General features: G+C 70.8%; 51 protein-coding genes, 2 tRNA genes and 1 pseudogene (1 of these 54 running past the window's edge). 32 read left to right on the forward strand and 22 right to left on the reverse strand.

Going from position 1 to position 56,999, the window contains the following annotated elements; all coding sequences use genetic code 11:
• Nucleotides 1-199 precede the first annotated feature (199 nt).
• A complete protein-coding gene (locus QIS96_RS06195; protein ID WP_282541372.1) occupies nt 200-1,315 on the forward strand; it encodes an ADP-ribosylglycohydrolase family protein in 1,116 nt (371 codons plus the stop codon).
• 349 nt (nt 1,316-1,664) lie between these two features.
• Here QIS96_RS06195 and QIS96_RS06200 read toward each other — a convergent pair whose 3' ends face one another.
• A complete protein-coding gene (locus tag QIS96_RS06200; protein WP_282541373.1) occupies nt 1,665-2,447 on the reverse strand; it encodes an SDR family oxidoreductase in 783 nt (260 codons plus the stop codon).
• 80 nt (nt 2,448-2,527) lie between these two features.
• On the opposite strand from QIS96_RS06200, the gene QIS96_RS06205 reads away from it, so the two are divergent.
• Nucleotides 2,528-3,367, forward strand: coding sequence for a hypothetical protein (locus QIS96_RS06205; protein ID WP_282541374.1), 840 nt, complete (start codon nt 2,528-2,530; stop codon nt 3,365-3,367).
• Nucleotides 3,368-3,481: 114 nt separating this feature from the next.
• On the opposite strand, the gene QIS96_RS06210 is transcribed toward QIS96_RS06205, so the two are convergent.
• From QIS96_RS06210 to QIS96_RS06220, 3 genes are all read right to left on the reverse strand, one after another.
• Nucleotides 3,482-3,688: a DUF397 domain-containing protein gene (locus QIS96_RS06210; RefSeq protein WP_282541375.1), complete on the reverse strand. Its 207-nt coding sequence runs from the start codon at nt 3,686-3,688 to the stop codon at nt 3,482-3,484.
• 220 nt (nt 3,689-3,908) lie between these two features.
• A complete protein-coding gene (locus QIS96_RS06215; protein ID WP_282541376.1) occupies nt 3,909-4,775 on the reverse strand; it encodes a helix-turn-helix domain-containing protein in 867 nt (288 codons plus the stop codon).
• Between the two features lie 350 nt (nt 4,776-5,125).
• Nucleotides 5,126-5,881 (reverse strand): GOLPH3/VPS74 family protein, encoded by a 756-nt coding sequence (locus tag QIS96_RS06220; RefSeq protein WP_282541377.1) that lies wholly within the window; start codon nt 5,879-5,881, stop codon nt 5,126-5,128.
• A 237-nt stretch (nt 5,882-6,118) separates the two neighbouring features.
• On the opposite strand from QIS96_RS06220, the gene QIS96_RS06225 reads away from it, so the two are divergent.
• From QIS96_RS06225 to QIS96_RS06235, 3 genes are all read left to right on the forward strand, one after another.
• Entirely contained in the window at nt 6,119-8,686 is a 2,568-nt protein-coding gene (locus QIS96_RS06225) for a D-alanyl-D-alanine carboxypeptidase family protein (RefSeq protein WP_282541378.1), read from the forward strand.
• 145 nt (nt 8,687-8,831) lie between these two features.
• Nucleotides 8,832-9,218, forward strand: a complete 387-nt coding sequence (locus tag QIS96_RS06230) for a hypothetical protein (protein WP_282541379.1) — start codon at nt 8,832-8,834, stop codon at nt 9,216-9,218.
• Nucleotides 9,219-9,587: 369 nt separating this feature from the next.
• Entirely contained in the window at nt 9,588-10,790 is a 1,203-nt protein-coding gene (locus tag QIS96_RS06235; protein ID WP_282541577.1) for a Cmx/CmrA family chloramphenicol efflux MFS transporter, read from the forward strand.
• Between the two features lie 59 nt (nt 10,791-10,849).
• Here QIS96_RS06235 and ggt read toward each other — a convergent pair whose 3' ends face one another.
• Complete coding sequence (gene ggt, locus QIS96_RS06240) at nt 10,850-12,811, reverse strand: gamma-glutamyltransferase (protein WP_282541380.1); 1,962 nt, start codon at nt 12,809-12,811, stop codon at nt 10,850-10,852.
• 349 nt (nt 12,812-13,160) lie between these two features.
• Here ggt and QIS96_RS06245 point away from each other — a divergent pair, with 349 nt between their 5' ends.
• Together QIS96_RS06245 and QIS96_RS06250 are read left to right on the forward strand one after the other, a co-directional pair.
• Nucleotides 13,161-13,745, forward strand: coding sequence for a DUF2975 domain-containing protein (locus tag QIS96_RS06245; RefSeq protein WP_282541381.1), 585 nt, complete (start codon nt 13,161-13,163; stop codon nt 13,743-13,745).
• Nucleotides 13,745-14,026 carry a helix-turn-helix domain-containing protein gene (locus QIS96_RS06250; RefSeq protein ID WP_282541382.1) on the forward strand — a complete coding sequence of 94 codons (282 nt, stop codon included), beginning with the start codon at nt 13,745-13,747 and terminating at the stop codon, nt 14,024-14,026. Before QIS96_RS06245 ends, QIS96_RS06250 begins: the two co-directional genes overlap by 1 nt.
• 31 nt (nt 14,027-14,057) lie before the next feature.
• Here the strand turns inward: QIS96_RS06250 and QIS96_RS06255 are convergent, their stop codons facing one another.
• On the reverse strand, nt 14,058-15,119 hold the full coding sequence (locus QIS96_RS06255) for a peptidoglycan-binding domain-containing protein (protein WP_282541383.1): 1,062 nt from the start codon (nt 15,117-15,119) through the stop codon (nt 14,058-14,060).
• A gap of 171 nt (nt 15,120-15,290) precedes the next feature.
• Nucleotides 15,291-16,289, reverse strand: coding sequence for a DUF2690 domain-containing protein (locus QIS96_RS06260; RefSeq protein ID WP_282541384.1), 999 nt, complete (start codon nt 16,287-16,289; stop codon nt 15,291-15,293).
• 312 nt (nt 16,290-16,601) lie between these two features.
• On the opposite strand from QIS96_RS06260, the gene QIS96_RS06265 reads away from it, so the two are divergent.
• Nucleotides 16,602-17,855 (forward strand): GH25 family lysozyme, encoded by a 1,254-nt coding sequence (locus tag QIS96_RS06265; protein ID WP_282541385.1) that lies wholly within the window; start codon nt 16,602-16,604, stop codon nt 17,853-17,855.
• A 312-nt stretch (nt 17,856-18,167) separates the two neighbouring features.
• Nucleotides 18,168-19,109: a hypothetical protein gene (locus QIS96_RS06270; protein WP_282541386.1), complete on the forward strand. Its 942-nt coding sequence runs from the start codon at nt 18,168-18,170 to the stop codon at nt 19,107-19,109.
• A 223-nt stretch (nt 19,110-19,332) separates the two neighbouring features.
• Here the strand turns inward: QIS96_RS06270 and QIS96_RS06275 are convergent, their stop codons facing one another.
• Nucleotides 19,333-19,818 (reverse strand): hypothetical protein, encoded by a 486-nt coding sequence (locus QIS96_RS06275; RefSeq protein WP_282541387.1) that lies wholly within the window; start codon nt 19,816-19,818, stop codon nt 19,333-19,335.
• A 580-nt stretch (nt 19,819-20,398) separates the two neighbouring features.
• Here QIS96_RS06275 and QIS96_RS06280 point away from each other — a divergent pair.
• From QIS96_RS06280 to QIS96_RS06290, 3 genes are all read left to right on the forward strand, one after another.
• On the forward strand, nt 20,399-20,824 hold the full coding sequence (locus QIS96_RS06280; protein ID WP_282541388.1) for a hypothetical protein: 426 nt from the start codon (nt 20,399-20,401) through the stop codon (nt 20,822-20,824).
• Between the two features lie 214 nt (nt 20,825-21,038).
• Nucleotides 21,039-21,440: a hypothetical protein gene (locus QIS96_RS06285; protein WP_282541389.1), complete on the forward strand. Its 402-nt coding sequence runs from the start codon at nt 21,039-21,041 to the stop codon at nt 21,438-21,440.
• 182 nt (nt 21,441-21,622) lie between these two features.
• Nucleotides 21,623-22,183 (forward strand): hypothetical protein, encoded by a 561-nt coding sequence (locus QIS96_RS06290; protein WP_282541390.1) that lies wholly within the window; start codon nt 21,623-21,625, stop codon nt 22,181-22,183.
• Between the two features lie 354 nt (nt 22,184-22,537).
• Here QIS96_RS06290 and QIS96_RS06295 read toward each other — a convergent pair.
• Both QIS96_RS06295 and QIS96_RS06300 read right to left on the reverse strand, forming a co-directional pair.
• Nucleotides 22,538-22,610: transfer RNA gene (locus tag QIS96_RS06295), tRNA-Arg, on the reverse strand.
• A 69-nt stretch (nt 22,611-22,679) separates the two neighbouring features.
• On the reverse strand, nt 22,680-23,960 hold the full coding sequence (locus QIS96_RS06300) for a M6 family metalloprotease domain-containing protein (protein ID WP_282541391.1): 1,281 nt from the start codon (nt 23,958-23,960) through the stop codon (nt 22,680-22,682).
• A 473-nt stretch (nt 23,961-24,433) separates the two neighbouring features.
• Between QIS96_RS06300 and QIS96_RS06305 the strand changes: the two genes are divergently transcribed.
• Entirely contained in the window at nt 24,434-25,027 is a 594-nt protein-coding gene (locus tag QIS96_RS06305; protein ID WP_282541578.1) for a TetR/AcrR family transcriptional regulator, read from the forward strand.
• Between the two features lie 222 nt (nt 25,028-25,249).
• Nucleotides 25,250-26,809: an MFS transporter gene (locus QIS96_RS06310; protein WP_282541392.1), complete on the forward strand. Its 1,560-nt coding sequence runs from the start codon at nt 25,250-25,252 to the stop codon at nt 26,807-26,809.
• Between the two features lie 30 nt (nt 26,810-26,839).
• Here QIS96_RS06310 and QIS96_RS06315 read toward each other — a convergent pair whose 3' ends face one another.
• Nucleotides 26,840-27,349, reverse strand: a complete 510-nt coding sequence (locus QIS96_RS06315) for a MarR family winged helix-turn-helix transcriptional regulator (protein WP_408907131.1) — start codon at nt 27,347-27,349, stop codon at nt 26,840-26,842.
• Nucleotides 27,350-27,510: 161 nt separating this feature from the next.
• Between QIS96_RS06315 and QIS96_RS06320 the strand changes: the two genes are divergently transcribed.
• Nucleotides 27,511-28,296, forward strand: coding sequence for a dioxygenase family protein (locus tag QIS96_RS06320; protein ID WP_282541394.1), 786 nt, complete (start codon nt 27,511-27,513; stop codon nt 28,294-28,296).
• 228 nt (nt 28,297-28,524) lie between these two features.
• On the opposite strand, the gene QIS96_RS06325 is transcribed toward QIS96_RS06320, so the two are convergent.
• The gene (locus QIS96_RS06325; protein ID WP_282541395.1) at nt 28,525-29,055 is read right to left on the reverse strand and encodes a GNAT family N-acetyltransferase; all 531 of its coding nucleotides are present in this window, start codon (nt 29,053-29,055) and stop codon (nt 28,525-28,527) included.
• Between the two features lie 204 nt (nt 29,056-29,259).
• On the opposite strand from QIS96_RS06325, the gene QIS96_RS06330 reads away from it, so the two are divergent.
• Complete coding sequence (locus QIS96_RS06330; RefSeq protein ID WP_282541396.1) at nt 29,260-30,276, forward strand: sigma-70 family RNA polymerase sigma factor; 1,017 nt, start codon at nt 29,260-29,262, stop codon at nt 30,274-30,276.
• Between the two features lie 36 nt (nt 30,277-30,312).
• Here QIS96_RS06330 and QIS96_RS06335 read toward each other — a convergent pair whose 3' ends face one another.
• On the reverse strand, nt 30,313-31,341 hold the full coding sequence (locus QIS96_RS06335) for a helix-turn-helix transcriptional regulator (protein WP_282541397.1): 1,029 nt from the start codon (nt 31,339-31,341) through the stop codon (nt 30,313-30,315).
• A gap of 63 nt (nt 31,342-31,404) precedes the next feature.
• Between QIS96_RS06335 and QIS96_RS06340 the strand changes: the two genes are divergently transcribed.
• The 4 genes from QIS96_RS06340 to QIS96_RS06355 all read left to right on the forward strand — a co-directional run bounded on the left by QIS96_RS06340 (nt 31,405) and on the right by QIS96_RS06355 (nt 37,406).
• Complete coding sequence (locus tag QIS96_RS06340) at nt 31,405-32,988, forward strand: MFS transporter (RefSeq protein WP_282541398.1); 1,584 nt, start codon at nt 31,405-31,407, stop codon at nt 32,986-32,988.
• Nucleotides 32,989-33,350: 362 nt separating this feature from the next.
• A complete protein-coding gene (locus QIS96_RS06345) occupies nt 33,351-34,112 on the forward strand; it encodes a DeoR/GlpR family DNA-binding transcription regulator (protein ID WP_282541399.1) in 762 nt (253 codons plus the stop codon).
• A 44-nt stretch (nt 34,113-34,156) separates the two neighbouring features.
• Nucleotides 34,157-35,104, forward strand: coding sequence for a 1-phosphofructokinase (gene pfkB, locus QIS96_RS06350; RefSeq protein ID WP_282541579.1), 948 nt, complete (start codon nt 34,157-34,159; stop codon nt 35,102-35,104).
• A 148-nt stretch (nt 35,105-35,252) separates the two neighbouring features.
• Nucleotides 35,253-37,406: a PTS fructose transporter subunit IIABC gene (locus QIS96_RS06355; protein ID WP_282541400.1), complete on the forward strand. Its 2,154-nt coding sequence runs from the start codon at nt 35,253-35,255 to the stop codon at nt 37,404-37,406.
• Between the two features lie 145 nt (nt 37,407-37,551).
• Here the strand turns inward: QIS96_RS06355 and QIS96_RS06360 are convergent, their stop codons facing one another.
• Both QIS96_RS06360 and QIS96_RS06365 read right to left on the reverse strand, forming a co-directional pair.
• Nucleotides 37,552-38,412 (reverse strand): DUF6227 family protein, encoded by an 861-nt coding sequence (locus tag QIS96_RS06360; protein ID WP_282541401.1) that lies wholly within the window; start codon nt 38,410-38,412, stop codon nt 37,552-37,554.
• A 274-nt stretch (nt 38,413-38,686) separates the two neighbouring features.
• On the reverse strand, nt 38,687-39,910 hold the full coding sequence (locus tag QIS96_RS06365; protein ID WP_282541402.1) for a P1 family peptidase: 1,224 nt from the start codon (nt 39,908-39,910) through the stop codon (nt 38,687-38,689).
• Between the two features lie 60 nt (nt 39,911-39,970).
• On the opposite strand from QIS96_RS06365, the pseudogene QIS96_RS06370 reads away from it, so the two are divergent.
• A pseudogene (locus QIS96_RS06370) lies at nt 39,971-40,278 on the forward strand (pyruvate formate-lyase-activating protein); the annotation flags it as partial.
• Nucleotides 40,279-40,360: 82 nt separating this feature from the next.
• Nucleotides 40,361-40,573 (forward strand): hypothetical protein, encoded by a 213-nt coding sequence (locus tag QIS96_RS06375; RefSeq protein ID WP_282541403.1) that lies wholly within the window; start codon nt 40,361-40,363, stop codon nt 40,571-40,573.
• A gap of 7 nt (nt 40,574-40,580) precedes the next feature.
• Here QIS96_RS06375 and mscL read toward each other — a convergent pair whose 3' ends face one another.
• From mscL to QIS96_RS06405, 6 genes are all read right to left on the reverse strand, one after another.
• A complete protein-coding gene (gene mscL, locus QIS96_RS06380) occupies nt 40,581-41,159 on the reverse strand; it encodes a large conductance mechanosensitive channel protein MscL (protein WP_408907132.1) in 579 nt (192 codons plus the stop codon).
• Between the two features lie 72 nt (nt 41,160-41,231).
• On the reverse strand, nt 41,232-41,693 hold the full coding sequence (locus QIS96_RS06385) for a hypothetical protein (RefSeq protein WP_349017370.1): 462 nt from the start codon (nt 41,691-41,693) through the stop codon (nt 41,232-41,234).
• Nucleotides 41,694-42,004: 311 nt separating this feature from the next.
• Nucleotides 42,005-42,865, reverse strand: coding sequence for an S-methyl-5'-thioadenosine phosphorylase (locus QIS96_RS06390; protein WP_282541406.1), 861 nt, complete (start codon nt 42,863-42,865; stop codon nt 42,005-42,007).
• Nucleotides 42,866-43,119: 254 nt separating this feature from the next.
• The gene (locus tag QIS96_RS06395; protein WP_282541407.1) at nt 43,120-43,470 is read right to left on the reverse strand and encodes an FmdB family zinc ribbon protein; all 351 of its coding nucleotides are present in this window, start codon (nt 43,468-43,470) and stop codon (nt 43,120-43,122) included.
• Between the two features lie 67 nt (nt 43,471-43,537).
• Nucleotides 43,538-44,821 carry an MFS transporter gene (locus QIS96_RS06400; protein ID WP_282541408.1) on the reverse strand — a complete coding sequence of 428 codons (1,284 nt, stop codon included), beginning with the start codon at nt 44,819-44,821 and terminating at the stop codon, nt 43,538-43,540.
• A gap of 327 nt (nt 44,822-45,148) precedes the next feature.
• Nucleotides 45,149-46,648 (reverse strand): potassium/proton antiporter, encoded by a 1,500-nt coding sequence (locus tag QIS96_RS06405; RefSeq protein WP_282541580.1) that lies wholly within the window; start codon nt 46,646-46,648, stop codon nt 45,149-45,151.
• A gap of 295 nt (nt 46,649-46,943) precedes the next feature.
• Between QIS96_RS06405 and QIS96_RS06410 the strand changes: the two genes are divergently transcribed.
• The gene (locus QIS96_RS06410; protein WP_282541409.1) at nt 46,944-49,739 is read left to right on the forward strand and encodes a penicillin acylase family protein; all 2,796 of its coding nucleotides are present in this window, start codon (nt 46,944-46,946) and stop codon (nt 49,737-49,739) included.
• On the opposite strand, the gene QIS96_RS06415 is transcribed toward QIS96_RS06410, so the two are convergent.
• Complete coding sequence (locus tag QIS96_RS06415) at nt 49,729-50,331, reverse strand: 5-formyltetrahydrofolate cyclo-ligase (RefSeq protein ID WP_282541581.1); 603 nt, start codon at nt 50,329-50,331, stop codon at nt 49,729-49,731. The genes QIS96_RS06410 and QIS96_RS06415 overlap by 11 nt on opposite strands.
• Nucleotides 50,332-50,424: 93 nt before the next feature.
• On the opposite strand from QIS96_RS06415, the gene galU reads away from it, so the two are divergent.
• The 9 genes from galU to QIS96_RS06460 all read left to right on the forward strand — a co-directional run.
• Nucleotides 50,425-51,327 (forward strand): UTP--glucose-1-phosphate uridylyltransferase GalU, encoded by a 903-nt coding sequence (gene galU / locus QIS96_RS06420; protein ID WP_282541410.1) that lies wholly within the window; start codon nt 50,425-50,427, stop codon nt 51,325-51,327.
• 4 nt (nt 51,328-51,331) lie between these two features.
• Complete coding sequence (gene glp, locus QIS96_RS06425; RefSeq protein WP_282541411.1) at nt 51,332-52,672, forward strand: molybdotransferase-like divisome protein Glp; 1,341 nt, start codon at nt 51,332-51,334, stop codon at nt 52,670-52,672.
• An 82-nt stretch (nt 52,673-52,754) separates the two neighbouring features.
• Nucleotides 52,755-53,234, forward strand: a complete 480-nt coding sequence (gene moaC / locus QIS96_RS06430) for a cyclic pyranopterin monophosphate synthase MoaC (protein ID WP_282541412.1) — start codon at nt 52,755-52,757, stop codon at nt 53,232-53,234.
• Nucleotides 53,231-53,758, forward strand: coding sequence for a MogA/MoaB family molybdenum cofactor biosynthesis protein (locus QIS96_RS06435; protein WP_282541413.1), 528 nt, complete (start codon nt 53,231-53,233; stop codon nt 53,756-53,758). Before moaC ends, QIS96_RS06435 begins: the two co-directional genes overlap by 4 nt.
• Complete coding sequence (locus QIS96_RS06440; RefSeq protein WP_282541582.1) at nt 53,755-54,402, forward strand: GNAT family N-acetyltransferase; 648 nt, start codon at nt 53,755-53,757, stop codon at nt 54,400-54,402. Before QIS96_RS06435 ends, QIS96_RS06440 begins: the two co-directional genes overlap by 4 nt.
• A gap of 196 nt (nt 54,403-54,598) precedes the next feature.
• Complete coding sequence (gene sepX, locus QIS96_RS06445; protein WP_282541414.1) at nt 54,599-55,795, forward strand: divisome protein SepX/GlpR; 1,197 nt, start codon at nt 54,599-54,601, stop codon at nt 55,793-55,795.
• 87 nt (nt 55,796-55,882) lie between these two features.
• Nucleotides 55,883-55,956: transfer RNA gene (locus tag QIS96_RS06450), tRNA-Ala, on the forward strand.
• 135 nt (nt 55,957-56,091) lie between these two features.
• Nucleotides 56,092-56,553 carry a hypothetical protein gene (locus QIS96_RS06455; RefSeq protein WP_282541415.1) on the forward strand — a complete coding sequence of 154 codons (462 nt, stop codon included), beginning with the start codon at nt 56,092-56,094 and terminating at the stop codon, nt 56,551-56,553.
• Between the two features lie 13 nt (nt 56,554-56,566).
• Nucleotides 56,567-56,999: the 5' portion of a sensor histidine kinase gene (locus QIS96_RS06460; RefSeq protein WP_282541416.1), read on the forward strand. It continues 779 nt past the right edge of the window; only the first 433 of its 1,212 coding nucleotides appear in the window; its start codon is at nt 56,567-56,569; its stop codon lies beyond the right edge, outside the window.

Genomic DNA, 56,999 nt, shown 5'->3' on the forward strand with positions numbered 1-56,999 from the left:
GGAGGCGGATTAGCCGGCGGGACGGGGACCAGCCCCGCCGCAGCCCCCGCCCCGCCCCTGAAGGCCAGCCCCTGAAGACCAGCCCCTCCGGCGATTGAGGAGATTCGGGAAGGGGCGGGGAGGGGAAAGAAGCGCAGCCCGAACGGACCGTCCCCGTTCGATTACAGTGCTGCGCACACGACTCGTGGGAGGAGGCGCGGTGAGCGTAGGTGTGACGGCGGTCTGGGGCCGCGCCGAACAGCAGGACTTCCGCAGCCGCGTACGCGGCTCGCTGCTCGGGGCGGCGCTCGGCGACGCCCTCGGCGCCCCTGTCACGGCCCTGGACCTGGAGGCGATCCGCACCGAGCACGGCGCGGAGGGCCTCGCGGACCTCGCGCCCGCGTACGGCAGACGCGGCGCCGTCACAGCGGCCACACAGCTGGCCCTGTTCACCGTGGACGGACTGATCCGCGCCCAGGTCCGCCGCGACACCGGCGCCTGGCACCCGCCCACCGACATCCACCGCGCCCACCGCCGCTGGGCCCTCACCCAGATCGAGTGGGGCCCCGACGAGCGCCGCAAGGAGGACGGCTGGCTGGCCCGCGAGGAGTGGCTGTACGCCCGCCGCGAGCCGTCCCGCGCCTGCCTCGCCGGATTCGGCGAGGAGCCGATGGGCACCCTGGAGTCGCCGCGGAACCCCGCCGAGCGCGGCCCCGAGGCGGTCACGCGGTCCGCGCCCTTCGGGCTGCTCGTCGGCTGGGAGCCGCAGCTGGTCCTGCAGCTGGCCGTCGAATGCGCCGCGCAGACCCACGGGCACCCCTCGGCGTACCTCGCGGCGGGCGCGCACGCGGTGATCGTGCACGCGCTCGCCCGCAACGAGTCCCTGGACGGCGCGGTGCAGCGGGCGCTCGCCCTGCTCGCCGCCCGGCCCGGACACCAGCCGGTCACGGACGCCCTCAAGCAGGCGCTCGGCGCGGTCCGCCAGGGCATGCCGAGCCCGGCCAGGGTCGAGTCCCTCGCCGAGGAGGGCACGGCGGACGCGGTGCTCGGGGCGGCGGTGTACTGCGCGACGGTCTGCGAGGACATCCGGCACGGGCTGCGCCTCGCCGTGAACCAGGGCGGGGACTCGTCCTCGGTGGCGTGCCTGACCGGTGCGATGCTCGGGGCTCTGCACGGGGAGACGGCGCTGCCGCCGGGCTGGGTCGCGGAGTTGGAGGGGCGGTCCACGATGCTTGAGCTGGCGGACGACTTCGCCATGGAGATGACCCAGGGCCCGGCCCTGCACGGCCCCGCGGGCTCCTCTCCGGGCTGGCTGCTCCGCTACCCGCGGGCGTAGCCGTTTTTTGATCCCCTCCCCGCCCCTTCCCGAAAGTCCTGCGGACGGCTTCGGGGGCCAGCCCCCGGACCCCCGCTGCTCAAACGCCGCAGGGGCTGGTTTTTAAGGGGCGCGGGGAACTGCGCGACCAGCCACGACGGCGCGGGCAGCCGAAGAACACACCGCCGCAGCCACGCGGCGGCAGCCGCATATCAGGCACAGCCGGGAAGGGGCGGGGAGGGGAAAAGCACGCGACCAGCCACGACGGCGCGGCAGCCGAACGACCACCGGGGCACGGGACGGAGCCCCGGGTGGGCCGGGGGTGGAGCCCTCAAGGGTCCGGGGGCGTAGCCCCCGGGGTTCCGGGTCGCTAGCGCATCACCTCGCCCGCGTTCACCAGCAGGGACTGCCCCGTAATCGCCCGAGCCCGATCAGACGTCAAAAACACACACGCATCCGCGACATCCCCGTCCGTCGCCAGCTCCGGCAACACCATCCGCTCGGCCAACCGCGACTTCACCGCCTCCTCCGACACCCCCTCCCCCTCCGCCGCAGCCCGCACGTACCCCTCGACCTGCGGACCCCACATCCAGCCCGGCTGGACCGTGTTGACCCGGATGCGGTGCGGCCCGAGCTCGCGCGCCAGCGAGTACATCGCCGACACGAGCGCCCCCTTCGACGCCGCGTACGCCGCCTGCCGCACCTGTGAGGGCGCCGCCACCGAGGACTGCGTGCCGACGAGGACGAGCGCGCCGCCGCGTTCCTTCAGCGCGGGGAGGCAGGCGCGGGCCATCTTCAGGCTGCCGAGCAGGTTGACGTCCACCACGCCCTGCCAGGTCGCGAAGTCGGCGTCCTCCAATCCGCCGAAGTGCGAGTCCACGGCGGCGACTTGGACGAGCGCGTCGATCCGCCCGAACCGCTTCACGGCCAGTTCGGCGAGGGCCCCGCACTGCTCCTCGTCGCCGATGTCGGTGGCCCGGTACGCGGTGTGCCGGCCGCCCGGGTCGATCTCCGCGGCGGCCTTGGCGAGGTTGGCCTCGGTACGGGCGCCGAGCACGGCGTTGCCGCCGTCGCGCACCACGGCGGCGGCGACCTCGTGGCCGAGTCCGGCGCCGACTCCCGAGACGATCACGGTTCTTCCTTCGAGCAGCATCGGCGCCTCCGCGGTCTGGTGCAATTCCTGACGGGGCGTCAGAGTAGGGCGGACCAGTACCGGAAGGAAGGGGATCGACCATGGGCGAGGAGACGCGCAGCGAGACCTACGCGGAGCTGGCGGCCGTCGGCCCGTACGGCGTGCACCCCGGGCATGCGCTGATCACCATGGTCGAGCCGCACCCGGGACACGAGCACGCGTACAACCGCTGGTACGAGGACGACCACTACTACGCGGGCGCGATGGCCATGCCGTGGATGTACTCGGGGCGGCGCTGGGTCGCCACCAGGGACCTGCAACTGCTGCGCCGCCCGGAGAAGTCGGCGGTGGCCCAGCCCGTCACGGCCGGCTGCTATCTCTCCACGTACTGGATCACCGACGGGCGCTACGACGACCACATGCGCTGGACCGTCGGCATCAACAAGCGCCTCAACCGGGACGGCCGCGTCCACCAGGACCGTACGCACGTCTTCACGGCCTTCCAGGACCACGTGGGCACCGTCTACCGCGACGGCGCCTCGGGCCCGCGGGACTTCCACGCCCTGGACCACCCGTACCAGGGGCTGGTCCTTGAGGTCATCGACGCCGAAGGGCCCGAGCAGCGCGCCGAGTTGGCGGAGTGGCTGCGCTCGGAGCATTTGCCGGGGAGGCTCGCGGGGTCGCCGGCCGCGATGGTGGTGATGTTCCGCCCGACGCCGCTGCCGGGCGACCGGATGTCGTACGTGAAGCAGGTCGAGGGCGTCGACGACCGGCTCACGCTGCTCTGGTTCCTGCAGTCCGACCCGCGCCCCTGCTGGCCGGAACTCTTCGCCGGGCGCGAGGAGGAAGTGGCCGAATCCGGCCTGGGCCGGGTCGAGTTGGCGGCGCCGTTCATCCCGACCGTGCCGGGTACGGACATCTACGTGGACCAGCTGCGGTAGGGAAAGGCCGAGCCCCCTCGGCCGGGACGGCGGACCAGTCGAGAGGGCTCTTCGGTGTTGCAGGTGTTGCAGGTGTTGCAGGTGTTTCCGGTACTGCGGTTGTGCGGGTGCGGATCAGATGCCCCACGTACCCCGCGTGACCTGACCGACGAACGCACTCCAGGACTTGGGGGCGAACGCCAGCGCCGGACCCTCGGGGACCTTCGAGTCACGCACGTCGATCGCGTGCATCACCGGGGACTTGACCTCTACACATGCGCCGTTTCCGGTGGAATACGAGGACTTGGTCCAGGTGTTCGTAGCGCCTTGCTGAATTGCCATTTTCGCTCCGCTTGCCGATCGCCGGTTGGGTGGGGGTGCGATGCCAACGGCTTGTTGTTGTTGGCGTGATCGACGCTACTCGCCAACTTCCCGGAGCGAGGCGGCCATTCACTCGACCGGATGGCATATACCGGATCGGACTTCCCTATTGACGAGGTGACGGTGTACCGTGCCGCGCCTTCAGAACCGGAGCCTCCGCATACGTCTTTGGGGCCGCCGTTCAGGCGTCCCCACGGGCGTAGGTCTTGGCCACTTCCGAGATGAACTGCCGGGTCTGGTCCACATTCAGCGCCTGCGCCCTCAAGTGCTCGTACATGACGCTGTACTTCTGCACGTCGTTCGCCTTCTCCAGGTAGAGGTCGCTGGTCACGCCCTCGATGTAGACGACGCTGGAGTCGGCGGCGTCGGGGAACTCCAGGATCGCGTACTGCCCGTTCACGCCCGGGTGCGCGCCCATGGAGAACGGCATGACCTGCACGGTGACGTGCGGCTCGTGCGACATCTCGACGAGGTGCTCCAACTGCTGGATCATCAGCTGCCGGTCGCCGACGACGCGCCGCAGCGCCGCCTCGTCGAGCACCGCCCACAGTCGCAGCGGGGCCTCGCCGGAGTTGATCCGCTCCTGGCGGCGCACGCGCACCTGGACGCGCTTCTCGATGTCGGTCGTCGAGGTCTCCGGCAGCGCCCCGGCGATCAGCGCCTCGGCGTACGCCCGGGTCTGCAGCAGGCCGGGCACGACCTGCGGCTCGTACACCCGCAGTGAGGCCGCGTCGGTCTCCAGACCGATGTAGACGCTGTACGGGATGTCGCCGAAGGCGTGCCACCAGCCTTGCTGGCGGCTGTCCTTGGCCATTTGCATCAGAGACTCGACGACGCGGTGGTCCTCCACCTCGTACACCCCGCACAGGTCGCGGACGTCGCGCTGGCTGATGCTGCGCCGACCGTTCTCGAGGCGGCTGATCTTCGACTGGGAGACGAGGAGTTTGTCCGCCACCTCCTCCGCCGTCATGCCTTTGAGCTCACGGAGCCTGCGCAACTCCTGGCCCAACCGGCGTCGCCTGACGGTGGGATTGACATTGGACGCCACGGGACGTGCACCTCCGGCTGAGGACTTCTCTACTTTGCGTATCTACTGCTCAGCAGAGTGCCACCAACGGGTGTCGCAGCGCTGGAAAACAGCGGATATACGGAGGCCGCGACCGGTTTCGGGGCGACGCGTCCCATGCGTGGTGCTGCGCACATGCGGGAGCGCGGGGCGGTGGCCGGTGTCGTCGTCCAGGACGTCCGGCCGCCACCCCGCGCTCCTCAGCGGCTCCCGAACCGGTCTCGGTGCGGTGGTGCGCTTTGGTGCCTGCGGTGCGGGTGGTGCGTGGAGCTGGTGGTGCTCGTACTGCCTTACGGGCTGTGCGCTACGGGCTGTGCGCTACGGGCTGTGCCTCAGTGGGCGACGGCCCGTGCCATGGAGCCTCGGCGTGGCTGCATCGGAATCCGGCCGGGGCCGGCTTCCTGCGCGGCCGCACGGTCCGGCTTGCGGGCCGTGGCCGTGGCCGGGGAGCGACGGGGCTGGGCCGCCACTCCGTTCTGGACGTCCATGACCGCGTGCGCCACGAGGCCGCCCATCGGGTCGTGCCTGATCAGATCCCGGAGGCGGGAGCGCGACGAGCGCCCTTCGTTCCCGGGGTACAGGTGCTTGCCGAGACCGACCGCATGGGCCAGCGCGGCGAGCGCCGCGGTCCGCGGGTCCGGCGGTACGCCGGTGCGGATCGCGGAGTCCAGCCGGGACCTGATCTCCCGGCTGATGGCCGTGTCCGTCGCCTGATAGCGAGTCGTCGGCAGCACTCCGCACATCTGGCCCGCCACGGCATGCACCATGCCGCACCGCTCCAGATGCGAGAGATAGGTCTGGCGCAGCCCAAGGCGCGGCCCGCCGATCCAGTTGACCGCACGTACCGGCGCGCCGCGCCTGCGCAGCAACTCCAGTGCACAGTCCAGGGTTGGATCTCCAGTCGGCCGTGGTACGACCACGGCGATACGATCCCCGTCTGGGGCTATCCGTCCGGCCAGCGCCAGCTCTACTAGCTGTGCTCCGGCCAGACCGAGGTCGAGCGACTGCGGCTGCGCTGTGGTACCCGTGGCCGGGTCCAGAGCGAGTAGCAGAAGCTCCTCCGGAATCGTTCTGCGGCTCTTGCCCATCCATGCCTCCCCGCGTGGATGAATGACAGGGTGACCCCTCTCACATTGGTCTGTCGAGAGCGCGTGTCCGGTTCGTAATGGAACCAGGAGATATGTCGTTCTCGTCTAGCCCGGGGGGCAGGCCCGCACACAGGACACTGGTACATGGTTCGGACACCGGATCCGTCCTGCGGGGCCGACCGTTGGGACACAGGCGTAGCGCGCGGTACGGGCGCACGGCGTATCGAGGAGGCATTGGTGGCGGGCGAGACCCCCGACATGTCGGGGCAGAGAAAGTCTTCGGGGACGTCCTCGGGCAGTTCTTCGGGCGAGACCTCGGGTGAGTCTGCGGCCGACCGCGCGGCGCAGCCCGCCGACCCCCGGCTCGCCGTGTCCAGGCAGACCGCTGTCGAGGACGTCGCGGAGCAGGTCGACCAGCCGACCGCGGTGATCTCTACAGCTGAGCTCGAGGCCGGGGCCGGGGCCGGGTCCGAGTCCGAGTCCGCGTCGGGTTCCGGTTCCGGGGAGGCGGATTCGGTGACGGAGTCGGAGTCGGACGAGGCGTCGGAGGGCGCGGGGGAGGCCGGCGAGGGGAAGGACGCCCGCCTGCGCGCCGCGGTTGCGGCCTGGGTCGCCGGATCCGACGGGAACGACGATTCTCGGCCACCTGAGGACGAGGAGACCGCCGAGGCGACGGAAGAGGCCGAGGAGACGCCTGAGGAGCCTGAGGCGGCGGAGCAGGACGCCGAGGGCGCTGCGGCCGAGCCCGAGCCCGAGCCCGAGCCCGAGCCCGAGCCCGAGGCCGACTCCGATTCCGACGCTACGGACGAGCCCGAGGCCGCGGTGGCCGACGAGGAGCCTGCCGACGAGGACGACGAGGACGACGAGGCCGACGCCAAGGCCGAGGACGAGGCCGAGACCGACGAGGAGCCTGCGGGCGACGCCGACGAGGCAGCGGACCCCGAAGCCGACCCCGATGAGGACTCGGACAAGGACGCGGAAGAGGAAGCGGACTCCGAGGAACCTGACGACTCCGGCGACGCCGACGAGCCCGTCGACCAGCCCACCGCGATCTTCAAGGCGCCGCAGTCGAAGGTCGACCACCCGACGGCCATGCTCAAGCTGCCCGCAGACGCGGACAAGGCCGAAGAGCCCGACCCCGCCGAAGAGGCCGACGAGCCCGACGAGGCGGAAGAGGACGACAAGGCCGAGCCCAAGTCGGACGAGCCAGAGTCGGACGAGTCCGAGGCCGGAGAGTCCGCCGCTGAGAATCCCGACCCCGAGCCCGAGTCCGAGCGCACCAGCAAATTCGTAGCCCTCAAGCCCCTCGACGAGCCGAAGGCCGTCAAGAGGGCGAAGGCGACCCAGGGCACCAAGACGACCGAGGGCACCAAGGCGACCGAGAGTGCCAAGGCGTCGAAGACCCCCGTGGCCGTGGGCGCCGAACTCCCGCCCGAGGCACCGGCGTCGGCGGCCGGCGATGCCCCCGCCCCGCCCGAACCGCCCGAGCGGACCACGCAGCAGCCGCTGCCGCCGAAGCCGCCGCTGGATCTGCTCGCCGAGCTGACGAACCGGCCGAAGCCGCCGGAGACCGTGCTGCGCACCGCCGTGCGCCGGGTGAAGATCTGGACGCCGCTCGTGGCGCTCCTGGCGATCGTCTTTGCGATCGTGCAGGCGGTGCGCCCGCTGCCGACTCCGACACTGGAGCTGACCGCCACCGAGACCGTCACCTTCGACGGCGCGAAGCCCGAGATGCCCTGGCCGAGCGGCGGCCAGGCCGCCATGGCCGTGGAGGGCGTCGGCAGCTTCGGCACGTCGGGCGAGCAGAAGCCCGTCCCCATCGGCAGCGTGGCGAAGGTGATGACCGCGTACGCCTTCCTGACCGAGCACCCGATCAAGAAGGGGACGAAGGGCGACAGCTTCACCGTCGACGCGAAGGCCGTCGAGGACTACGAGACGGGCAAGGCCGAGCGTGAGTCCGTGGTCAAGGTGACCGAGGGGCAGCAGCTCAGCGAGTACGAGGCGATGCAGGCCCTGATGCTGCCGTCCGCGAACAACATCGCCAGGCAGCTCGCACGCTGGGACAGCCAGGGTTCCGAGGAGGCGTTCGTCAAGAAGATGAACGCCAAGGCCAAGGAACTGGGCATGAAGAACACCACGTTCACCGACCCGAGCGGTCTGAAGGAGACCACCGTCTCCACCGCCGAGGACCTCGTCATCCTGGGCAAGAAGGCCATGGAGATCCCGGTCTTCAAGGAGATCGCCGCGCAGACCCAGTACAAGGACAGCAACGGCGACATCCAGACCAACTTCAACCGGCTTGTGCCGTACACCGGAACGGGCATCAAGACCGGCACCACCACGGCTGCGGGCGGCAACCTCCTCTTCTCCGCGGAGAAGAAGGTCGGCGACACCACCCAGGTGATCATCGGCGCCGCCCTCGCGCAGTTCGGCCAGAACGGCGTGGCCAATATCGACTACGTCACCGACGTCAGCAAGAAGCTGATCGAGGCCGCCCAGGGCGCTCTGGAGGACAAGCCCGCGGTCGAGAAGGGTGATGTCGTCGGCGTGGTCGACGACGGTCTCGGCGGTACGACCCCGGTCGTCGCCACCGAGGACGTCGGGGCGGTCGGCTGGCCGGGCCTGACCGTGAAGCTGAAGCTGGCGGACGGAGGCGAGACCGTGCCGCACGTCGCGAAGGCCGGCGACGAGGTCGGCGTTCTCACCGTGGGCGACGGCGAGTTCGGCGCTGTGGAGGTCCCGGTCGCGCTGCAGCAGGACCTGACCGAGCCGGGCTTCGGAGACCGGCTGACCCGCCTCGGCTGACCTTCCCTCGCTGACCCGACCTCGCTGACTCGCCCCGGCTGACGGGGCGGGTCAGCGAGGCTCGTTAATCGGCTGCGTCCGCCGGCCGGGACATGAAAAACTCTCAACTTCCGACGTCTTCAGCATTCTCACGGGGGAGAACTGCATGTCCAGTAAGAAGAGGGTTCTCGGTCGCATGGGCGTGGTGGCGTTCACCACCACTCTGTCCCTCACCTTCGCCACCGCCGCGTACGCCGGGACGGACGAGCGCATCGACGTCGCCGGGGGCGAGGTGACCTTCGCGCACCAGGGTGACTTCCTCGACAGCTATGACCTGAAGGCGGACGGCTACTGCCTGACGGGCGATCTGAAGATCAACGCCTGGCACGAGTGGAGCATCACGTCCTGCGGGTACAACACCTACAAGTACAGGAGCCTGAAGCAGATCAACGAGGGCGCTCCGTTGTACATCAGGGCCTGCTACTCGAAGAAGCGCAGCGACGGCTCCATCGACCGAGTGAAGTGCACCGGCTGGCAGGGCGCACACGCCTGACCCCGTCGAGCCCGTCACTTCGCGCTCGCCTGCGTCCAACTCCCGGTAGTTTCCCCGCACTTGCGGCCCGGTCTTTCGGCCGGGCCGCAAGTCCGGCGGGCGGAATTCGGTGGACCAGCCGGCGGGCGGGCGGCTAGCGTGCGCGGCATGTCGAGCCCCGAGGCTTCCAGAGGCTAGCCACCGGACCACGCGTCCGGTGGCTGTACGAGCGGTGGGTCCGTGCGTCACGCACCGACCCCGTCGACGCCTGCCGCGTCGACCCGCCTCCGTACGGCCGAGGCCTGCTCACCTTCCTCGCGCATCACCTCTCACCTCCTGCCGCCCCAGCGGCGGCAGGGCTGGAGCCTCGACATGCCTCGTGCGCCACGCATGCCCCTCACCGTCCACCTCCTCGGACTCGCCGTCTTCGCCATGGGGACCTCCGAGTTCATGCTCTCCGGGCTCGGCCCCGACATCGCCGCCGAGCTGCACGTATCGCTCCCGACCGTGGCCACGCTGACCTCGGTGTTCGCCGTCGGGATGATCGTCGGCGCGCCCGCGGCCGCGCTGCTCAGCCTGCGCCTGCCGCGCCGCACCGCGCTCCTCGGCTTCCTCGGCGCCTTCCTGCTCACCCATGTCGCCGGCGCGCTGACGTCGAGTTTCGCGGCGCTGCTCGTCCTGCGCTTCGTGGGGGCGCTCGCCAACGCCGGGTTCCTCGCGGTCGCCCTGGCCACCGCGGTCTCCCTCGTCGCGCCCGACGCCAAGGGCCGCGCCACGTCGGCGCTGCTCGGCGGGGTCACCGTGTCCTGTGTGGCGGGTGTGCCCGGCGGTGCGCTGCTCACCCAACTCTGGGGCTGGCGCGCCGCGTTCTGGGCGGTGGCCCTGCTCTCGCTGCCCGCGCTGCTCGCGCTCGTACGGTCCGTGCCCGCCGGCCATGTCGAGGGCGCGCCCCGTCCGGACGCCCGCCGCGAACTCGCCGCGCTGCGCCGCCCGCGTCTCCAACTCGCTCTGCTGCTGGGTGCGTTGGTCAACGGCGCGACCTTCTGCGCCTTCACGTACCTGGCCCCGCTCCTCACCGACGTCACCGGTCTCGCCGCGTCCTGGGTGCCGGTGCTGCTCGCGCTGTTCGGCGTCGGCTCGTTCGCGGGGGTCACGCTCGGCGGCCGGTACGCGGACACGCACGCCGCCCGCCTCCTTGCCTTCGGCACACCCGCCCTGTGCCTGGCCTGGCCCCTGTTGGCCCTCGCGGCGGGCTCGGCCCCGGCGGTCCTGACCTTGACGTTCGTGCAGGGCGCGCTCTCGTTCGCCGTCGGCTCGACGCTGATCTCCCGCGCCCTGTACGCGGCGCCGGACGCCCCGACCCTCGGTGGCGCCTACGCCACTGCGGCCTTCAACGTCGGTGCGGCGCTCGGCCCTTGGCTCGGCGGGCTCCCGGTCGCGGCGGGCTCGGGGTTCCGGGCGCCGCTGTGGGTGAGCGCGGGGCTCGTGGGCCTCGCGGGTGCGGTCGGGGGCGCGGTTCTCCTCGTACGGAAGGCGGCGGTGACGCGAGACGCCCCGGACCGGGAGGTGCGGTCCGGGGCGTCTGTGCAGTGACGGACACTCAGTGACGGTTGTTCAGTGACGGTCACTGAGTGACGGCTGTGAGGGCGTGCTCAGCGGTCGCTCTCGTCCACCACCATCGCCGAGCCGCCGCCCCGCCGTTTCGGCTCGGCGACCGCCGTGACCGTGCCGTCGGGCCCGAATTCGAGCGCCGCGACCGCGCCGATCTCCGGCGACGGCGTGAACGTCTCGGGCGCGGGCACGAACTTGTGGCCGAGCGCGTCGAGTTCGGCCCGCTCCGGCGAGGAGAGGAACGCGGGCTCGGCCTCGGTCGTGGCCCGGTTGCGTTGCGAGAGGCGCGGCGCGGCGACCGCTTCGGGCAGGGACATCCCCAGGTCCAGGCGGTTGACCAGGGTCTGCAGGACCGTGGTGATGATGGTCGCGCCGCCCGGCGAGCCCACCGCGAGCTGCGGCGCGCCGTCCTTCAGGACGATCGTCGGCGACATGCTGCTGCGCGGCCGTTTGCCGGGGCCCGGCAGGTTCGGGTGCGGCACGCCCGGGGTCAGCGGCTCGAACTCGAAGTCCGAGAGCTCGTTGTTGAGCAGGAACCCCCGCCCGGGAACGGTGATCGCGGAGCCGCCGGTCTGCTCGATGGTCAGGGTGTACGAGACGACGTTGCCCCAGCGGTCGGACGCCACCAGGTGTGTGGTCGAGGGGCCCTCGTACGGCTCCTTGCTGCCCTCGCCCGCCGTGCAGCCCCGGCCGGGACCGCCCTGGCCGGGGCCGTCCTGGCCGGGATCGCTCTGGCCGGGATCGCTCTGGCCGGGATCGCTCTGGCCGGGATCGCCCTGGCCGGGATCGCGCGGGTCGCCCGGGGCGAGCGGGCTGGTGAGCGCGGCGTCGGGCCGGATCAGGCAGGCCCGCGCCTTCGCGTACTCCTTGGACAGGAGCTCGTCGGTGGGCACGTCGGAGAAGGCCGGGTCGCCGACCCAGCGGTTGCGGTCGGCGAAGCCGATCCGGCTGGCCTCCAGGTAGTGGTGGAGCGCCTGGGTGCGGTCGGCTTCCGCGGGCGAGATCTCGTAGTTCTCCAGGATGTTCAGCGCCTCGCCGACGGTGGTGCCGCCGGACGAGGACGGCGCCATCGAGTACACGTCCGCGCCGCGGTACGTGGTGTGCGTCGGCTTGCGCGGCACCACCCGGTAGTCGGCGAGGTCCGCGCTCTCCATGAGGCCGGGTCGTACGTTCCGTGTGGAACCCTCGGCGACCGGCGGCTTCTTGACCGTGCGGACCACGTCGCGCCCGATGGAGCCGTGGTGCAGCGCGCCCACGCCCTCCCGCGCGAGCTGACGGTACGTGCGCGCCAGGTCCGGGTTGCGGAACGTCGAGCCCACGACCGGCAACTCCCCGCCGGGCAGGAAGAGTTCGGTGGTCGAGCTGAAGTCGCGGAAGCGGTCCTCGTTCATCTCGGTCTGGGCGCGGAACTCCTCGTTGACGACGAAGCCCTCGTCCGCGAGCCGCGTCGCGGGCCGCAGCGCCTGCCCGAGGCCGACGGTGCCCCAGTCGTCCAGGGCCTTCTCCCAGGTCGCCGGGGTGCCCGGAACGCCCACGGACAGGCCGGAGTTGACGGCCTCGTCGAACGGGATCGGCTCGCCCGTCGCCGGGTCGAGGAACGCGTCCTGCTGCATCTTGGCCGGCGCCGTCTCACGCCCGTCGAGGGTGCTGACCTTGCCGGTCGAGGCGTCGTAGTACACGAAGTAGCCGCCGCCCCCGACGCCCGCCGAGTAGGGCTCGACCACACCGAGCGCCGCCGCGGTGGCCACCGCCGCGTCGACCGCGTTCCCGCCCTTGCGCAGAACGTCGAGCCCGGCCTGCGATGCGTACGGATTCACGCTGGAGACCGCACCCCCGCTGCCGACGGCGACGGACTCCTTGCCGGGCGGCCGGGGCCCCGAGTCGGCGGGGGAGGCAGGGGCGGCGGGAGCGGCGACCGCGCCGGCCGGCGTCAGGACGGGCAGCAGGAGCGCCGCTGCGGACGCGGCGGACGCCGCGGCGAGGACGGTACGACGGACAGCCATGGAGCCTCCGGTGACCTGGAGCGAGGGAGGAGGGAGGAGGGAGGAGAGGGGAGGTGCGGGGCGAGGTGCTGGGGAAGTGCGGGGGGTGTCGAAACCCTGGCAGCGTCCGGGCAGGTCAGCAACGAACTGCCGGAAGATTTGCGGGAGATCTGAGGTTCCCGCCGAGTAGCCGAAGCCCGCCGCGCGGGCCGTCTCCGGGCCACCTCCGGGCTGTCTCCGGGCCGCCTCCCGTCCGTCTCCGGGCCGTCTCCGCTCCGTTGGCGACCGCCTCCCGAATCCTCGACCTGTCGAATATCGATATGGTCTCCTACTCTCGAACATATCGAAAAACGATAAGGAGGGGGACGCGATGACCACGCGACTCACGAAGGTTCTGGCATCCGTGAGCTTCGGCCTCGCGATGCTCACGGGGCTGACTTTCGCCGGTACGGCGGTGACGCACATGTCCGACGACGGCTCGGTCTGCGTGGAGACGGGCTTCTGGGCCAACGCCTCACTGAAGGACGGGCTGCCGCTCGGCGACGGCGTGGACGCGTCCAGCAGCGCCGCGCGCCTCTGCCAGGAAGCCCCCTCGATCGGTCAGCGCGCCGCCGACCTCGGGGGCCAACTGCCCTGGCTGCTGCTGAGCACCCTCGCGCTGCTGCACTTCGCGCGGCTGCTCAACTCCGTACTGGAACAAGGCCCGTTCACCGATACGGTGGCCCGCAAGCTCACCGCGCTCGGGTGGCTGATCGCCGTGGGCACGCCGGTCGCCGGATTCGTCGTCGGCTGGTCGCACTCCTGGCTCGTCGGGAGCATGGCCCCGATCGTGGGCTCCGGGCCGACGGTCTCCGGACCCCTGGTGCTGATCCTCGCCGGGCTCGCAGCGGTCATCATGGGGAAGATCATGCGCGAGGGCGTGCGCATGCGAGAGGACCTCGAAGGGACCATCTGATGCCAGAGGAGGAGCTCCACTCCATCCGGATCCACCTCGACCGGCTCCTCGCCGACCGCGGCATGACGCTCACCGAACTCTCCGCACAGGTCGGCATCACCGTGGTCAACCTGTCCGTGCTGAAGAACGGGCGCGCCAAGGCCATCCGCTTCTCGACCCTGTCGAGGATCTGCGACGTACTGCGGTGCCAGCCAGGCGAGTTGATCACCCATGAGCCGGGTGGTCCGGGTGGTCCGGGCGGTCAGGGTGCTCCGGGTGCGGAGGGAGTGGGCCCGGCTTAGGGGGGGCGCCGGGCCCGGTCGTACGGTCGGCTCAGCGCGGCCAGCCGCAGTGGACGTGGCGGCTGTGGCCCGCGTCGCCCGGACCGAGCACCTCGGTGGCGCCGAGCTTCCGGCACGCCGCCATCAGGTCCCGGTGCGGGGCGCCTTCGCCGACGTGGCGGCCGTCGATGTAGTTCACGTCGAAGGAAAGCCCCGCGTAGTGCCGGGAGTTGGAGCTGTGGTCGCCGCCGACGATCTCGGAGACGGAGACCCGGTGGCCGTACTGGGAGCGCAGCTTCAGCAGGCCGTCGAGCATCCGGGTGTCGAGCGCCACGCGCTGGTTCGGCCGGTCGCTCCAGGGACTGGTCAGAGCGCCCTTGCCGGCGGCCGTGTCGACGATGTTCTGCCGGGCGGTGGAGCCGGCGTGGGTACCGCCCGGGTGGACGGTCGCCAGAGTGATGCCGCCCGTGCCGAGGATCTTCTCGGCCAGCGCGGCCCGGTTCCCGGACGGTGTGCCGGGGTCGGGGGTGCCGGATCCGGGGGAGAGGAGCGCGGACCAGCTCCGCGGCCCCACGACGCCGTCGGCGGTGAGCCCGCTCGCCTTCTGGACGGCCTTGACCGCGGCGGCCGTGCCGGGCCCGAACTGCCCGTCCACGGCGACGGACTGCCCCCGGCTCTTCAGCAGCGCCTGGGCCGCCTTCACGGCCGGGCCCCGCGCGCCCTGCCGCAGCGTCGGGACCAGCTCGCCCCAGGTGGCGGGCCCGACGATGCCGTCCACGGCAAGGCCCTCGCCCTTCTGGAACGCTTTGACGGCCTGGGCGGTCGCGGGCCCGAACTCCCCGTCCACAGCGACGGACCGGCCGCCGGCGACCAGCAGATGCTGCAGCGCGGTCACCTCCGCACCCCGCGCCCCGGCCTGCAGTGTCGGCCAGGAGGTAGCGGCGGGCGCTGCCGCACGGGCCGTGGAGGTGTCGGTGGCGGGCGTGGAGGCGGTGGCGGCGTTCACGGTGACCAGGCCCGCACAGGCGAGCGCTGCGACGGCGGCGACGGCGGCCATCCGGCCCCGGCGCGCGGTGCGGGCATGACGTGCCGTGGGGGTGGGGCGTGTGGGCATGGTGAACTCCTCGGATTTGGAGGGAAGTCGGGGCGGCGGGACCGGAGAAGGAGGTCGGCCGCTGCTTCACTCTGCACGGCTCGGGTCGAGTCGTTCCAGCGTTCCGAGGGCCTTGCGGCGGTGCATCGATGCATGCATCACGCTGCCGCTATGCGCGCCGCTGACCTGCGCTTATGCAGGGCCTTTCGCCGAGCCCGAGCCCGAGCCCGAGTCCGAGCCCGAGTCCGAGTCCGAGCCCGAGTCCGAGCCCGAGCCCGAGCCCGAGCCCGAGCCCGAGTCCGAGAGCGACTCCGGCTTACTCTCCGCCGGACGGGTCGCGCAGACCTCGCCGCGCGGGGTGCGGGCGCAGGCCTTCGCGTCGTCGGGGCTCACGGCCTCCACCATCGTGGTGTGGGCGTCGTGCCCCCACTGCTGGGTGTAGTGCCGGCTGCGCCCCGCGTTGTTGGTGACCCGTACGACATCGCCCTGCGAGGTCCCGCTCATCTTGGCCCAGGCCGCCTGGCAGGCAGGGCTGAACCGCAGCTCGACGAAGACTCCGTGGGCGCGACCCGTGTAGTACGTGGCGGCGTCCTCCCGGCACACGGCGTACTTGGCGTCGATGCCGTAGCAGGACTCGCCGCGGCACTCCGCCGGAGGCTGCGTACCCGTGTGGCCGGTGGGCGAGGCCTCCGCTGTGGCCGACGGGGTCGCCCTGCCCTCGGGCGGAGTCCCCTGCCGCGGATCGCCCGACGTCATGAACGCGGTGAGCCCGACCGCCCCGAACACGGCAGCCGCGGCGACGGCGACCCACGGCCACTTGGCGCGGGCGGGGGTGGATCGGGGCTCTGGGCCGGGATTCGGGTCCGGGGATGCAGTGGCGACGACGTCCGTGGTCGGCGTACCGGGCGCCGTGGTGGCGGGGGCGACCGTGGCCGTCGCCCGACCATGCAGCTCAAGCGCGACGTCCAACTCCTCGGGCTCCCGCCGCAGCACCTCGTGCATGGTGCGGATGACATCGGGGCGGGCCGTCGTCGGGCGGGACCGGTTCAGGTAGCGGGACAGCATCTCCTGACTGATCCGTACGCCCCGTTCCGTGATCCGCCGGGCCAGCGCCTCCTGCGTGATCTTGTCGGGGTGCGACTCCCACCAGCTCCGCAGCAGCAGGGCGAGTTCGAGCCGGGCCGCCCGCACGCCCCCGGCCCCCTCGCCCGTCGACGTATCACCTTGGGACGTCTCACCCTGAGGCGTCCCACCCTGCGACGTCTCACCCATCGACGTACCGCTATCGCCCATTGATGCGTCCCCCCAAGTTCACCGTGCATGACGCCAGCTCAACCGCCGTGCATCACCGGGGCCTTGTGCATGAATCAGCCGGCCAGCCGTGAGTCTAGGACTCGCCGACGCCGCCGGTGCAGGGTTACGCCAACCACCCCCCATCTCCGGTCGTACGCCCAACTCCACTCGTACGACCGAGACTTGAGCCCGCCTGAAAGGGATCTGACTGTGTCCAAGCGGAACCCGCGCGCCCGCCGTCGCGGACTGCGCCTGAGTGCCGTGGCCGTCGCCGCCGCGTCGCTCGCGGCCGGTGCCCTGCTGTCCACCGCGGACGAGAGCCTGGCCGCCCCTCCGAGTACGTACAAGGTCAAGGGCATCGACACCAGCCACCACAACCACGACGCGACCGGCAAGGCCATCGACTGGAAGCGCGTCGCCCGGTCCAACTCCTTCGCGTTCCTCAAGGCGACACAGGGCACCGGCTACCAAGACCCCTGGTTCGCAAGGGACTTCAAGGCCGCGTCCGGCACATCGCTGCTCCGCGCCCCGTACCACTTCTTCGACCCGGAGAGCACGACCGACGGCCGCGCCCAGGCCGACCACTTCATCCGCACCGCCCGCGCCGCCGGCTACACCGGCAAGAAGGCCGGGGAGCTGCCGCCGGTCCTGGACGTCGAGGGCACCTGGCAGAACGGCCAGGAGGTGTGCCCGAAGGCGCTCCGCACCGACCAGCTCGCCGCGTTCCTCAACCGGGTGGAGGCGGCTTTCCAGGTCACCCCGATCGTCTACACCCGGGCGTCGTTCGTGACCGGCTGCATGTCCGGCAAGGGCCAGGTCTTCAAGGGCCACCCGCTGTGGCTCGCCCGGTACGAGAGCGGGTCGAAGGAACCGCAGGACGTACCGGGCGCGGGCGCCGCCTGGACGCTCTGGCAGTACACGGAGTCCGAGGCGATCCCGGGCCTCCCCGGCGCGAACGGCACCACCGGCAAGGGCGACCGCAACGTGTTCCGCGGCACCCTCGACCAGCTGCGCGCCCTGGCCGCGGGCGGCGGCGCGGGCGGCGGCGCCCCGAAGCCGCAGCCGGACGAGTCATGGCCGACGGTGCGGGCGGGCCAGCAGGGCGTCGATGTCCGCACCGTCCAACTGCTCCTCGCCGCCCACGGGTTCGCGACGACCGCCGACGGCGCGTTCGGTACGGGGACGACGGCGAAGGTCCGCGCGTTCCAGAAGGCCGAAGGCCTGGCCGCGGACGGCGTGGTCGGCCCCGCCACCTGGTCGAAGCTGATCACCACGGTCAAGCCCGGCGCGAAGGGCCCGGCCGTCAGGGCCCTGCAGCACCAACTCACCGCCAACGGCCACACTCTCACCCCGGACGGCGCCTTCGGCCCGGCCACGACCAGCGAACTCAAGGCCTTCCAGAAGTCCCGGCATCTGACCCCGGACGCCATCGCCGGCCCCACCACCTGGTCCGAACTGCTCTGACCCCGAGCGAAGGTGTTGGCACAGGCCGGCACAGCGGAACCCCACGAAAAGGGCGCCCGGCACAGGGGCACACGGAGGAACCCCACGAGAAAGGGCCGATGCGGCGGAGCCTCACCCTCCGCACCGGCCCTTCACCACCGGCCCTTCACCACCGGCCCTCCACCACCGGCCCTCCACCACCGGCGCTGCCCAGCAGGACTGGAATCTGCGACACCCGACCGTATGGCCCGGTTGTGGTGTAGTGGGCCGCTGCGTCTAGGTGATGGGGGAGCTGCTGTGCGGCGGTGGGGGAAGATCACGGCGGCGTTCGTCGTGGTGCTGACGGTGGTGGGGCTGGCCGTACGACAGGACGTCGAGGAGTGGTGGTCGGCACGCCAGGCGTGTGGTGGGGCGGTGCCGCGGGAAGTCGTCGACGCGCGCAAACCGGATGACGCCCGGCTGCTTCCTGCAGAGGAGAAGCTGATCGAGGAGACCGGCTGGTACAGGTGCGATCTGCGATACGAGGAGCCTGACGGCAGCCGGGACCAGGTGCTCCACGTGGTGGCGACCACCGATCGGGACGAGCAGGACGAGATTCTGCGGTACACGTTCGACGACAACGAGGGCTGGATCTTGGGCAGGCAGGTGCCAGAGGGGCTGCCCGGCATTCTGCAGGTGAACGACACCCTTCAGCTGCTCATTGACTGTCCCGCCCTGCCCGAGGACGCCGAAGGCCGGCCGCGCAAGCTCCTGGTGCGCAGCGGAATCGGAGCCTGGTCCGGAGAATCGGCCCCTCCCGAGCTCGTCGAGTCCGCGGTCTCCTTGGCCAACGGGGCGTCCCGCAAGCTCGGTTGTGGAGCCGAGGCTCTGAAGCTTCCAGCGGGCAAGGTGTATTACAAACCGCGGCCGCTGTCTCTGAAGGAAGCAGCCGCCACCCCCTGCGAATGGACGGCTCGCGCGGACCTGCCCGCGGGGGCGAGGGTCTCGATCAGTGGCACCCGAACCTCACACGCCGTGCGATGCGATCTCCACTGGGGCGATGACCTCCGCTACGCCAAGGTGAAGTTGGCCGCCTTCTACGGAGACTGGGGTAAGAGCCTCCGGTACGACGACGAGGGGAAGCGCCTGCCAGGAACGGTGACGGCTCGGTGTGCGGGCGAGGCGGCCACCTTCAAGGCGACGCGGGCGGCATCGGGCAGCGGCGTCACGGCGAAGCAACTGCGGGCCTGGACCGAGTCGTTCGCCGGCGCGGAACTCAAGCAGCGGGGCTGCTGACGCGCATGGGTCACACGGCCGCACCACCGCCCGCGCGGTGATCGAGGCCGTGTGGCCAACGGATGCCGGTGCCAGTGCAGTGCAGTGCCAGTACCAGCGCCAGCGCCAGTGCCAGTGCCAGCGCCAGTACCAGCGCCAGTGCCGGCGCAGTCCATTCCAGTCCTGCTCGGCGTGCACTGCAGACGCCACGTCAGACGTCATGGCGGAGGGCCGCCGCCGCTCGTCACTCTCCTGCGGCCAGCACCTCTTTCGCGCGAACAGCGAAGGCCTCACAGGCATGCTCCGCCGCCTCGCCGCGGGCGAGCATGTCCGCCTTGTCGGTGGCGAAGAAGATCTCCCGCGTCTGCACCTGTATCGCGGCGGCCTGCTCGGCAAGCTGCTGCGCCTGCGGGCCGAGGGCAACAAGGCGGAGCCGGAACACACTGCTGCGCACTTCGACATGGAGCCGGTACGACTCGGCTCGGGCCGCGAGCGTCGCCTCTGAGTCGGGTGATGCGTGCTGGCTCGTCCACCGGTCGTACTGCGCCCGCCGATAGTCCTCCGCCAGGCCGATGAAGTCGGTACAGGCATCGAGGAGATGCTGGTGGCTTCGCTCGCGGGCAGTGTGCGCCGCGGACCGGGCGGCGATCTTGTCCTGGTAGCGGTGCGCGACGACAGCACCCAGCAACGTTCCGACGACGGCGATGGCGGCCGCAATGATCCCCGACACAACGAACAGCCCACCACCGGGCAGCGTTCACCGGGTAGGGCGCGAATCGGCCACCACTCGCACGCCGCCCTCCGCCGCAAGCAAGCGTCATACGATCCGATGCAGTTCCTTGCCGCCCCAGAAATCGGCTCCGGGGTAGCAGGAGTCGTCGGCCGGTATCGGTGCGCAGAACCAGGCAGCGGGGAGACGGTACGACTGCCCGTCCCAGCCCTTGCCCCGCGCGACGGTCACGATGCTGCTGTCGATGAGCTGCAGAAAGAGCGCCGTCGTTGGGGACTTGGAGCTCGTTCCAGCTGTCTGTCTCCAGAAGGTTCGCCACTTGCCGTGCCCTACGACGCCGAGCTGAGCGTTCTTGAGGGGCGGGTGGAGGGGCTCGCGCTGGTGGCGCAGTTTGAAGGAGCCCTTCGAGTACGCGACCGTAGATGAACTGAGATTGAGTACGAGCACCCATCCCCCGCCAGGTAGCCGAGCCCATCTGCCGCGGCCCCTCGCCGCCGTACCGTCCCCGCATGCCTGACGAGACCGCGCCGCAACGGGAATCCTGGGGCCGAAGGAGCTTCCCCGTGTCGCACCCGAGGACATGGCCGGCCGCGCCTTCCAGCAGTCTCAGGAGGCGTACGGCGTTGCGGGCTTCAACCGCACCATTGAGCCGGGAGTCGAGGAGATCGGTGTCAGCACGGAGAACACCTTCAGCGCCGACTACTGCTACGACGGGGGCCTGCTGGGGCTGAAGGACGACACCGTTGACGGCGCCTACCGGATGCACCACAGCTGGGCCCTGGACCGCGTGCCTGCGAGCAAGGCCGTCTCCGGCCTCCGCCGACTGCGCCAGCACCTTGAGCGCAGCGGCTGGGAAGTCACGTCTTCCCGAGAGGGCACGAAGAACCAGAACTGGGATTTGTTCGTCCAGCGGGACGACGGAGACGAGCGGATGTCCTTCACCTGGTTCCCGGACCGGGAGTACTTCATGGGCGGGGCGTCCGTCCCATGCGCCTACGACCCCTAATGGAAGGACGGCGACGTCGGTCTGCCGGGGGAGAGCGAAAGGCCACCGGTCTTCGGCCCTGCCCAGCGTGACTAGGGGCTGCTGCTGGTTGCGGCCTCGGGGCAGGTTCCTGCGTGCGGCAGCCGGCGTAGTCGGCCTCGGAACCCACTGCGGCGAGACCACGAGACATGACGGGTGGATGCATGGAGATCATGGAGACAAGGCTGAGTTTCAAGTGGCACGCAGGGATCGTGGCCGGGTGCAGCGCGGTGCTGCTGGCGCTTCTCTCCTGACGTTCCTGCCGATTCCGCTGGTGCTGCCGGAGTCGAAGTGGTTCATGGTGGGGATCGCGGCGGGGCTGTTCCCGCTGCTTCTGCCGTTCCTGCTGTTCGGTGCCGCCATGCTGCGTGGCTGCCTCCTCGCCGGAGGTCTCGACAAGAGTGAGAGCCGGCGGGACGTGCTGGCCGTCCCTGGAACTCTCTTCGCCGGTGCGGCCGTTCTCACCCTCATCGCCGGGGAGGCGCGGCGTGAGCAAGCCGCGACCGCGGCGCTGCCCGGCCCGGCTCAGCCTGGAGGCGGCGAGGGCCCGGAAACGGACTGGAGCCACAAGGGGCCCATCGGGGCTCGAAGGCGTTGAGTAGCGGTCTGAGTACGGCAGCTCATGTGGGCCCCAGAGCGAGGCAGGACGATGGGCGCATGACAACTCCTCCGCCGTCGCCCGGGATTCCGCCGCATCCGCCCAACTCCGGGCCCCCGGCGGTGCCGACAGCGCCACAGGCGCCACCAGCGCCACCAGTGCCGGCGAGGAAGCGACGTGCGGTGCTGATCGGCATCGTCGCCGCGGTCGTCTTCGCGCTGCTCGCCGCGGCCGGCGTGGCGTGGTGGCTGTTGCGCGACCAATCCCCGCTGGCGGGGCGGCCGCGGGTGACGGACAAGACGGCAGGGGTCTCGTACGGGATTCCTGAAGGCTGGAAGCATCAGAAGGGCGACCTCGCCTCTCCCTTCACGTCAGCCATCGTCAAGCAGCCCAGCGATGGTGAGGTTGAAAAAAGCACTGTCATCGCCGGACGGGGCGACGGCGTCCCCGAGTCCGAGCTGAAGGAGACGACCGAGCTCGCCGCGCGGTCCAACGCGGAGTTCTTCGCTCCGAACGGCTCGTCGAAGCTCAAGGAATCCAAGTCGGCGACGGTGGACGGTCGCGCTGGGCACTCGACAACGGTGGAGATGGCTGACGGCGAGGGCGCCAAGCTGTACATGCGGATCACGGTGGTGTCCATGGGCGACAGCCGGTCGGTCTTCTTGCTGGGGTTCTTCCCGCAGTTGGGTACGCCTGAGGAGTCAGATGTCGACGCGGTGGTGGCCAGCGCTTCCTTCAAGTAGCGGGACCTCGGCAACGCCCCCGGCCGTCCCGGGGGCCGGAGGAACATCGCCAAGGCCCATGGCTGTGCAGCGAGTTGCTGGTGCTGGTCGGGTTCTGACCGGCCGTCAGGGCCCAGCGGGCATGGGTCCGCATCGATGTACGGGCCGCGGCCGTCCAGGTTGCCGTGCAGGTCGTACCGGCGGTGCGGATACAAGCCGAAGCCGGCGGCCTCGATCGGGTACGCGGGGCCTCACGGCTCGGCAGCCAGGGCGACGGGCAGTTGTGTCCCCGATCTGCCCCCGCAGACATGGAAAAGCCCTCCCGGATTGGACTCCGAGAGGGCTCCTCTACGCGCAATGCCTGGTCAGGCACAGTGCCCCCGGCAGGATTCGAACCTGCGACACCCGCTTTAGGAGAGCGGTGCTCTATCCCCTGAGCTACGAAGGCAAGGCGTGCTCGTCAGTGTAGCGGGTGGGGCAGAGCCGGGTTCGGGGGTTGTGGATCAGTGGGGCGGGGTCAGGTTCGGGTGATGTGGATGCTGTGGGTGCCGTCCTTCTTGGCCGGGCCGACGCTGATGCGGAGGTCGTGCTCCTCGTCCGTGAAGGTCTGCCCGGAGGCGTAGGGCGCGTCGGAGAGTTCCGCGTGGACGTTGGGGCGGCGGGTGCAGCCGCCCGAGTCACGGCTGGAGTCGCTGACCGTGACGGGGCCGTGGCCGGTGTCGATGTCGGCGTCGACGCGGTAGACGAGGACGCCGGGCTTGCACACCGCCTCGTCGTTGCCGCCGCGGGTGCGGACCTCGATGGCGTACCCGGTGCGCTCGTCGAGCGGTACGAAGGCGAGCTTCGTACCGCCGCCCTTCGCGGCGAGCGGCTTCAGGCTGAGGTTGGTCGTGCCGTGGGCCGCGGCGCAGCTGATCTGTTCGTCGTCGAGCCAGCCGAGCTTCCACTTGTGCCAGCCGAGCAGATCGTTGTTGGCGCCCCAGTCCTCGCTCATGATGTCCCAGTGGCCGACGGCCCCGCCGCCGTCCGAGGTGTAGAGGTCGGGCAGGCCGAAGATGTGGCCGTTCTCGTGCGGGAGTACGCGATAGCCCGTCTCGCGGTACGAGCCCGAGCCGTCGTCCTGACGGCTGTAGACGAAGGACGCGTTGGAGACCGGCACGCCGTCGGCGACCGGCGCCTCATGGTTCCCCGCGAACGTCACCGAGAGGACCGTGTCGAGCGCGGACGGCCCGGCGTTGGGCGTCATCAGCACATTGACCAGGTCGTACTCGCGGAAGTCCACATCCGGGTCCGCCGCCTCGACTATGTCCTCGACCAGCTGGCGGTACCCGGGGTCGAAGGGGGCACCGCGTTCTATCCCGTACGAGGCGAACGAGCGCGGCATGCGCAGCCAGCTCTTGATGGGGGCGTGCGCCTGGTAGTCGAGGCGGCCGTAGGAGCTGGTGCGGAACCATTCCTGGGTCTGCGGGAAGAATTCGCCGAGGCGGTCGGTGGCGCGGCCCTGGCCGCGGGCGTCGGAGAAGTCGACCATGAGGTTGAGGGCGCGGACGATGCCCGTCGAGCGCGCGTACCCCGGCTTCGTGGGGACGCCTTCCGACATCTGGATGCCCATGGTTCCGCTGATCATGCAGGGTGCGAGAGCACCGGCCCGGCCGGGGCTGCCGGGGCCCGCGGCCCGGGAGTCCGCGGTGAGGCGGCCGGTGCTGGCCGTCACGGTGACGGCGAGGACGAGGGCCGCGAGTGCGGCGAATACGGGCCTGCGCCGCGGCCTGGATATCCACTCTCGGGACAGCTGCATCCGCCCGCCTTCCGGTCCGTGGCAGCCGGCCGGTCCTGGCTGCGCCCTTGTCGATCACCCTGTGGCGGGGGTTGCGCGGGCGCTCGCTGAGGGCGACCGATCGTGTGCTTTTGCCGAAACGGCACGTGAGGCGGGTCACATGAGGGGCGGGAAATAACCGGGGAGCCCTTCCCCGTTTACACGGGTGTTCCGTGAAGCGGGGAGAGTTTCCCCGTATCGGCCCGCCTCGGCCTCCCCCTCCGTACCGGCTCCCTTGTCGGCCGGACGGGCGGGCCGGAGGGCCGGACCGGTACACGACCTTGAGGAGCGAAGCCGTGGACGTCGACACCGCAGACCCCGCAGGCACCGCGCGTACCGCAGGCGGTGCGCGTGCCGCAGGCGATGCGCGTACCGCAGGTGGTGCGGGCGCTGAAGGTGAGGCCGGTGCCGCATCGAAGCGGTCGGGCCGGACGCCGCGCCCGCGGGCCGATGCGCTGCGGAACCGCGAGCGGATCGTCGGTGCCGCGCGGGAGATGTTCGTCGAGCTCGGCCCCGAGGTGCCGCTCGACGAGATCGCCCGCCGCGCCGGAGTCGGCAATGCCACGGTCTACCGGCACTTCTCCGACCGCTCCGTACTCATCCGCGAGGTCGTCTGCTCGGTGATGGACCGCACCGCCGAGCGGGCCGAGGAAGCCCTCGCGGAGGAGGCGGACGCCTTCCAGGCGCTGCGCCGCTTCGTGCACGCCGCGGCCGACGAACGGATCGGAGCGCTGTGTCCGATGCTCTCCGGCACTTTCGACGAGGAGCACTCCGCCCTCGACGGTTCCAGGCGTCGCCTGGAGCTGCGGATCGCGGAGGTCATGGAGCGGGCGCGCGCCTCCGGGCAGTTGCGCACCGACATCGCCGTCGGTGACCTGTTCGTCGCGCTCTCCCAGCTCACCAGGCCCCTGCCGGGCAGCGGCTGTGCGAACTTCGACCAGTTCGTACACCGTCATCTGCAGCTGTTCCTCGACGGACTGCAGACCCCGGCCCGTTCTGAACTCCCGGGCAGCGCCGCAACGTTGGAGGACCTCCGCCGCCCGGCATGACCGCACCGCCGGCGTCACCTTGACCTAGAGCTTGCTTGAGGTTGCAGGCTCTTCGTAGTTCCCGTTTTCCCGCCCTGTCGCTCTCCCTCTTCAGCTCGTCTCTCTTCAGCCCCTTTCTTCCTTCAGCCCCTTTCTTCGACTCCCTTCTTCGCGCTTGCCGGGCGCAGGCGTCACCGGGTTCGTCGATCACCAGTCCTGAGAAGTCCCGAGGTGGGTACCCCCATGTCTGAAACAGCACCGTCCATATCCGTAAAGAGCGGTATCTCCGATACCGGGCCCGACCCCACACGTTGGCGAGCCCTTGTCTTCATCGCGCTCGCCCAGCTGATGGTCGTCCTCGACGCCACCATCGTGAACATCGCTCTGCCCTCCGCCCAGCAGGACCTCGGCATCTCCGACGGCAACCGGCAGTGGGTCATCACCGCCTACGCCCTCGCCTTCGGCGGCCTGCTGCTGTTCGGCGGTCGCGTCGCCGACTTGTGGGGACGCAAGCGCACCTTCGTCACCGGTCTCATCGGCTTCGCCGGGGCGTCCGCGCTCGGCGGCGCCGCGACCGGTGAGGCGATGATGCTGGGCGCTCGCGCACTGCAGGGTGTGTTCGGCGCGCTGCTCGCGCCCGCCGCGCTCTCGCTGCTCGCGGTGATGTTCACCGACGCCAAGGAGCGCGCGAAGGCCTTCGGCATCTACGGTGCGATCGCCGGTGGCGGCGGCGCCGTGGGCCTCATCCTCGGTGGCTTCCTCACCGAGTACCTGGACTGGCGCTGGACGTTCTTCGTCAACATCCCCTTCGCCGTGATCGCCGCCGTGGGCGCGTACTTCGTGATCCGCGAGCCGGTCGGTTCCCGCAACCGTTCTCCTCTCGACATCCCCGGCGTCGCCCTCTCGACGCTCGGCCTGGTGGCTCTGGTGTACGGCTTCACTCGCGCCGAGTCCGACGGCTGGTCCGATGCCACGACCGTCGGCCTGTTCGTCGCATCCGCCGTGCTGCTCGCCTCCTTCCTGCTGGTCGAGTCCCGGGTCAAGGCCCCGCTGCTGCCGCTGCGGGTGCTGACGGACCGCAACCGCGGTGGTGTCTACCTGTCGCTCGGTCTCGCCGTCATCGCGATGTTCGGCCTGTTCCTCTTCCTCACCTACTACCTGCAGGTCGTGAAGGGTTACTCGCCGGTGATGACCGGCTTCGCCTTCCTGCCGATGATCGCCGGCATGATCACGGGCTCCACGCAGATCGGCGCCCGCCTGATGACCCGCGTGCCGCCGCGACTGCTGATGGGCCCCGGCTTCCTCGTCGCCGCGCTCGGCATGCTGCTCCTCACCCAGCTGGAGATCGGCACCTCGTACGCGGGGCTGATCCTGCCGGCGCAGCTGCTGCTCGGCCTCGGCATGGGCACCGCCTTCATGCCCGCCATGTCCCTGGCCACGCACGGAGTCGAGGCGCGGGACTCCGGTGTCGCCTCCGCGATGGTCAACACCTCTCAGCAGGTGGGCGGCGCCATCGGTACGGCGCTGCTCAACACCATCGCAGCCTCTGCCACCACCGCCTACCTGACCGCCCACGCGGCGGACGCGACCACCCCGGCTTCGCGGAAGCTTCTGCAGGCGCAGGCCATGGTGGACGGCTACACCAGCGCGATCTGGTGGGCGGTCGGCATCCTCGTGATCTCCGCGAGCATCGCTCTGACCTTCATCACCACCGGGCACCAGGGCGGTACGCCGGTGGCCGGGAGCGGTGCCACCGGTACGGACGAGGAGGCCGAGGCGCGGGTCCCGGTGATCGCCCACTGACCGGCCTGGCCGGCCTGACGGCCCAGGTCGTCACCTGAGCCAGGGCAGATCGGCACCCGCCTCGTTCGGCTGAAGTCCCTCGGCGATGATCCGCATGATCTCGCCGAGGGATTTCTGCTGTTCGGACGTGAGCCGGTCGAAGATCGCCTGGCGTACGGCGGCTACATGTCCCGGCGCCGACTGCTGCAGCGTCGCGTATCCCTCGTCGGTGAGGATCGCGTTCTGTCCTCGCTTGTCGGAGGGGCAGTCCTCCCGACGCGCCCAGCCGTGCTGTTCGAGCCGTGCGACGGCGTGCGAGAGGCGGGAGCGGGTGATCTTCGCTTGCCGTGCGAGCTCGGTCATGCGCATCCGACGGTGCGGAGCCTGAGAGAGCTGCACGAGCAGTCCGTAGTAGACGTGCGGCATCTTCGCGTCGCGCTGCAGCTGTCGGTCCAGATGGTCCTCGAGGAGCATGGTGGCGTGCAGATATGCCAGCCAGGTGCGCTGTTCCTCGTCGTTGAGCCAGCGCGTGTCCTCGTTCTGCGTCGTCATAACACCCACTGTACGAACCTCATCCTTGAAACTTCAACAAACACGGCGTAATCTCCAAATTGGGAGCTTGAACATTCAAGCTTGTTGTTCGTCTCTACCCTCCGGGCGCGTCCGCGCCTGTGGGGGTACCCGCCCTGTCGACCTTCCCCGTCCGAGTGTCAGGAGCCGTCATGACCGCCGTCGCCCCGGAGCGCATGCCCGCCCTCTATCTCAGCCACGGTGCGCCGCCGCTCGCCGATGACGCCCTGTGGACGGGGCAGCTCGCCGCCTGGTCGGCTGACCTTCCGCGCCCCAAGGCGGTGCTGATGGTCTCCGCGCACTGGGAGGAGGCTCCGCTCGCCCTCGGGGCCACCGAGACCGTCCCCCTCGTCTATGACTTCTGGGGCTTCCCCGAGCACTACTACCAGGTGCGGTACGCCGCGCCCGGCGCGCCCGAACTCGCCGACGCGGTACGCAAGTTGCTGCGTACGGCCGGCACTCCTGTTCAGGACATCGAGGATCGCGGCCTCGACCATGGCGCGTACGTCCCGCTCGTCGAGATGTACCCCGACGCCGACGTCCCTGTTCTGCAGATCTCGTTGCCGACGCTCGATCCGCAGCGTCTGATGGAGATCGGCCGCAAGCTCGCCCCACTGCGCGACGCGGGCGTTCTGATCGTCGGCAGCGGATTTTTCACGCACAACCTGGCCGCGCTCCGGCAGGGCGGTATCCCCTCCTGGTCGGCGGAGTTCGACGCGTGGGGGCGGGAGGCCCTGGACGCGCAGGACGTGGACGCTCTTCTCGACTTCACGCACAAGTCGCCCGCCGGGCAGCTCGCGCACCCGCGCACGGAGCATTTCGCCCCGCTGTTCGTGGCGATGGGCGCCGCGGACGCGAACGGTGAACTCGGCGCGCAACGCTCGGTCATCGACGGCTTCTGGATGGGGCTGGCCAAGCGGTCGGTGCAGTTCGGCTGAGTCCGCGTGGCTCGCAGGGGCGTTCGCTGGTCGATGGCGTCGTGAAAGGCCTGCTCGGGCATGGGGTGCCTCCGTCTGTACGTGGGAGCGCTTGTTCGAGAAGCAAGCTGCTCTCGCACCGTATGAACCTCGCGGCAGCGGACGACAGGCTTCCGAAAATGGTCCACGCGTTCGAGTGAGGGTGAACCGTTTCGGCGTCCCGAAGGCCCCTCGGGCGTGGCAAGCTCGTCAGCAGTCGGGTCCGAGACGCTTCTCGTACCAGGCGACATCCCAGTACCGGTCGAACTTCCGGCCCACTTCCGCGTACGTCCCCACGTGCCGGAAGCCGAAGCGCTCATGGAGGAGGACCGATGGGGCATTGGGTAGGGCGATGCCCGCGTATGCACGATGGACGTCCTCGCCGGACAGGGCGTCGAAGAGAGACGTGTAGAGAAGGGTGCCCACGCCGCGGCCGGCGGCGTCCGGAGTGAGGTAGACGGAGACCTCGACGGAGGTCTCGTAGGCCGGCTTCGAGCGGAAGGCGCTGCTCGTCGCGTACCCCAGAATCGGGGAACCGGGGGACGGCTGCGCAACCAGGAGGCGGTGGCGGCCGTCTTCAGGGTGGGAGCGAAGCCACGGCAGGCGTTCCTCGGGCGTGAAAGGCACCGTGTCGAAGGTGATGGCGGTCTCACGGACGTAGTGGTTGTAGATCTCCGTGAGGGCCTCGATGTCGCCTTCGGAACCCGGCCTGACCAGCATCTCTGTCGATCGCTTCGGCATCCCGCCTCCTTGGTGGCCGCACAGGGTACTGCAAGATCAGGAAAATTGTTGAGCGGCTTGGGAATTCTGTCCGGATTCCAGTCGTTGTTTCCATCGGATGCAGGGCACCCGGAAGGTGTGCTCTTCGCCACGGGCCGCCTCGGATCCCGCCCCGGACCCCGGGCCCGTCTGAACTGCCGACCCACTCAACGCAAGGGAGCACGCATGGCAACCCGTGCCGTCGCCCGTCGTAAGTCTGCAGCCGGATCGGCCGGCAAGACCGACGCGGCCCGCAGTGTTCGCGCCGGAGGCGGCGAGATCGCCGACCGCGACCTGGTCGGCATGTATCTCGACGAGATCGCCCGCACGCCTCTGCTCGACGCCGCCCGCGAGGTCGAGCTGTCGCAGGTCATAGAAGCAGGCGTGTATGCCCAGAAGATCCTGGACGGAGAGGTCGAGGAGAAGAGCAAGGCCGCCGACGGCGCGAGCCGCGAGGAACTCGAGGCACTCGTCGCCGACAGTGAGCGCGCCAAGGACGTCTTCATCCGCTCCAACCTCCGTCTGGTCGTCGCGGTCGCCCGCCGCTACCCGCGCAGCGGCCTGCCCCTGCTCGACCTGATCCAGGAGGGCAACGCCGGACTGGTGCGCGCCGTCGAGAAGTTCGACTACCGCAAGGGCTTCAAGTTCTCGACGTACGCGACCTGGTGGATCCGGCAGGCCATCACCCGCTCGATAGCCGACCAGTCGCGCACCATCCGCCTGCCCGTCCACCTGGTCGAGGAGCTCGGCCGGATCCGCCGGGTGCAGCGCGAGTTCAACCGCGAGAACGGTCGGGAGCCGGAGCACACCGAGATCGCCGCCGAGCTCGGCTCCACGCCGGAGCGCGTCTCCGACGTGCTGGACTGGGCCCGCGACCCGGTCTCGCTGAACATGTCGGTGGACGACGACGGCGACACCCAGTTCGGTGACCTCCTGGAGGACACCTCGGCCGTCTCGCCCGAGCAGTCCGTGCTCACGCTGCTGCGCAGCGAGGAGCTCGACGACCTGATCGGCCGGCTCGACCAGCGGACGGCGTCCATCATCAAGATGCGGTACGGCATAGACGACGGCCGCGAGCGGACCCTCACCGAGGTCGGCAAGGAGCACGGCCTCACACGTGAGCGGATCCGTCAGATCGAGAAGCACGCGCTGCTCGAACTGAAGAAGCTCGCAAGGGACACGGGTTTCGACGCGGCGGCGTGAGACACGCGGGGCAAGCCCACAGGGCTCCCGCCCCGCTCACCCCAAGGACGAGTCCCGGTGCCATTCCCCCGTGGTGCCGGGGCTCCCATCTGCGGAGCCTTCGGCGGCCCTGCCGAGGCGAGACCCCAACTCCCGTACATGAGCGGCGAGTTCGAGTGGGCCGTGGATCGTGAAGTCCGTGTCCACCAGTGCCAGGCGCACGGCCAGCCACTCGATGGCGTCCGAGACGGTGGTGCGCAGGCGGCAGGTGTTCGGGCCCTCCGGAGTCGGTGTGCCCAGGCCCTTGGGGATGCGGGCTGCGACGAACTCGGCCGGGGCGGCGAACGTCACATCGAGTTCGTGCGTCGGCTGGCCGCGCCACATCGCGCGGCGCGTGAACTCCGCCGCGTCGCCCTCCGGGAGAGGGCGCGGAGCGAAGCGCGCGCCGGTCGCGAAGGGCTCGGTGAGGCGGTCGACCCGGAAGGTGCGCCAGTCCTCCCGCTCCAGGTCGTACGCCACGAGGTACCAGCGGCGGCCGGTCGAGACCAGGCGGTAGGGCTCGACCTGTCGGCGGGACTCCGTGCCGTCGCCGGAGCGATAGGCGAAGCGGAGCTTCTCGGTGCCGGTGGTGGCCGAGGCGATCACGGTGAGGGTCTCGGGCGCGATCGTCGCACCGTCACCAGCTCCGTACACCAAGGGAGTTGTCGCGGACTGGAGGGTCGTGACGCGGTGGCGGAGGCGGGACGGAAGGACCTGTTCCAGCTTGGCGAGGGCGCGGACGGACGCCTCCTCTACACCCTCCACGGCATGGCCGGCGCCCGCCCGCAGGCCGACGGCGATGGCGACCGCCTCCTCGTCGTCGAGGACGAGCGGCGGCATCGCCTTGCCGGCCGCGAGACGGTAACCGCCCTCCGCGCCCAATGTGGCCTGGACCGGGTAGCCGAGCTCGCGCAGCCGGTCGATGTCCCGGCGCACCGTGCGCCGGGAGACTCCGAGTCGGTCGGCGAGCTCGCCGCCAGGCCACTCGCGCGGGGTCTGAAGCAGAGAGAGGAGCTGCAGCAGTCGTGCTGGAGTGTCCGTCGTCATGGCAACCATCATGGGCGCCAATGAGGACATCGTCTGACCTACATCACCCTTAGGTTCATCCACATGAAGAGCACCTCACCCACGACCTCACCCACCGGAGCCCAGGCCCCGGGGCCGGCGGCGGGCGATCGGCGGCGCTGGTTCGCGCTGGCCATCGTGATGACGGCGGCGTTCATGGACCTCGTCGACGTGACGATCGTGAACATCGCGCTGCCCTCGATCAAGGCGGACGAGGGCGCCTCGTTCAGCCAGATCCAGTGGATCACCGCCGGTTACGCGCTCGCGATGGGCGCGGGCCTGATCACGGGTGGCCGGCTCGGCGACATCTACGGGCGGAAGCGGATCTTCCTAGTCGGCATAGGCGGCTTCACGCTCGCCTCCGCGCTCTGCGGATTCGCGGCCAACCCGGAGATGCTCGTCGGCTCGCGCGTCCTGCAGGGGGCGACGGCCGCGCTGATGGTGCCGCAAGTCCTGTCGATCGTGCACGCCACGTTCCCGGCGCATGAACGGGGCAAGGTCTTCGGCCTGTTCGGCGCGATCGTGGGGCTCGGTGCGGTGTCCGGGCCGATGCTCGGGGCGCTGCTCACCGAGTGGAATCTGTTCGGTCTCGAATGGCGGCCGATCTTCCTGATCAACCTGCCGGTGGGTGTGGCAGGTCTGCTTCTCGGCCGGAAGTTCATCACCGAGTCCAAGGCCCCGAAGGCGCTCCGTCTCGACCCGATAGGCGTCGTGCTCGTCGTCGTCGGACTGCTGATGCTGCTCTACCCGCTGACGCGCGGGCGTGAGCTGGGCTGGCCGCTGTGGGGGTACGCGCTGATGGGCGGTGCGCTCGTGGTGTTCGCGGGGCTGGTGGCGTACGAGCGACACAAGACGCGCAAGGACGGTTCCCCGCTGATCGAGTTGTCGCTGTTCAAGGTCAAGAGCTTCGCTGCGGGTGCCGCCGTGCAGCTCACGTTCGGCCTGGTCACCGGGGTGTTCTTCCTGGTGTGGACGCTCTATATGCAGGTCGGCCTGGGCTGGAGCCCGCTGCGTGCGGGGGTGACGGGCGTTCCGTTCTCGCTCGCGGTGTCCGTGGCGGCCGGGATCTCGGTGCAGCGGCTCGTGCCGCGCTTCGGCCGCAAGGTGCTGCAGACGGGCGCGCTGACCATGGCGGCCGGCGTGCTGCTCTACATAGGGGAGGCCGAGCGGTACGGGCAGGGCATCTCGCCCTGGCAGATGGCGCTGCCGCTCGTGGTGATGGGCGTCGGCATGGGCCTGATCGTGGCGCCGCTGACCGACGCGGTGCTGTCCGAGGTGCCGCCTGAGCACTCCGGTTCGGCGTCCGGCCTCGTCAACACCATGATGCAGATGGGCAATGCGCTCGGGCTCGGCCTGGTGGCGGTGGTGTTCTTCGGCGTCATCGACGAGCCGTTGACCGGCGCCGCCGTGGGCGCGGCGTACGCGGACGCGTTCCAGCACGCGCTGTGGTGGGTCGCGGGTGTGCTCGGTGCGATCTTCCTGCTGATGTTCGCCCTGCCGGCGCGGCCCGCTCAGCATGTGGAGGGGGCGGAGGTCGCGGAGACGGAGGCTCCGGGGGCGAGCGAGTCCGCTGCCGGCGTGCCCTCCGCTGAGGACGGTTCCGGGCGGGACCCGGAGCTGGTGCACTAGGCCTGAGCTGACCGCTGACCGCTGACCGCTGACCGCTGACCGCTGACCGCTGACCGCTGACCGCTGACCGCTGACCGCTGACCGCTGACAGGTGACTGCTCACAGCTGACCCACGACGCGACGTACGACCGACCTGGTGGTCTACCTACCGGTCAAAGGGCGCCCGGAGTTTCCGGGCGCCCTTTCGTGTGCGGCGAGAAGAGCAGGTCAGCCAGTTCAGCCAGGCCAGCCCGGTTCGGCCCGTGCGACGGGACTGAAGTCTGTATCTGCCCGAACTGTGCCCGAATCTGTTTACTTCGCGGACATCCGCCCGTACGCTGGGCGTGAAACAACACGTTCGGGCATGAATCGGAGCTGAACCCATGTACGCACCGGAGCGGCAGCAGGAGATTCTTCGCCTCGCGCGTGACAGCGGCCGGGTCGACGTGTTGTCGCTCGCCGAGGAGTTCCAGGTCACCGCCGAGACCATCCGGCGTGACCTGAAGGCCCTCGATCGAGCCGGCCTCGTACGTCGAGTGCACGGCGGTGCCATACCGGCCGGGCGGCTTGACTTCGAGCCCGACCTCGCCGAGCGCGAGTCCACCGCGGCAGACGAGAAGGACCGCATCGCGCAGGCCGCACTCGCGGAACTGCCCGCCGAAGGCAGTGTGGTCCTGGACGCGGGTACGACGGTCGCCCGGCTCGCGGCCGCGCTGCCGCTGGAGTCCGGCCTCACCGTCGTCACGCACTCGCTGCCCACCGCCGCCCGCCTCGCCGACCACCCCGGGGTGCAGCTGCACCTGGTCGGCGGCCGCGTCCGGCACCGCACCCGCGCCGCCGTCGACGCCTGGGCGCTACGGGCGTACGGAGAGATCCGCGCCGACGTCGCCTTCCTCGCGGCGAACGGCTTCTCCGTCGAGCACGGGCTGACCACCCCCGATCTCGCCGAGGCCGCGGTCAAGCGCGCCGCCGTCGCCTCCGCCCGCCGTGTGGTGCTGCTCGCCGACTCGGCGAAGCACGGGCAGGAGCACTTCGCGCGCTTCGGCGACCTCGCCGACGTCGACCTGCTGATCACGGACAAGGGCCTCGGCGACGACGACACGGCCGTGATCGAGCGGGGCGGCACGGAGGTCGTACGCGTATGAGCTCGACAACTCCCCACAGCACGTACGAGAAAGACAGCGCAGGCATGATCCTCACCGTCACCCCGAACCCCTCCCTGGACCGGACCTACGAGGTCCCGGCCCTCGACAGGGGCGAGGTCATCCGCGCCACCGGCGACCGGATGGACCCGGGTGGCAAGGGCGTCAACGTGTCGAGGGCCGTCGCCGCGGCCGGGCGGCACACGCTCGCGGTGCTGCCGCTCGGCGGCGCGCCCGGCGATCTCGTCGCCGAGCTCCTCTGTGAGCAGGGCATCGAGGTCGCCCCTGTCGCGGTGGCGGGCCAGACTCGGTCCAACATCTCGCTCGCCGAGCCCGACGGCGCACTCACCAAGGTCAACGCGGCCGGTCCGGAGCTGTCCGCCGCCGAGTCCGAGGCGCTGCTCGCCACGGTCCGCGACCGGTCCGCGGGCGCTGCCTGGATCGCCTGCTGCGGCAGCCTGCCGCGCGGCCTGCAGCCTTCCTGGTACGCCGAGTTGGTGGCCCGAGCGCACGCCGCGGGCGCCCGGATCGCCCTCGACACCTCCGGCCCGGCGCTGCTCGCGGCGCTGCGCGAGCGCCCCGATGTGGTCAAGCCCAACGCCGAGGAGCTCGCCGAGGCGGTCGGCCGCCCCCTCGCCACCGTCGGCGACGCGGTCAAGGCCGCCGAGGAGCTGCGGCAGCTGGGCGCCCGTGCCGTGCTCGCCAGCCTCGGCGCCGACGGCCAACTGCTCGTCGACGATTTCGGTGCGCACTTCGGGAGCGCCCGCGTCGAGACCGTACGCAGCAACGTGGGGGCCGGTGACTCCTCACTCGCCGGCTTCCTCATCGCCGGGGGCAGCGGTCCCGAGGCGCTCGCCTCCGCGGTGGCGCACGGCGCGGCCGCCGTGCAGCTGCCCGGCAGCGTGATGCCCACGCCCGCCGACCTGAACCCGTCCGCCGTGACCGTCACGGCCGACGTACCGCTGGATCGCGCACTGACGGAGCCGGTCTCATGACCGCCCGCCCGGTACGTACGAACGCACGCCCCGAGTCCGCGGTCCCCGCCGCTTGTCGGGCAACCGCCGCATCCCCGTCCCCCGTCACCTCTCCGTCCCCTTTCCCCACCCCCGCCCGTCGGGCGATATGCGCGAGAAGGAGCCCGCGATGAGCGAGATGATCGCCGCGGACCTGGTCGACCTCGACCTGTCCGCCGACACCAAGGAAGCGGCCGCCCGCTCCCTGGCCGAGCGGATGGTCGCTCAGGGCCGGGTCACGGACCTTGACGGCTTCCTCGCCGATGTGGCCGCCCGCGAGGCGCAGATGCCGACCGGTCTCGACGGCGGCATCGGCATCCCGCACTGCCGCAGCGCCCATGTCACCGAGCCGACGCTGGCGTTCGGCCGCGCGGCCCAGGGCATCGACTTCGGCGCCGCCGACGGGCCCGCCGACCTGGTCTTTCTCATCGCCGCACCCGCCGGCGCGGACAGCGACCACCTGACCATCCTGTCGTCGCTCGCCCGCCAGCTGATGAACGCCGAGTTCACGGACGCTCTGCGGTCGGTGAACGACGCGGGGCGGGCGGCCGCGCTGATCCGCGGAGACGCGGAGCCCGAGGCGGAGCCTTCGGCAGCCGAGCCTTCGGTAGCCGAGCCTTCGACGGCGGAGGCTGAGCCCGCAGCGGCTACCGAACCCGCGGTGGCGGAGGCCGAGCCGACCCCGTCCGACGACGCCACGTCCGACTCCGACGAGGCCCCGTCCGACGACGGCACCCCCGCCGCCGACGCCCCCGACACCTCCGGCGCCCCCTTCAAGATCGTCGCCGTGACCTCCTGTCCGACCGGCATCGCCCACACGTACATGGCCGCCGAGTCGCTGGAGAACGCCGGTCGTGAGGCCGGCGTCGAGGTCGTCGTGGAGACGCAGGGCTCGGCCGGGTTCACCCGGCTCGACCCGGCGGTCGTGGCCGCCGCCGACGGCGTGATCTTCGCGCACGACGTGCCCGTACGCGAGAAGGAGCGGTTCGCCGGGAAGCCCACCGTCGACGTCGGCGTGAAGGCGGGCATCACTCGTCCCGCCGAGCTGATCGCCGAGGTGCGCGGCAAGGCCGAGCGCGGCGAGGTCACCTCGGGCACGGCCGCGGACACCCCCGTCGAGCGGGCGGGCGAGGCGGGCGACGGGTACGCCACGAAGCTACGCAAGTGGCTGATGTCCGGCGTCAGTTACATGGTTCCGTTCGTCGCCGCCGGCGGCCTCCTCATCGCGCTCGGCTTCGCGATCGGCGGCTACGAGATCAACGAGGCGAAGTCCGTCGCCGAGCACTTCGTCTGGACCGAGGCCGCGAGCTGGGCGGCGCTGCTCTTCCAGGTCGGCGGGCTCGCGTTCTCCTTCCTGGTGCCGGTGCTCGCGGGCTACATCGCGTACGGCATGGCGGACCGGCCCGGTCTGGTGCCCGGCTTCGTCGGCGGCGCGGTCGCCGTGAACATCGAGGCCGGATTCCTCGGCGGTCTCGTCGCCGGTCTCATCGCGGGCGCCACGGTCATGGCGATCCAGAAGGTACGCATCCCGGCCGTGCTGCGCGGCATCATGCCGGTGGTGGTGATTCCGCTGATCTCCTCGGCGGTGGTCGGCTTCCTGATGTTCCTCGTGGTCGGCAAGCCGATCGCCTCGCTGCAGGGCGCGCTCACCGACTGGCTGGAGTCCCTCACCGGCGCGAACGCGATCATCCTCGGCGTCATCCTCGGCCTGATGATGTGCTTCGACCTGGGCGGCCCGCTCAACAAGGTCGCGTACGCCTTCGCCGTCGGCGGCCTGGGCACCAACGCCACCGAGGGCAACCTGAAGGTGATGGCGGCCGTGATGGCGGCCGGCATGGTGCCGCCGCTGGCCATGGCGCTCGCGACGACCGTGCGCGGCAGGCTGTTCACCAAGGCCGAGCGCGAGAACGGCAAGGCGGCCTGGGTGCTCGGTGCCTCCTTCATCACGGAGGGCGCCATTCCGTTCGCCGCGGCCGACCCGCTGCGCGTCATCCCCGCCTCGATGGCCGGCGGTGCGGTCACCGGAGCCCTGTCGATGGGCTTCGGCGCGACTCTGCAGGCCCCGCACGGCGGCATGTTCGTGGTCCCGCTGATCGGCCAGCCGCTGCTGTATCTGGTGGCGATCGTCGCCGGTACGTGTGTGACGACGGGCCTGGTCGTCCTGCTGAAGGGGATGCGGGGAACCGCCCCCGAGCAGGCCCCGGCGAAGCCGGACGCGAAGGCTGCCGATCTGAAGACCGAGCTGAAGGCCGAGCTGAAGAAGGAATCGGTGCCGGCGGCCTAGGCCTCCACCGGCCCAGAGGCTCAACCGGTAGGTGAAAAGCCCTCGTCGCCGCAGAGCGGATCTCCGCACTGCGGCGACGAGGGCTCCTCCATGGAGCACAGTCCTGAGTTGCAGCTGCAGCTGCAGCTGGACCTGGGGCCTGAGTTCAGCTCGTACGAGAAGCGCGCCTTTCCATCGCCGAACGGGCGGCCGTCTCGCTCACGTAGACCTCGCACATGTGGCGGCCGTCCGGCGTGGCCGTGTGCTCGACCTCCCAGAGGCTGACCTCGCGACCGTCCGCGAGCAGGAACGCGTGCTCGTAGAGCGCGAAGCAGAGCCCGGCCGTGCCTACCCGGCAGGGGTTGCCGAAGGCCTGCGTGATCTGGTGCGCGAGGGCGGTGCGCAGCAGCAGGGCCGTGTCGGAGTCCGGCTGGTCGGCGTTCTCCGCGCGGCGGAGGACACGCCTGGCGTGGTCGGCGGAGTCGTCCGGCGCGTACGACCGCTGGCGCGGGGCGGGGGACACGATCAGCCGGACCGCGTCGAACGCCAACGGGTCGCAGGAGCCATACGGGTCGCAGGGGTCATACGGGTCGCAGGGGTCATACGGCTCGTACTGTTCGTAGGGGTCGCAGCCGGGGATGCGGCCCTCCGTCGTGTCCGGGCAGTCGGGGCCGCAGCTGCTGCTCGGCAGCAGGCGGGACGCGGCGACCTGCGCCTCTTCCTCGTCCGTGTACAGCTCGTGGAACGTCTCTTCGCTCGGCTCGCCGCCCGACCCCGTGTTGTGCCGCAACTCCCAGAGCGTCAGCGCCTGGCCGTCGCTGAGCAGGAACGTGTGCCGATGCGTCTCGCGGTGCAGGCCGGCGCTGTGGTGCGCCGAGCGGAGCGAGCTGTCGAAGGCGAGCGCCGATTCGAGCAGGGCTATCGTCTCGTCGGGCAGCTCGAAGGAGTTCAGGGCGCTTCCGAGGAGGCCGTTGAGGTGCTCCTCCGGCGTCTCAGGCGTCTTCGGCGTCTCGTACGGAACGCTCAAGGCATTCTCCCGGCGTCGCTCGCGTCGCTGCATGTCACCTTGTGACCGCTCACCGTAGCCCCTCGGCGGAACATCATGTCCGGGGTTCTGGAAAACGTACGGCCCCCCACAGAAGTTCCCGCACCCGGCCCGACATCCGCACGCCTCCCACCCGACGCCTGCATGCCCCCCGACCTCCAACTCCCGTACGCCCTCGACCTCCAACTCCCGTACGCCTACTCGTCCGACTGCCGATCCGGCCACGCATTCGACTGCCCACCCGAAGCCCCACCCCTCACTCGACTCCCGGGTGCGTCTCTCCCCGCGCCTCTCTGTACAGCTCCCCGTACGACGGGAACACCCCACCCGGGCCGTCGACCGTGACCGTCGCCTCGACCGCCCGGACGATCGCGCGGGTCACCGTGTCCGCGCCCGCAGCCAGGATCGCGTTGACCGCGCCGAGCTGCTCCAACTCGCCCTCGGGCAAGGGGTGTTCGCAGGTGGCCAGGGAGAACACCGTGTCCCCGTCGTGCAGCAGGTGTACCGGGCGGATGGCGCGGGCGAAGCCGTCATGGCTGGTGCCCGCGAGCTTCTGCGCCTGGGCGCGGCTGAGTGCGGCGTCGGTGGCGACCACGGCGAGGGTCGTGTTGAGCGGCGGCCCCACGGACCCCGGCCCCACGGGCCCCGGCCCCACGGACCCGGGCCCCACGGACCCGGGCCCCACGGACCCCGGCCCCGCCGTCGCGATGCTCGGTGCGCCGTCGCCCTGGCGGCGCGCGGTCTCCGCCTGGGCCTCCGCGAGCCGGGCTCGCGCGCGGGCGTGCACCTCCGCCGTCGGGCGCTCGACGCCTTCCGCGCCGCCGTCGAAGTACCGCCCGTACAGCACCCCGGACGACAGATCCGCCACCGAGCCGACGGCGTTCACCACGACCAGCGCCCCGACTGTGTGGCCCGACTCCAGGCGCACACTCGCCGTGCCCACGCCCCCTTTCATCCCGCCCGCCACGGCCCCGGTGCCCGCGCCGACGCTGCCCTGCCCCACCTCGACCGAGGCCCGCTCCACCGCCTCGCGGCCCAGCTCCGCCCCCGGCCGCGCCTGCCAGTCGCCGCCGCGGCCCAGGTCGAAGAGGCAGGCCGCGGGCACCACCGGCACGACCCGGCCGGGCCCGCCCACCGGCACGCCCCGACCCTGCTCCTCCAGCCAAGCCATGACGCCGGCCGCCGCGTCGAGTCCGTACGCGCTGCCGCCCGTGAGCACCACCGCGTCGATCCGCTGCACGAGGTTGCGCGGGTCGAGCGCGTCCGTCTCCCGCGTGCCAGGGCCGCCACCGCGTACGTCCACGGCCGCGACCGCGCCGCCGTCCGGCGCGAGGACGACGGTCGTGCCCGTCAGCCAGCCGTCCCCGTCCCGCGTCGCGTGCCCCACCCGGAGACCGGGCACGTCGGTGAGCGAATCCCTGCCGCCGGTCCGGCCCGCCGCGTCCTTCGAGCTGCTTTCCGAGCTGCCTGAGGAGTCCATGGACGCACCTTACGGATCAGGGCAGTTGGGGCGGGAGGAGCGAGTCGGCCGTGTGGCGAGGAAGCTGCGAAGCACACCGGGTTCATCGCCGCTGCCCGCGGCGGCGGCACCGTCAGCGGCGGTGAGCCCTTGCTGCAGCCGGTCTTCGCCGGGGAGCTGCTGCACCGCTTCAAGCACGAACTCGGCCTGCACACCGCCCTGGACACCTCGGGCTCCCTCGGCGTCCGCGCCACCGACGCCCTGCTGTGGGACGTCGCCCTGCTGTGGGACGTCGACCTGGTGCTGCTCGATATCAAGTCCGGGACCGGGAGACCTACGAGAAGGTGACCGGCCGTCCCCTGCAGCCCACCGGGTCGCTCTGGCGAAGGGGAATCTTCGAGACGTACGGCCTGAAGGCGGTCTGAGCACGACGCCGGAGCTACAGGTTCACGAGCGCCGTACCCTGGAGGCATGAGCAGCGCCGCCCCCGCACCCGGACCGCGAGATGCGAAGACCGGGACCGAGCCGAAGGCCAAGCCGGCCCCGGCCCTCAACTTCGACGATCCGCTGGACCAGCAGTCCGCGGACGACACGGACCGAGGGTGGGGCGAGCGGCCCAGCGGCAGCGACAGCGCCGCCGACCTGGCGCGTTTCCTCGACGAGAAGCCGCCCCACCACCTCTGAGCGTCCGCTACTTGCTGGTGTCCACGGGACCGCCGGGGCCACCGTCGTCCCCGGAGCCGCCCGCACCGGAGGCCGCGCCACCGGGACCGCCGCGCTGCGCGACCAGCGCGTCGCGGATCTCCTTGAGCACCTCGATCTCCGTGACCTCGAGCGTCTCCTGGACGCCCTCCTTGGCCTTCCGGCGCTCCTCGACCTTGGCGAGGTACTTCGCCATCGGCAGCACCATGAGGAAGTAGACGACCGCGGCGGTGATCAGGAAGCTGAGGGTGGCGCTCAGGACCGTGCCCCAGCTGATCGGGATGCCCTCCAGGACGTCCCCGGTCGCCGGGTCGATCTTGCACGGGCCCTTGAGGCAGGACCTGTAGCTCTCCAGGTCCTTCGTGCCGAAGGCGCCGACCAGCGGGTTGATGACGCCCTTCACGACCGCGTTCACGATGTTCGTGAAGGCCGCACCGATCACGACCGCGACGGCCAGATCGATGACGTTCCCGCGCATCAGGAACGCTTTGAAGCCTTCCCAAACGCCCGGCTTCTTCTCCTCGCTCACCACGGAGCCCTTCCTCGTACCTGAGATTGACCGTGACATTAGGCCCGGCACAGGTGATGTGCGTCCAATCCGCTGACACGATCAGGTGAGTTGACAAGAACTCCGTGCGGATCAGCACAAGACCACCACCAGACGGGAGTTGGCGCTCGCGCCGGCCAACTGCACTGCCTCCGCGCGCGATACGGACAGCACGATCAACGCGCCGCCCTCCATGGACGCTCGCTCGCCGGCCGAGACGTCGGTGACGCGTGCGCCTGAGGTCACGCGGGTGGCCTGGGCGCCGGATTCGGGCGCCGCGATGACGTCGACGCGGTCACCGGGGCGCAGCAGCCGTACGGTCTCCGCGTCCGCGATGCGCACCGGGGCGCGTACGAGGTCCGGTGCCGCACGCTCGCCCGGCTCGGCCGAGGGCGGGGTGCGCCCCGCCCCGTCCTCCGCGGATCCGTCCGCCGGGCCCGCGAACCCCTGGGGCCCCGCAGCGGCGAGCGCGGCCGCGGCCATTGCGAGCGCGGCGGCCACGGTGCGGCGGTTACGACCGCGGCGCAGCGCGCCCCGCAGCTGGCCACCCCGCACCCGCAGCGGAGGGAAGAGTGGAACCTCGCACGGCGGAGGAACCGGAGGGGGAGCGGACGGAGGAGAAGCGAAGGGGGAGGGGGAGGGGGAGGGGGATGGGGGAAAGGAGTGGGCGCTGGAGCGCGAGGACATGGCAACCACCGCCTGCCGTGGGGGAATTGGCCTGAACGCCCCTCACGATCCACGGTCCCGGCCGATCCCGCTCGACCCTGTGGACAACCTCGCGGTTGTGGACAACTCCCTCACCCGAAGGGGAAGTTCCGGACCACCCCGGCGCCCCTTCAGAGCTCCTCAGAGCTCCTCAGGGCTCCTCAGGGCAGCTCGATCCCCAGATCCCACCCGTCATGCGCCCGCGTGCACAGACAGTCCCGCTCCTCGGTGGCCGGCAGGCCCGCCACCGCGTCGAACAGCACGTCGCGCAGCCGGGAGACGTTCTCGCCGAAGACCTTGAGGACCTCGGTGTGCGAGACGCCCTCGCCGGTCTCCGCTCCCGCATCCAGGTCGGTCACGAGCGACAACGACGTGTAGCAGAGCCCCAGTTCACGGGCGAGGATCGCCTCGGGGTGGCCGGTCATGCCCACCACCGACCAGCCTGCGGCCGCGTGCCACTGCGACTCGGCGCGGGTGGAGAAGCGCGGGCCCTCCACGACGACCATGGTGCCGCCGTCGACAGCGGCCCAGTCGCGGGCGCGGGCCGCCTTCAGGGCGACGCTGCGGCCCTCGGGGCAGTACGGGTCGGCGAACGTCGTGTGCACCACGTTGGGGATGCTGCCGTCGGGCAGCGGCACACCGTCGAAGTACGTCTGTACGCGGCTCTTCGTCCGGTCGACGAGCTGGTCGGGCACCAGCAGCGTCCCGGGCCCGTACTCGGGGCGGAGCCCGCCCACGGCACAGGGGCCGAACACCTGGCGCACGCCCACGGAGCGCAGCGCCCACAGGTTGGCGCGGTAATTGATCCGGTGCGGCGGGAGGTGGTGGCCGCGGCCGTGACGCGGCAGGAACGCCACCTTCCGCCCGGCGATCTCGCCGAGGAACAGGGAGTCGCTCGGCTCCCCGTAGGGGGTGCTCACCTGGACTTCGGTGACGTCCTCAAGGAACGAGTAGAACCCCGAGCCGCCGATCACGCCTATGTCCGCGGACGCCGCAGCGCCACCGTTGTGTGCGTTCGCCATGCGCAGCAGCGTAGTGGAGCGCGCACGGCCGGGTCGGGCCGGACCAGAGCCCGTCACACAACCGAGAGCGGGCTTGGCCGCCACACGACCGAAAGCCCCGCGCACGACCGAAAGCCCCGCGCACGACAGCAAAGCCCCGCGCACGACAGAAAGCCCCGCGCACGACAGAAAGCCCCGCAGTCGCGTGACTGCGGGGCTTTCGGGACAAGCTTTTGTGCGGGCTGAGCCAGGCCGCGCCATGCGCTGCGGGTCCGTCAGGCCGCGGAAGAGCTGCTTCCGGAGGAGCCGGAAGAACCCGAGGAAGCCGTCGAACCGGCCGTCGAGGAGCTCGACGAGGACGAGGAGCCCGAGTTCGAGGACGTGGTGGACGTCGACGAGCTGGACTTCGACGCGGTCGAGGACGACGCGGGCGTGCTGCTCGACGACGAGTTGCGGCTGTCATTGCGGTAGAAGCCGGAACCCTTGAAGACGATGCCGACCGCCGAGAACACCTTCTTGAGGCGTCCGTTGCAGCTGGGGCACTCGGTCAGGGCGTCGTCGGTGAACTTCTGCACCGCCTCGAGGCCCTCGCCGCACTCGGTGCACTGGTACTGATAGGTCGGCACTTGCTTCCTCCTGGCACTCTCACTCGATGAGTGCTAACGACGGTCCATAGTGACGTATTCCTCGGGATCAGTCCACTGTCACGGGCGAGCGGTGACCGACGCCACGTGCCACGGTCCGGCTCTGCGAGGCCGGGGCGAGCCGGGAGCGCAGGGCCACGAGGGTCAGCAGGGCGAGCACCGTGCCGGCCATGGGCACCAGGAATCCGGCGCTCGCACCGAAGGCGTCGGCAAGCCGGCCGGTGAGCGTCACGGCGACGGCCTGGCCGAGCGCGACCGCACCGGTGAGGAGTGTGAACGCCTCGGTCCGCGCGGAGGCCGGAACCAGGCTCTCGACCAGCGTGAACCCGGTGATCAGCGCGGGCGCGATGCACATCCCGACGAGGAGTCCCAGTACGGCGAAAAGCGCCACTGAGTGGACGGTCCACAGGGTGGAGGCGGTGGCGGCCAGTGCGGTGTAGCCGACGAGGAGGCGGCGGCGCGGGCCGACCTTCCAGGCGATGGCCCCGCAGGCGATGCCGGCGAGCATGTTGCCCGCGGCGAAGATGCCGTACAGGAGGCCGTTGACCCCGGGCTGACCGGCTTCTTCGGCGAAGGCGGTGAGGGCGACCTGCATGCCGCCGAAGACGGAGCCGATGCCGAGGAACGCCACAGCGAGGACGCGGGCGCCGGGCACGGAGAACGCGGAAACGTGCTCCACGCGCGCGTGCCCGGCGAGGGCACCGTGCGCCTCGGGCTGGGTGTCGCGCTGCGCGGCGAAGAGCAGGCCGCCGGCGAGAGTCAGCGCGGCCTGGGTGGCGAGGCCCGCTCCGGGGTGCACGAAGGTGCACAGGGTGGTGGCGAGCACGGGGCCGACGACGAAGGTGAGCTCGTCCGTGACGGACTCGAAAGCCGCCGCGGTGGGCGTGAGCGCGCGCCGTTCGGGGTGGTCGAGGACGGCCGCCCAGCGGGCCCGCACCATCGGCCCGACCTGCGGCACCGAGGCGCCGACCGGCACAGCGGCGACGAAAAGGGCCCACAGGGGTGCGTCGGCGAGGGCGAGCGCGGCGAGCACGATCACCGAGACGGCGTTCACCAGGACGCCGGGGATCAGCACGGCGGCCTGCCCGAAGCGGTCGGTGAGCTTGCCGCTCTGCGGCGCGAACAGGGCCATGGAGACGCCGGCCACGGCGGCCACGGCGCCCGCGCTGCCGAACGAGCCGGTGGTGTGCTGGACGAGCAGGACGATCGACATGGTCAGCATCGCGAAGGGCTGACGTGCGGCGAAGCCGGGCAGGACGAACGAGAGGGCGCGGGGTGTGCGCAGGAGTTGTCCGTACCCGGGGCGGGAAGTGGAGTTGACCGCGGATTCCACGGTCCTTGCCTTTCTGCTGCCTGGTGGCGGGCCCGTGTGGCAGTGCCGAGAGCTGTCCTCTTGCGCAGAAGAACGTCGGTGATACCCGGCCCACTGCGAGGGACCGCGGCCGCCGTGCGGTCGCGCCAGCTCTGCGTCAGACAGAGGTGGTTCGATTCGTAGTTCCTTGATTGTACGGGGAAGCGACCGCGTATGCCTCTGAATGAGGGGGATCACACAGCGGGCGGCCTGTGATTGGCAAAAACAGCCACCTATAGGGGCCTGTCAGGGGCAACGCCTCTATGAGGCCGCACTCCTATGAGGCCGCACTCCTATGAGGACGTGCCCCTATGAGGACGTGCCTCCGGTGCCGAGCCAGCCCGCCAGCTTGCCGCCCTGTCCGACCGCGCGCAGGCGTCGTTCGGCGGCGTCCCGCACCGGGTCGGTGGCGACGACGAGCAGTTCGTCGCCCTGCCTGAGCACGGTGGTGGGGGACGGCACGAAGGACTTCTCGTCCCGTACGACGAGGGTGACGGCGGCGCCGGCGGGCAGCCGCAGCTCCGCCACCTCGACGCCGTGCATTTTGGAGTGCTCGGGAATGCTCACCGAGAGCAGGTGCCCGCGCAGTCGCTCCAGAGGGGCGGATTCGACGCCCAGATCGGCCGCCTGGTCGGCCCGGCCGATGCCGAGCGCCCTGGCGAGCCAGGGGAGGGTGGGGCCCTGGATGAGGGTGTAGACGACGACCAGGATGAAGACGATGTTGAAGATCCTCTGGCTGCCGTCGACGCCGGTCACCATCGGAATCGTCGCCAGGATGATGGGCACCGCGCCGCGCAGGCCGGCCCAGGACATCAGGGCCTTCTCCTGCCAGGGCATGCGGAACGGCAGCAGGGCGACGAAGACGGAGACCGGCCGCGCCAGGAGGGTCAGGACCAGGCCGATGAGGATGGCGGGCCAGATGTCGTCGAGCAGGTTGTGCGGCGTGACGAGCAGGCCGAGCAGGACGAACATGCCGATCTGGGCGATCCAGCCGAGCCCGTCGGCGAAGCCGCGGGTGGCGGGCCAGTGCGGCAGCTTGGAGTTTCCGAGCACCATCGCGGCCAGGTAGACCGCGAGGAAGCCGCTGCCGTGCGCGAGCGCGCCGGCCGCGTACGCCGTCACCGCGATGGCCATCACGGCGATCGGGTAGAGGCCGGAGGCGGGCAGGGCGATGTGCCGCATGCCGTACGCGCCGAGCCAGCCGACGGCGAGGCCGATCGCGGCGCCGATGGCGAGTTCGAGGGCGATCTCCCCGACCAGGACGTACCACTGGTCGACGGGCCCTGTGGTGGAGAAGGCGACGACGAGGATCACGACGGGGGCGTCGTTGAAGCCGGATTCCGCTTCGAGCACGCCGGTGATGCGCGCGGGCAGCGGCACCTTGCGCAGTACGGAGAAGACCGCGGCGGCGTCGGTGGACGAGACGACCGCGCCGATGATGAGGGACTGCCGCCAGTCGAGCCCGACGAGATAGTGCGCGCCCGCCGCTGTGATGCCCACGCTCACCGCGACGCCGAGGAGCGACAGCAGCACTGCCGCCGGCAACGCGGGTTTGATCTCCTTCCACTTGGTGCCCAGACCACCCTCGGCCAGGATCACCACAAGCGCGGCATAGCCGATCACCTGGGTCAACTCGGCGTTGTCGAACACGACGTTGCCGAATCCGTCCTGGCCTATCGCAATGCCGATCCCCAGGTACAGGAGCAGGCTCGGCAGGCCGCTGCGCGAGGAGATGCGCACGGCCGCCACCGCGATGAGCAGGACGAGGGAGCAGACGAGAAGGAGCTCGTTGAGCTGATGAACAGTCAGTGGCCGTTCCTTTCAGGGTGCGCGGAACTCGGCGCGGAACTCGGCGCGGAAGGAGGGGTACTTCGTTACCTTACCTAATCGTTAACGCTTCCTTGATGTCGATCAGGTCTCGGCTCCCGCACCGGGCCGGGTGCCCGCTCGTCGCCGGGGAGGGCCCAACAGCCGTCGCTCGACCGGAGTTATCCACACCGAGTCCGATGCGGTCAGAGGCTCGTCCTATGGTTGCTCCCAGCACTTCCCGGACCGCAGAGCCAGCTCGGCCGACCAGCCCGCTCGAAGGACAGCAAGGACAGCGATGCCCGCCAATGAAAGCGCCTCTTCCGGCCAGAAGACCGGCAAGAAGAAGGGGCGACGTGCCCGCCTCGTCGTGATTGCACTGGTCCTTGCCGTCGTCGCAGGCATCGCCTTCGGTTCGTACTGGAGTATCAGTACGGTGCGCGCCTCGCTGCCGCAGACCAAGGGCTCGATGCAGCTCGACGGCCTTGCGGGCCCGGTCGACGTCCGCCGTGACAGCAGCGGCATCCCGCAGGTCTACGCCTCGTCCGACGAGGACCTGTTCATGGCCCAGGGCTATGTGCAGGCGCAGGACCGCTTCTGGGAGATGGACGTACGCCGCCACATGACCTCCGGTCGGCTCTCCGAGATGTTCGGCAAGAGCCAGGTCGAGACCGATGAATTCCTGCGCACCCTCGGCTGGCACCACGTCGCACAGCAGGAGTACGACACCAAGCTGACCCCGGAGACCAAGAAGTACCTCCAGGCGTACGCCAAGGGGGTCAACGCCTACCTGAAGGGCAAGGAGGGCGCGGACGTCTCCGTCGAGTACGCGGCCCTGGGCTTCACCAACGACTACAAGATCGAGGAGTGGACCCCGGTCGACTCCGTGGCCTGGCTCAAGGCCATGGCCTGGGACCTGCGCGGCAACATGCAGGACGAGATCGACCGCTCCCTGATGCACAGCCGACTCGGCCCGAAGCAGATCCAGGACCTGTACCCGGACTACCCGTACGACCAGCACAAGCCGATCGTCGAGGAGGGCGGCCTCGCCGCGGGCTCCAAGACGTACGACCCCAAGGGGAGTTCGGTCCAGGAGCAGGCCGGCGCGGGCGGCACGGGCACCGGCGTGGGAGCGGGCACGGGCGCAGGCGCGGGTACCGGCAACGGCCTCGCGGGCGGCGGGAGCACGGCCGGCGGCCTCACGACGCAGATGTCCGGGCTCTCCGACGCCCTCGACAAGCTGCCCGACGCCATCGGCCCGAACGGCAACGGCATCGGCTCCAACTCCTGGGTCGTGTCCGGCGAGCACACCACCACCGGCAAGCCGCTGCTCGCCAACGACCCGCACCTCGCGCCCCAGCTGCCGTCGATCTGGTACCAGATGGGCCTGCACTGCCGCGGCGTCTCGGCGAAGTGCCAGTACGACGTCTCGGGTTACACCTTCTCCGGCATGCCGGGCGTGATCATCGGCCACAACCAGGACGTCGCCTGGGGCATGACCAACCTGGGCGCCGACGTCACGGACCTCTACCTGGAGAAGATCCAGGGCGACGGGTACCAGTACGGGCGCAAGATCGAGCCGTTCAAGACCCGCAAGGAGACCATCGAGGTCGCGGGCGGCGAGTCCAAGAACATCGTGGTCCGCTCGACGAACAACGGCCCGGTGGTCTCGGACCGCAACGACGAGCTCGGCAAGGTCGGCCAGGAGGCCCCGGTGGGCAGCGCGGCCCCCGACCGCGCCGACGGGTACGCGGTGTCCCTGCGCTGGACGGCGCTGACCCCCGGCAAGTCCATGGACGCGGTGTTCGCGCTCAACAAGGCGAAGAACTTCCAGGACTTCCGCAAGGCCGCGGCCGACTTCGAGGTCCCCTCGCAGAACCTGATCTACGCCGACACCGAGGGCAACATCGGCTACCAGGCCCCCGGAAAGATCCCCACGCGCGCGAAGGCGCACGACGGCACGCTCCCGGCCCCCGGCTGGGACCCGGCCTACCGCTGGACGGGATACATCCCGCAGAGCGCCCTGCCGTACGAGTACAACCCGAAGCGCGGCTACATCGTGACGGCCAACCAGGCCGTGACCGGCTCCGACTACCCCTACCCCCTCACCAAGGACTGGGGCTACGGAGCGCGCAGCCAGCGCATCAACGACCTCATCGAGTCGAAGCTGAAGAACGGCGGCAAGATCTCGACCGAGGACATGCGCACGATGCAGCTGGACAACAGCAGTGAGATCGCCAAGATGCTCACGCCCAAGCTGCTCAAGATCGACGTGTCCGACCCGTACGTCCGCGAGGCGCAGCAGCTGCTGGAGGGCTGGGACTACACGCAGGACCCGGACTCGGCGGCGGCCGCGTACTTCAACGCGGTCTGGCGCAACATCCTGAAGCTGGGCTTCGGCAACAAGCTGCCCAAGGAGCTGCGGGTCGAGGGCTCCTGCATCAACGTGCCGCCCGCCGACAAGACCGGCCCGGTCGACGACCCGGACGTGCGCGTGCGCGAGTGCGGCGAGCGGGCCGCCGACGCGGCGCAGCCGGACGGCGGCGACCGCTGGTTCGAGGTCGTCCGCAGCATCCTCGACGACGAGGACAACGAGTGGTGGCAGTCGCCCTCCACGCGTACGGACTCCGAGACCAAGACCCGTGACCAGCTCTTCGCGCGTGCCATGGAGGACGCCCGCTGGGAGCTGACCGCGAAGCTCGGCAAGGACATCGACAGCTGGAGCTGGGGCCGCCTGCACCGCCTGCAGCTGGACAACCAGACCCTCGGCACCGAGGGCCCCGGCTTCATCCAGTGGCTGCTCAACCGCGGCCCCTGGGAGGTCGGCGGCGGTGAGGCCGCGGTCAACGCCACGGGCTGGAACGCGGCCGGCGGGTACAGCGTGATCTGGGTGCCGTCGATGCGGATGGTGGTGAACCTCGGCGACTTCGACAAGTCGAAGTGGATCAACCTGACCGGTGCGTCGGGGCACGCGTACAGCCCCAACTACACCGACCAGACCGAGAAGTGGGTCAAGGGCGAGCTGCTCGACTGGCCTTACTCGGAGAAGGCGGTCGAGGCGGAGGCGGAGAACGACCTGGTGCTCAGGCCGTAAAGCGCCGGACGCCGCTGGGCGTCACCACCGCTTGAACGGGGTGGTCGTGCGGTTCCTCAGGGACCCGCGCGACCACCTCGTTGTCGTAGAGGAGCACGACCAGAGGCGGCTCCACGCGCGCGTGCGAGAGCCGCGCGAGCACCCGGTCGTACGAGCCGCCGCCGCGGCCCAGGCGCATGCCGCGGCCGTCCACGGCGAGACCGGGCAGCAGCACCGCGTCGGCTTCCAGGACCGCGTCGGGGCCGAGCCGCTCGCCGCGCGGTTCGAGCAGTCCGCGCCGGGCGCGCACCAGCTGCTCGGGGCCCTCGAAGACGGCCCAGTCGAGGTCGTTGTCGGACAGGAGCACGGGCAGCAGAACCCGCACCCCGCGCGCGTGCAGGGTGTCGAGCAGCGCGCGTGTGCCGGGTTCGCGGCCGATCGAGACGTACGCGGCGACCGTGTCCGCGTCAGCGAGCTCCTCCAGTTCGAGCGCGCGGCGGGCGAGAACCGCGGCCGCCTCCTGCGCGTCATCTGCTGTCAACCGACGCCTCGCTTCGAGGAGTTCTCCGCGCAACGTGGCCTTGTCAGCCTTGCCGTTGGTGTTCTGGCCCACAGCCAACTCACAAACCCCTCATATCCAGGCCTAAGCGAATCAATTAACCGGACGCACATGTTCCGCACATTCGCACCGGTTATGGTGCTGGGCATGACTGAGTCGCACCCCACGATCACCAAGGCTGTCATCCCGGCAGCAGGCCTCGGCACGCGCTTCCTCCCGGCCACCAAGGCCACCCCGAAGGAGATGCTGCCGGTCGTCGACAAGCCGGCGATCCAGTACGTGGTCGAGGAGGCCGTGGCCGCCGGTCTGTCCGACGTCCTGATGGTCACGGGCCGCAACAAGCGCCCCCTCGAGGACCACTTCGACCGCAACTACGAACTGGAAGAGGCCCTCGTACGCAAGGGCGACCAGGGCCGCCTCGCCAAGGTCCAGGAGTCCAGCGACCTGGCCACCATGCACTACGTCCGCCAGGGCGACCCCAGGGGCCTCGGCCACGCGGTCCTGTGCGCCGCCCCGCACGTCGGCAACGAGCCCTTCGCGGTCCTCCTCGGCGACGACCTGATCGACGCCCGCGACCCGCTGCTGCAGCGCATGGTCGACATCCAGGCCCGCGAGGGCGGCAGCGTCATCGCGCTCATGGAGGTCGACCCGGCGCAGATCCACATGTACGGCTGCGCCGCCGCCGACCCCACCGGCGAGGGCGACGTGGTCAAGGTCACCGGCCTCGTCGAGAAGCCCGAGCCCGCCGACGCCCCCAGCAACCTCGCGATCATCGGCCGGTACGTCCTCGACCCCGCCGTCTTCGACGTGCTCCGCAAGACCGAGCCGGGCCGCGGCGGCGAGATCCAGCTGACCGACGCGCTCCAGCAGTTGGCCGCGGACGAGAAGATCGGCGGGCCCGTGCACGGCGTCGTCTTCAAGGGCCGCCGCTATGACACCGGAGACCGCGGCGACTATCTGCGTGCCATTGTCAGACTCGCGTGCGAACGTGAAGACCTGGGCCCCGACTTCCGGGCCTGGCTTCGTAGTTACGTCGCAGAGGAGATGTAGCACCTTGAGCAGCAGCACGACGGCAGAGGACACCGGCCGGGCCCCGGTCTGGTCGGTGTCCGAGCACCTTGAGGACATTCTCGCCGCGGTCCACCCGCTCGAGCCGATCGAGCTGCAGCTCCTCGACGCCCAGGACTGCGTCCTGGTCGAGGACATCACGGTGCCCGTCTCGCTGCCGCCCTTCGACAACAGCTCGATGGACGGGTACGCGGTCCGCACCGCCGATGTCGCGGGCGCCACCGAGGAGTTCCCCGCCGTCCTCGAAGTCATCGGGGACGTCGCCGCGGGCAGCGCGGGCGAGCTCACCGTCGGCCCCGGCCAGGCCGCCCGCATCATGACCGGCGCCCCGCTGCCGCCCGGCGCCCAGGCCGTCGTGCCGGTGGAGTGGACCGACGGCGGCCTGGGCGAGGGCCCCGCCGGCACGATGACGCCGCACAGCCTGGCCCCCGAGGGCGCCTCCGGCGAGGTCCGCGTGCACCGCCCCGCGAAGGACCGCGCCCACGTCCGCGCCCGCGGCAGCGACGTGAAGGCGGGCGAGCGCGCCCTCGCCGCCGGCACCCTCCTCGGCCCGCCGCAGATCTCCCTGCTCGCCGCCATCGGCCGCGCCACGGTCCGCGTGCACCCCCGCCCGCGCGTGGTCGTCCTCTCCACCGGCAGCGAACTCACCCAGCCCGGCGAGGAGTTGACCGAGGGCCGGATCTACGACTCCAACAGCTTCGCCCTCACCGCCGCCGCCCGCGACGCCGGCGCGATCGCCTACCGCGTGGGCGCGGTGGCCGACGACGCCGAGACCCTCAGAGCCACCATCGAGGACCAGCTCATCCGCGCCGACCTCCTGGTCACCACCGGCGGCGTCTCCGTAGGGGCGTACGACGTGGTGAAGGAGGCGCTGCAGGGCGCGGGGGACTGGGAGGAGGGCAGCGAGTCCGGCAGCGGCATCGAGTTCCGCAAGCTCGCCATGCAGCCCGGCAAGCCCCAGGGCTTCGGCTCCATCGGCCCTGACCACACCCCGCTGCTCGCGCTCCCCGGCAACCCGGTCAGTTCGTACGTCTCCTTCGAGCTGTTCGTCCGCCCCGCGATCCGCGCCCTGATGGGCCTGAAGGGCTCCGGCCGGGCCACCGTCCGCGCCGCGCTCGACAGCCCCGCGCCGCTCACCTCCCCGTCCGGCAAACGCCAGTTCCTGCGCGGGCGGTACGACGAGGAGAAGCGCACCGTCGCCCCCGTGGGTGGTTCCGGCTCCCACCTGATCGCGGCGCTCGCGCACGCGGACGCCCTGATCGTCGTCCCCGAGGAGACCGCCGAGGTCGCCCCCGGCGCCGAGCTGGACGTGATCCTGCTCCGCTGAGCCCCACCCGGTGCGGGTACCGTGGCTGCCCACACGAGGCCCACCACGGCCCGCCCGAGCCCTGACCGGGAGCGCACAGCAGATGAGTACGCAGGACCGACTGACGCACATCGACGAGGCGGGCGCCGCCCGGATGGTCGACGTATCGGAGAAGGACGTCACGTCCCGCACCGCGCGTGCGAGCGGCCGGGTCCTGGTCTCGCCGCGCGTGGTCGAACTGCTCAGGGGCGAGGGCGTGCCGAAGGGCGACGCCCTCGCCACCGCCCGGATCGCGGGGATCATGGGCGCCAAGCGCACGCCGGACCTGATCCCGCTGTGCCACCCGCTCGCGGTCTCCGGCGTGAAGGTCGAACTCTCCGTCGCGGACGACGCGGTGGAGATCCTCGCCACCGTGAAGACCACGGACCGCACCGGCGTCGAGATGGAGGCCCTGACCGCCGTCACCGTCGCCGCGCTCACCGTGATCGACATGGTGAAGGCGGTCGACAAGGGCGCCGTCATCACCGACGTCCGCGTCGAGGAGAAGACGGGCGGCAAGTCCGGGGACTGGAGCCGGGCATGAGGGCCCTCGTCGTCACCGCCTCCAACCGCGCCTCGGCCGGGGTGTACGCGGACAAGGGCGGCCCGATCCTCGCCGAGGGCCTCAAGGGCCTGGGCTTCGAGGTCGACGGCCCGCAGGTCGTGCCCGACGGCGACCCGGTCGAGCAGGCGCTGCGCGCGGCCGTCGACGCCGGCTACGACGTGGTCCTCACCACCGGCGGCACCGGCCTCTCGCCCACCGACCGCACCCCCGAGGCGACCCGGCGCGTGCTCGACCTCGACGTGCCCGGCATCGCCGAGGCCATCCGCGCGTACGGCCGGGACAAGGTGCCCACGGCGGTCCTCTCCCGCGGCCTCGCCGGGATCGCGAACCGCACCCTGATCGTGAACCTGCCGGGCTCCACCGGCGGCGTACGGGACGGACTCGCCGTACTGGAACCGCTCCTCGTGCACGCCGTCGACCAGATCCGCGGCGGCGACCACCCCAGACCCGACGCAGTTCCAGCGGCCGGTCACGGCACCGGAGCCACCGGGAGCCCGAGCTGAACAGCCCTGCGTGGCCCGCGAGACTGGCGGACGGCGATGTCGTCCTCCGCCCGATAAAGCTGCGCGACCAGCGCGCCTGGCGGGAGGTCAACCAGCGCAACCGCGACTGGCTGCGCCCCTGGGAGGCCACGATCCCGCCGGCCGGCCCCGGCGGCCCGATCACGCACCGGCCGACGTACCGGCAGATGGTGCGCCATCTGCGCGCGGAGGCCAACGCGGGCCGCATGATGCCCTTCGTCATCGAGTACCGGGGCCGTCTGGTGGGCCAGTTGACGGTCGCCGGGATCACCTGGGGCTCGATGTGCTCCGGCCATATCGGTTATTGGGTCGACCAGTCCGTGGCCGGGCGGGGCGTGATGCCGACGGCGGTCGCCCTCGTCGTCGACCACTGCTTCAGGACCGTCGGTCTGCATCGCGTCGAAGTCTGCATTCGGCCCGAGAACGCCCCGAGCCGCCGGGTCGTCGAGAAACTCGGATTCCGTGAGGAAGGGCTCCGCCCGCGTTATCTCCACATCGACGGCGCCTGGCGGGACCACCTCGTGTTCGCACTCACCGCGGACGAGGTCCCGGAAGGGCTGCTCACCCGCTGGCACCAGCGACGATCCGGAAACAGTCCGAAGGGCACACCGCGGAACACGGCCTGACTCCGCGAAATAAAATGTGTGTTCGAAAAACAGCGCGGATTGACCGCGAATATGCCTCCGGTGCCTCCGGATGTCCTGGTCGCGAAGCCTGCTGATCGCATCAGTCACAAAAAAAGTTCGAGATATCAGCCAGATCGTGCGACACACCGGCCGAATTGGCAGATGGCCTCAACGAAACCCCTCTACCGTGTGAGGCGTGAGCAGCAGCGGCCTCATCTACGCAGTCATTGTCGGGGCCTGGGCCGCCTACTTGGTGCCGATGTGGCTCCGTAGGCAGGACGAGCTCAACGAAGCCCGTCCGACGGAACGCTTCAGTACCGCCATCCGGCTCCTTTCCGGGCGGGCGGGAATGGAGCGCCGGTACGCCAAGGACGTCAAAGCGCGTACCGAAGGCGAAGAGCCCATGGCCGACCCGGATGTCGCGACGGAATCCCTCACGGGGTCCGTCGACGTCCGGGCCTTCGCCGTGTCCGAGGACGGCGAGGAGCGCGGCGAGCAGCCGAGACCGCGCGAGCAGCCGCGAGAACCCCGGCAGGAGCAGCGCCCCGCGCGGCGGTCCGAGAAGAGCGAGCGCGCCGCGAAGGCCGAGCGCTCCGAGCGGGCCGCACGTTCCGAGGCCGCGGCGGCCGCCGCGCGCGCCCGGCGCTCCAAGGTGCTCGCCCGACGGCGGCGTACGACGGTGGTGCTGTTCCTCGCGTTCACGCTCGGCTCGGTCGTCGCGGCCGTCGGCGGTCTCGCGTTCCTGTGGGCGCCCGCTCTTCCGGCGGTGCTCCTGAGCACGTACATCGTCTACCTGCGCTCGCAGGAGCGGCGGCGCTACACGTACACGATGGACCGGCGTCGGGCCGAGGACGCGGCGCGGCAGCTGCGTGAGCGGCGGCCCGCAGGGCGCAGGTCCGCCGAGTCGCAGGGCGCGGAGGACGCGGCCGAGGGCGGCGGGGGCCACGGGGCCGAGGCCGACGAGAAGCCCGGTCTTTCCGCGCTCGCCGCCGACCGTCGGGCCTTGGTCGAGCAGACCGATCACGCCGAGTGGGTCGACCAGCAGCGCGAGCGGGACCGCGGTGCGGCGCGCGGCGACAGCTGGGAGCCGGTGCCGGTGCCGCTGCCGACGTACGTCACCGCTCCGGTGGCGCCGCGGGCCACCGGCAGCATCGACCTGAGCGCCCCCGACACCTGGAGCTCGGCCCGGTCCAGCGCGGCCGGGCAGCCGAAGGAGACCGAGGCCGACGAGGCGGCGCCGGCCGCCGAGGAGGAGCAGGGGCGCGGCGCGCGGTCAGGGAGCGAGGCGCAGCCCGCGCGCCGGGCGGCCGCACGGCGCAGCCGCGAGCGCGGCCGCACGCCGCTCTTCGACCAGTACGAGGACGGAGACCGGCCGCGCGCGGCCAACGAGTGAGGGCCGGTGATCTGACCAGCGCGGTAGTCGCGAGGGGACGGATTTCCGAGCACCCTGATCGGGGTGCTAGAGTTTCACTCGTTGCAAGGGCCTGTGGCGCAGTCCGGTAGCGCACCTCGTTCGCATCGAGGGGGTCTGGGGTTCAAATCCCCACAGGTCCACCGCAATTGAGAACCCCGTCGGATTCATCCGGCGGGGTTCTCGTCTTGTTCGGCGTTGTTCGGCGCAGGTTCGCGGCCTCGGATCGCGATCGGCCGCCCGATGCGGGGTTTTGTCCGCCTCCATACATTTGATCCATGTGTCGCCGATCTTCGTCCTCCCTCCTCGCCTGTGGCGTGCTGCTCGGGGCGCTGCTGCTCGGCGGCTGCGGCGGGCCGAAGGGGCTGTACGTACAGGGGCCGGCGATCCAGCCGTCGCCGGTGAGCGGACCGGTGTACGTCGCCGATGCGCTCGGCCAGCCGTTGCAGCGGCCCACTTCGGTCGGGCTCAGCGACTCCGTCGGGCTCTCCGGGCTGCGCTGGGGTGACTGGGGCGGGGCCAAGGCGACCGCGAGCGGGCGGCTGAGCGGCGGCTGGTGCGCGCCGGGGTGCGGGCGGGAGCCGTACGACGTGACGGTGGTGCTCAGCGGTCTGGAGAAGCAGGAGCGGGTGCCGTACTACCGGAGGGCGACCGTCGTGCCCGAACAGCCCGAGGAGTTGCCGGCGGCCGCGGAGAAGGTGCAGTTGCAGGGCATCCGGCTCTCGGTCCCGGCGTTCTGAGCGGGCGGCGCCGATGGGACTGCGGACGAAGATCGGGCTGGCCATCGCCGGTACGGCCGCGCTGGTGTCCGTGGTGATCGGGCTGCTTGTGCACCACCGCACCGTGAACGCGCAGTTCACGGCCGCCACCCAGACGATCGGGGACCGGCTGCGGACCGCCGTCCAGGACCGGGCCGCGGGGGTCGACGCGGCCGGGACGCTGATGAACCCGCCGGATCTGCCGAGGCCGTTGCGGGACGCCGCGCTCGACGGGCGGTGGGGTGTGTTCCTGGAGGCGGACCGGCGCGGGGAGCAGTGGCTGTGGGCGGCGAGCGAGCACGGCGGCGACGTGGTCGCGCTGCGCCGGCCGTACGACCGGGAGGCCGCCACCGTAAGGGAGTTGGACCGGGTGCTGTGGCTGGCCGGGGGGATCGGCACGGCGTTGGCGTGTGCGGTGGGGCTTGTCG

The organism is Streptomyces cavernicola, assembly GCF_029968035.1.
GTDB classification, from domain to species: domain Bacteria; phylum Actinomycetota; class Actinomycetes; order Streptomycetales; family Streptomycetaceae; genus Streptomyces; species Streptomyces cavernicola.

Bases quoted from the DNA above. Each gene is read 5' to 3' on its own strand.
- QIS96_RS06325 (WP_282541395.1), bottom strand. From the start codon at position 29,055: ATGCCGAAGCGATCGACAGAGATGCTGGTCAGGCCGGGTTCCGAAGGC.
- QIS96_RS06250 (WP_282541382.1), top strand. From the start codon at position 13,745: ATGCCAGAGGAGGAGCTCCACTCCATCCGGATCCACCTCGACCGGCTC.
- QIS96_RS06355 (WP_282541400.1), top strand. From the start codon at position 35,253: ATGAGCGAGATGATCGCCGCGGACCTGGTCGACCTCGACCTGTCCGCC.
- QIS96_RS06310 (WP_282541392.1), top strand. From the start codon at position 25,250: ATGTCTGAAACAGCACCGTCCATATCCGTAAAGAGCGGTATCTCCGAT.
- QIS96_RS06235 (WP_282541577.1), top strand. From the start codon at position 9,588: ATGCCCCTCACCGTCCACCTCCTCGGACTCGCCGTCTTCGCCATGGGG.
- QIS96_RS06330 (WP_282541396.1), top strand. From the start codon at position 29,260: ATGGCAACCCGTGCCGTCGCCCGTCGTAAGTCTGCAGCCGGATCGGCC.
- QIS96_RS06435 (WP_282541413.1), top strand. From the start codon at position 53,231: ATGAGGGCCCTCGTCGTCACCGCCTCCAACCGCGCCTCGGCCGGGGTG.
- QIS96_RS06200 (WP_282541373.1), bottom strand. From the start codon at position 2,447: ATGCTGCTCGAAGGAAGAACCGTGATCGTCTCGGGAGTCGGCGCCGGA.
- QIS96_RS06210 (WP_282541375.1), bottom strand. From the start codon at position 3,688: ATGGCAATTCAGCAAGGCGCTACGAACACCTGGACCAAGTCCTCGTAT.
- QIS96_RS06390 (WP_282541406.1), bottom strand. From the start codon at position 42,865: ATGGCGAACGCACACAACGGTGGCGCTGCGGCGTCCGCGGACATAGGC.
- QIS96_RS06340 (WP_282541398.1), top strand. From the start codon at position 31,405: ATGAAGAGCACCTCACCCACGACCTCACCCACCGGAGCCCAGGCCCCG.
- QIS96_RS06335 (WP_282541397.1), bottom strand. From the start codon at position 31,341: ATGACGACGGACACTCCAGCACGACTGCTGCAGCTCCTCTCTCTGCTT.
- QIS96_RS06410 (WP_282541409.1), top strand. From the start codon at position 46,944: ATGCCCGCCAATGAAAGCGCCTCTTCCGGCCAGAAGACCGGCAAGAAG.
- QIS96_RS06300 (WP_282541391.1), bottom strand. From the start codon at position 23,960: ATGCAGCTGTCCCGAGAGTGGATATCCAGGCCGCGGCGCAGGCCCGTA.
- QIS96_RS06245 (WP_282541381.1), top strand. From the start codon at position 13,161: ATGACCACGCGACTCACGAAGGTTCTGGCATCCGTGAGCTTCGGCCTC.
- pfkB (WP_282541579.1), top strand. From the start codon at position 34,157: ATGATCCTCACCGTCACCCCGAACCCCTCCCTGGACCGGACCTACGAG.
- QIS96_RS06230 (WP_282541379.1), top strand. From the start codon at position 8,832: ATGTCCAGTAAGAAGAGGGTTCTCGGTCGCATGGGCGTGGTGGCGTTC.
- QIS96_RS06365 (WP_282541402.1), bottom strand. From the start codon at position 39,910: ATGGACTCCTCAGGCAGCTCGGAAAGCAGCTCGAAGGACGCGGCGGGC.
- QIS96_RS06255 (WP_282541383.1), bottom strand. From the start codon at position 15,119: ATGCCCACACGCCCCACCCCCACGGCACGTCATGCCCGCACCGCGCGC.
- mscL (WP_408907132.1), bottom strand. From the start codon at position 41,159: ATGTCACGGTCAATCTCAGGTACGAGGAAGGGCTCCGTGGTGAGCGAG.
- QIS96_RS06375 (WP_282541403.1), top strand. From the start codon at position 40,361: ATGAGCAGCGCCGCCCCCGCACCCGGACCGCGAGATGCGAAGACCGGG.
- QIS96_RS06345 (WP_282541399.1), top strand. From the start codon at position 33,351: ATGTACGCACCGGAGCGGCAGCAGGAGATTCTTCGCCTCGCGCGTGAC.
- galU (WP_282541410.1), top strand. From the start codon at position 50,425: ATGACTGAGTCGCACCCCACGATCACCAAGGCTGTCATCCCGGCAGCA.
- QIS96_RS06280 (WP_282541388.1), top strand. From the start codon at position 20,399: ATGGCCGGCCGCGCCTTCCAGCAGTCTCAGGAGGCGTACGGCGTTGCG.
- ggt (WP_282541380.1), bottom strand. From the start codon at position 12,811: ATGGCTGTCCGTCGTACCGTCCTCGCCGCGGCGTCCGCCGCGTCCGCA.
- QIS96_RS06455 (WP_282541415.1), top strand. From the start codon at position 56,092: ATGTGTCGCCGATCTTCGTCCTCCCTCCTCGCCTGTGGCGTGCTGCTC.
- QIS96_RS06220 (WP_282541377.1), bottom strand. From the start codon at position 5,881: ATGGGCAAGAGCCGCAGAACGATTCCGGAGGAGCTTCTGCTACTCGCT.
- QIS96_RS06205 (WP_282541374.1), top strand. From the start codon at position 2,528: ATGGGCGAGGAGACGCGCAGCGAGACCTACGCGGAGCTGGCGGCCGTC.
- QIS96_RS06320 (WP_282541394.1), top strand. From the start codon at position 27,511: ATGACCGCCGTCGCCCCGGAGCGCATGCCCGCCCTCTATCTCAGCCAC.
- moaC (WP_282541412.1), top strand. From the start codon at position 52,755: ATGAGTACGCAGGACCGACTGACGCACATCGACGAGGCGGGCGCCGCC.